This is a genomic window from Rhodococcus sp. WB9 (genome assembly GCF_007558985.1).
Lineage (GTDB): Bacteria > Actinomycetota > Actinomycetes > Mycobacteriales > Mycobacteriaceae > Rhodococcus_F > Rhodococcus_F opacus.
Window position 1 is genome coordinate 2,604,365 of the sequence record NZ_CP041769.1, and the last position, 57,671, is coordinate 2,662,035.

Here is a 57,671-nt window from a genome sequence, read left to right on the forward strand (position 1 = left end):
CCACTGTGCGCAAGAAACGCCCACTTGTCGACGTCCTCGACCTCGTATTCGTAGTGCGCCAACCAGGATCCGGAACACCCAACCTTCCGGTTGACGCTGCCGGTGAACAGGATGGTGCCCGGGTCGACGGTGTGCCAGCAGCAGCGGTCATGTGGGATCACCGTGCGCAGGGCCTCGCTCATTCGCGCGCTGTACCCCACCCAGTCGAGCTGGTCGGCGACGGCACGCGAGATTTGATCGCGGACGCGTGGCAGCAAGCTCTGCGCCATGTCCGAAGTGTATCGCAGCAGGTTAGGGCTGCCCACCCCAGAAATCTGGGTGAATTCCCCAGGAATCAGGGATATGACGCAGAACCGACAACGACGACGCTGGTTTCATGACGATGACAGCCCATACCTCCGCCGAAACCGACCACGACCTGCCTAACCCGGAGCCGATCATGCAGCTGGCGTCCGGGTTCATGGCCGCGAAACACCTCTTCGCCGCCAGCGAACTCGGTTTGTTCGAGGCGTTGGGCGAGGGCCCCACCGACCTGCATGGCCTGGCCGCCCGCACCGGGCTTACTGCCCGAGCCACCCGGATCAGCGCCGACGCCATGGTCGCGCTGGGTATGCTCGAACGCCGAGGCGAACAGTATGGTAATACCGAGACGGCGGCCGCGTTCCTCGCCGGCGGATCGCCCGCCGACCTGCGTCCACTGCTGCGGTTCTGGGACAAGATCAGCTTCCCGGCGTGGGAAGATCTGGCCGGCGCACTCGCCCGCGGGCCGAAACGCCAGATCTTCGACCTCGACGCCGCCCTGCAACCCATCGCCTCGATCGGTATCGAGGCGTTTTCGGCCGGCCCCTCGCTCGCCCTGCCGGACACGGTCGATCTGTCCGGCAGTCATCGACTCCTCGACATCGGCGGCGGCACCGGCTCCTGGTCCATCGCGGTGGCGCGCCACTGCCCGCAACTGAGCGCGACCGTGTTCGAGCTGCCGGCGGTTGCCCAGACCGCGCAGGACCGCATCGCGTCGGTCGGGCTGGAGGGACGAATCGACGTATGCGCCGGCGACGCGATGGCCGACCCGCTGCCCGCAGGATACGACGCCTTCCTGGTCGCGAACCTGGTGCATTACTGGTCGCCGGAGCAGAATCGTGCGCTGCTACAACGCATTCGCGACGTCGCCGCACCCGGCGCCACGCTGCTGATTGCCGACTTCTGGACCGACCCCACCCACACCCAGCCGGTCGCGGCTGCCCTGATGGCGGGCGAATTCGCGGTCCACCTCGAACACGGCGACGTCTACAGCGTCGGAGAAGGCATCGCCTGGCTGCAGGACACTGGCTGGCGCTACCGCGACCATCGCTCGCTCACCGGCCCCATGAGCGTCATTGCCGCCGAAACCGCATGAAACAAGACAACACCCAAGGAGCACACGATGAGCGAGCATCAAGTCGCAATCGTCGGTGCCGGCACCTCCGGGGTCGCGGCGGCGGTGGCCCTCGCCGACCGTGGCATCAACCCGTTGCTGATCGACCGAGCCGACCACGTCGGTTCGTCGTGGCACTCTCGTTATGACCGGCTGCGACTGAACACCGGCAGGCAGTTCTCCCACCTGCCGAATCGCCCCTACCCCAAGGGCACACCGACCTTTCCCACGCGGGAACAGGTGATCGAGCATCTCGAGCGGCACGCACGTGCGGACGGGATCGAGCTGCGCCTGGGCTGCCCGGTGGAACGGCTCGACCTAACGGACGGGCACTGGCGGTTGACCACCGCTGCCGGTTCGGTCGACGCTGCCGAGGTGGTGGTCGCGACCGGCTTCGATCATGAGCCCTTCGTCCCGGACTGGCCCGGACGCGGGGACTGGCGGGGTGCACTGGTTCATTCCTCGCAGTACCGGAATCCCTCGCAGTACAACGGGAAACGGGTCCTCGTGGTGGGAGCGGGCTGCTCGGGCATGGAAATTGCCTACGACCTCGCCACCGGAGGCGCGGCAAAGGTCTGGCTTTCGGCTCGCACGCCACCGAACATCATGCTCCGCCAGGGACCTGGTGGCATGCCGGGAGACTTCATCGCGACGCCGCTATACCATGCCCCGGTCCCTATCGCGGACGCAATCGCTCGGTTCGGCCGGGAGAGGAGCATCGGCGACCTGCGCGAGTTCGGATTACCGATCCCCGACGAGGGGATCTTCGCCCGCAGCGCCCGCCTCGGCGTGGCACCGGCGATCGTCGACAAGGAGCTCATCGCCGCGATCCGAGACAGGTCCATCGAGGTCGTTCGCGGAGTCGAGTCACTCGACGCGGACAGCGTGTGGCTGGTGGACGGTGTGCGAATCGACCCGGAGGCGATGGTCTGCGCGACGGGGTTCCGCCAGGAACTCGAAAAGCTGGTCGGGCACCTCGGCGTACTGGACGAGCGAGGTTGGCCGCACGCCACCGGTGAAAAGCCGGCCGCCGCGAGGTTGCGTTTCATCGGGTTCGTGCCCAGGCCGTCGCAGATCGGGTTCGCGGCGAAGCAGGCTCGCCGCGCGGCCCGAGCGATCGCGCGGGAACTGCGGTGAGCGTCGGCGGTAGGATTCTCCCGCCCTGCCCCGGCGCTGGCTACGCACGGGTCTCCAGCGCAGACCAGAACCCTGACCACCGCACCGAGTACCACCCGCGGCGGAAAAACCTCGCCAGCCTCCCCGTGCTGTGTGACGTGCGCAGCCGTGTGGCGCTGGGGGGAACCGCGCAATCCTGAACGGCACCCTGGCCGCACTCGACCGGGGGTGCGGGAACTGGCTGGGCGAGCGGCGCGGGTGCCGTCCCGTCATGGCCCGGTTCGGTGGCCGAGGGCACTGGGACGGGTGCTATCACCGGGGCCGGTATGGGCACCGGGGCCGGTATGGGCACCGGAGGAGCCGCCGCCGCGGGATCCGCCGGAGGATCGGGGATCTCCGCAGGTAGATCACCGGGTGCAGAATTTGCGGGGCCGGGGGCAGGGGCCTGAGCGGCGTTCTTAGCGTCTACAGTCCTACGCGACGTCCGGTCGGTAGCCGGCTGCGAGGGCGGCGACGGTGGACGGCGGTGTCAGGACGGTGGCGGTGCCGGTCGGCCGATTCGCCGGAGTCCCGTATCCCTCGGCCGACCAGGGGACGACCGTGTCACCCAGCACGACCGCGGGTCCGCCGTCGAGCAGCGCGAAGGCCCCGTCGGGCAACGACGACCACGGGGCCTCGTGCGTGCGCTGGTGGGAACCGACCAGCCGTTCCGCGTGCAACCGGGCGTCCATCTCGTCCGCGCCGGGCTGCCCGCCCCCGTGTGCCGACTGCCAGGCGGCGCGAAAGTCGTTGTACCGCTCGCGTCGGCAGAGGGCGCACGGCCGGTGCCCGGCCGCGAGGGCCACCGCCTCGTCGTGGAAGAACAGGACCGTGTAATGGCCCTCGCTCCACTGGGCGACGGTGCGGGCCGGGTAGTCGGTGACGCAGATGATCCACCGCTTGCCGGAATGGTTGCGCACGACGGTGTGCGCGCGGTGCAGGCAGCCCCGGTTCCCCATGAACCGGCCACGGAGTGGAATGGCGACGATCTCGGATCGGGGTGACACGCGATTCCGTTCGGCCATGTGCCGATGGTAGCCAGCCGACCCGCGCGTCAAAACCGGATGAGTACCCCCATCCGGCGCTAACCTGGGCTCAAGGGTTCCGCTCGGACGGGTGTCCCCGTCCGCCCGCGGTCCCGGTCACAGTTCCTCACGATCTGAGGGCAGGAGGCAGGCAGCATGGACGCCATCACCCAGGTTCCGGTGCCCACCAACGAGCCGGTCCACACGTACGCGCCGGGCAGTCCCGAACGTTCCCGAGTGCAATCGGCACTCACCGACATCGCCACCAATCCCGTCGACATCCCGCACGTGATCGGCGGGAAACACCGGCACGGCAACGGCGAGCGCGTCGACGTCGTGCAACCCCACCGGCACGCCGCCGTGCTCGGCACACTGCGCAGCGCCACCCACGACGACGCGTCGGCGGCGGTCGAGGCGGCCACGGCCGCGGCACCGCACTGGCGAGCCCTCCCGTTCGACGACCGGGCCGCGGTCATCCTGCGCGCCGCCGACCTGCTGTCCGGGCCGTGGCGCGAGACGCTCGCCGCGGCGACGATGCTCGGCCAGTCGAAGTCGGTTCAGCAGGCGGAGATCGACGCGCCGTGCGAGCTGATCGACTTCTGGCGCTTCAACGTTCACTTCGCCCGCCAAATCCTCGCCGATCAGCCGATCTCCTCACCGGGTGTGTGGAACCGGCTCGAATACCGTCCGCTCGAGGGCTTCGTCTACGCCATCACGCCGTTCAACTTCAGCGCGATCGCGGGCAACCTGCCGACCGCGCCCGCGTTGATGGGCAACACGGTGATCTGGAAGCCGTCGTCGACGCAGACCGTCGCCGCGTACTGGACCATCAAGCTGCTCGAGGCTGCGGGAATGCCTCCGGGTGTGATCAATCTGCTCACCGGCAGCGGGCAGGCGGTCTCGGAGGTGCTGCTGAGCGATCCTCGCCTCGCGGGTATCCACTTCACCGGGTCGACCCGGACGTTCCAGCATCTGTGGAGCGAGGTGGGCGCGAACATCGGGAAGTACGCCGGCTACCCCCGGCTGGTGGGGGAGACCGGCGGGAAGGACTTCGTGGTCGCGCACGCGTCGGCCGACGAGGACGTGTTGCGGACGGCGCTGATCCGCGGTGCGTTCGAATACCAGGGCCAGAAGTGTTCGGCCGCTTCCCGTGCGTACGTCCCGAAGTCGCTGTGGCGGCGGATGCGGGACACGTTCACCGCGGAAGTCGACGCCCTCACCTACGGTGACGTGACGGATCTGGAGAATTTCGGCGGTGCCCTCATCGACCGGCGTGCGTACGACAAGAACGTCGCGGCCATCGAACGCGCCCGCAGCGCTACCGGTCTCGAGATCGCCGTCGGCGGCAAGTACGACGACAGCGTCGGCTACTTCGTCCGCCCCACCGTGCTCCTCGCCGACGACCCGGCCGACGAGGCGATGACCACCGAGTACTTCGGTCCGATCCTGACGGTGCACGTGTACGACGACTCGGCGCCGAACGCGTTCGCCGACGTGCTCGCCACGGTCGACTCGGCGGCCCCGTACGCGCTGACCGGTGCGGTGATCGCCGACGACCGCCAGGCCGTCGAGCAGGCAACGTCTGCTCTCCGGTTCACCGCCGGAAACTTCTACGTCAACGACAAGCCGACCGGTGCCGTCGTCGGGCAACAGCCGTTCGGTGGGGCCCGCGCCTCGGGCACGAACGACAAGGCCGGGTCCAAGCTCAACCTGCTGCGGTGGGTGTCGGCCCGCACCATCAAGGAGACGTTCGTCCCCGCCACCGATTACCGATATCCGCACATGGGGTCGGAATGAAAGCGCCCACGGTTCTGGCGAATCCGCTGCGCCCGGCGATCCTCGCGGCCGCCCGGTCGTCCCGCGTCAAACGGGCGGTCACCGGCGCCCCCGTCACACGGAAACTCGTCGACCGCTTCGTCGCCGGGGAGAACCGGGAGTCGGCGCTCGCAACCGTCCGGGAGATCCTCGATTCGGGCCGGTCGGTGTCGATCGACTTCCTCGGTGAGGACACGCGTGACGCGGCCGGAGCCCAGGCGACGGTCGACGAATATCTGGCGCTCGTAGCCGATCTCGGAGCGCTATCGGAAGCCGCGGAAGGGACTTCGGGTGTTCGCCGCCTCGAGGTGTCGATGAAACTGTCGGCGCTCGGGCTGGCACTCGCCGGCGACGGTCGCAGGATCGCCACCGACAACGCCCGCACGATCTGCGCCGCCGCGGAGGCGGCCGGGGTGTGGGTGACCGTGGACGCCGAAGACCACACGACCACCGATTCGACGCTGGCGATCGTGCGTGAACTCCGCAGCGACCACCCCTGGCTCGGTGCGGTGGTGCAGTCGTACCTGCGACGCACCGAGGACGACTGCCGTGCCCTCGCCGGCCCCGGTTCGAGAGTCCGGCTCTGCAAGGGGGCGTACCGGGAACCCGAGTCCGTGGCTTTCCAGGACCGCGCCGCCGTGGACGCGTCGTATCTGCGCTGCCTCGGGATCCTCATGGACGGATCCGGGTACCCGATGGTGGCCTCGCACGATCCGGCCGTCATCGACGCGGTCGCCCCGCTGGTCGGGCGCACCGGCCGCGCCGCGGATGCCTACGAGCACCAGATGCTGTTCGGGATCCGGGACGTCGAGCAGCGTCGGCTCGCGAACGAGGACAAGCAGGTTCGGGTGTACGTGCCGTACGGAAGTCAGTGGTACGCGTACTTCATGCGGCGGCTGGCCGAGCGTCCCTCGAACCTGCGGTTCTTCCTGCGCTCGGTGGTCACCCGGGACTGACCGGTGCAGTCGCGGTTCGGTTCCCGCGAGGGCGCGCCGTTGTAGAGTTTCGCGGTGACGACTTCTGGCGCGGGATGGACCAGCGCGGTCCTCTTCGCGGTCGTTCTCGTACTCGCGACGCTGCTCGGTTCGACGCGCATCGGCGAGGTCCGGTTCACCCGTCCGCCGCGCACCGCGGTGGTGTTGTGGTTGCTGATCGCCGTGCCGTCGCTGCTGCAGTTCGTCGCCCCCGCAGTCCTCGACGCCCTCGAGCGTGACCCCACCCAGATCCGGGACCACCAGTGGTGGCGGATCGTCACCTCGGTTGCGGTGCAGGACGGGGGACTGGCCGGAACCGTGGTGAATCTGCTCGTTCTCGCCTGGGTGGCCCCGCTCGCGGTCCGGGTCTGGGGTGGAGCGCGGGCCGTACTGCTGTTCGTGGCGAGCCAGATCATCTTCGGCCTGTTCACCGCGTTCCTGTTCCCGTCGCCCGGCGCGGGCAACTCGGGTGCCACGCTCGCGCTGGCCGCGTCCCTCGCCGGTCTGGTGGTGATGCAGTCCAAGGAGCGGCGAGCACTCGCCGCGAGCGGCGGCATCGTCGTCGCCGGTGTCCTGCTGGTGGTCGTCGACGACGCCCACGGACTGGCTGTTCTGACCGGGGCGCTGCTGGGCGCGGCGCTGGCCACCGTCAGTCCGCCACCGGGAGACCCACCGGACCGCGTCCGGGCCCTGTGAGAAGCTGACCGTGTGCTGCTGCGATCTCTGAATCCTCTGGCCGTCGCCCAGGGCGACGACATTCCCGACGCCATCCGGATCGGCGACACCACCCTGTCGCGCGGCGACGTGCTCGGTGCGGCGACGTCCGTGGCCGAACGTGTGGCACGCGCGGATCGGGTCGCGATCCTCGCCACCCCCACCGTCACCACCGTCCTCGCCGTCGTGGGCTGCCTCATCGCCGGGGTGACCGCGGTGCCGGTGCCGCCCGATTCCGGCCCCGCCGAACTCGAGCACATCCTGCGCGATTCCGCCGCGCAGGCGTGGCTGGGCGAGGCGCCCGCGGACGCGGCGGGCCTGCCCGTCGTTCCGGTCCGCGTCCACGCCCGGTCGTGGCACAGCTACCCGGAGCCGCCCGAGTCGGACATCGCGTTCGTGCTCTACACCTCCGGCACCACGGGGCCGCCCAAGGGGGTCCTGATCAGCAGGAAGGCCATCGCCGCCGGCCTCGATGCCCTCGCGGACGCCTGGCAGTGGACCGGCAACGACACACTGGTGCAGGGACTTCCGCTGTTCCACGTCCACGGTCTCATCCTCGGTGTGCTGGGACCGTTGCGTATCGGCAGCCGTCTCGTCCACACGGTCAAGCCCACCCCGGCGGCCTACGCCGCGGCACGGGGAACGATGTACTTCGGTGTTCCCACGGTGTGGAGTCGCATCGCCGACGACCCCGAGTCGGCGCGCGCGTTGTCGGGTGCGCGACTGCTGGTGTCGGGCAGTGCCCCGTTGCCCGTGCCGGTGTTCGAGAAGCTGCACGAGCTGACCGGGCTCGCACCGATCGAGCGGTACGGCATGAGCGAGACGATGCTCACGCTCAGCACCCGGGCCGACGGCGAGCGTCGCCCGGGGTGGGTCGGTGTGCCGGTCCGCGGCGTCGAGACCCGGCTGCGCGACGAGCGCGGCGGCGACGTCCCCCACGACGGCGAATCCATCGGCGGTCTGCAGGTGCGGGGCCCGATGCTCTTCGACGGCTACCTGGGCCGGCCCGACGCGACGGCCGAATCCTTCACCGACGACGGCTTCTTCAAGACCGGCGACGTCGCCGTCATCGACCCGGACGGGTTCCACCGCATCGTCGGCCGCGAATCCACGGACCTCATCAAGTCGGGCGGATTCCGGGTCGGGGCGGGGGAGGTGGAGACCTCTCTTCTCGGCCACCCGAGTGTGCGGGAAGCCGCGGTGGTCGGCGTTCCCGACCCGGACCTCGGGCAGCGGCTCGTGGCGTTCGTGGTGGGGGACGATGTGTCGGAATCCGAGCTGATCGAGCATGTGGCCACCGAACTGTCGGTGCACAAGCGGCCCCGCGAGATCCGGGTGGTCGAGTCGCTTCCGCGCAATGCGATGGGCAAGGTGCAGAAGAAGCAACTGTTCTGAAATCGGTAGGCTGGCGAACGATACCGGCCCGACACGGATTGGCAGGCGCACAGTGAGTGTGGAGAGCATCGTTCAGAGCACCCGAATCGTCCTCGCGTCACGGCCGGACGGTGCGCCGACCGCCGACAACTTCCGGCTCGAGGCGGTGAACCTGCCCGAACCCGCCGACGGTCAGGTGCTGGTCCGCGTCATCTACCTGTCCCTCGACCCGTACATGCGCGGCCGGATGAGTGCGGCGGAGTCCTACGCCGACCCGGTCGAGATCGACGAGGTCATGGTCGGTGGCACCGTCGGGCAGGTGGTCGATTCCCGGCACCCGGATTTCGCAACCGGTGACTACGTTCTCGGGTATGCGGGCTGGCAGTCGCACGCCGTGGTCGACGGCAACCAACTCCGCACGCTCGACCGCGACGCCGCGCCGCCGTCGACCGCCGTCGGAGTTCTCGGCATGCCGGGCTTCACCGCGTACTCCGGCCTGTTGAAGATCGGGCAACCGAAGGCGGGTGAGACGGTGGTCGTCGCGGCGGCCAGTGGTCCGGTCGGCTCGGCGGTGGGGCAGATCGCGAAACTGAAGGGCGCCCGGGCCGTCGGGATCGCGGGCGGACCGGAGAAGTGTGCCTACCTGCTGGACGAACTCGGATTCGACGCCGCTGTCGACCACCGGTCCCCGAACTTCGCCGAGGAACTGCGCGCCGCGTGTCCCGACGGCATCGACGTGTACTTCGAGAACGTCGGCGGTGCGGTGGCCGCGGCAGTGCTGCCGCTGCTCAACCTGTATGCGCGAGTTCCCGTGTGCGGCTTGATCGCGCAGTACAACGACACGGAGGCCCCAGAGGGGCCGGACCGGCTGCCGGGATTCTTCACCCGGGTGCTGGTCAAGAGCCTCACGATCCGCGGATTCATCCAGCGCGAGTTCGTCTCCGAGATGTACGCGGACTTCCAGCGTGATGTGTCCGGGTGGATCCGAGAGGGCCGATTCGCCTACCGCGAGGACATCGTCGACGGGCTCGAGAATGCGCCTGCGGCGTTCATCGGCCTCCTCCGGGGCAGCAACTTCGGCAAGCTGGTGGTCCGGGTCGCCGAGGAGAACTGACACACCCGGTCTGTGGCACCTCACACCCGCGGGGATGCCGGGAGGGCCCCGCTCGGCCCGGAGCCGAGACTCGACCGGCGGTCGATTCGCCGCCGGACACGGGACCGGACGACGGCCGTACACGTCGGATCACCCGTATTCGCCCTGGACAGGGCTCTGTCGTGATACAACGGTGACAGAAGCGAACCCTCGTTATGTTTTCGTGATGTCGATGGTGCGGGAGTTCGGTGTCATCCACATATGGGAGTGATCAGATCTATGACGAATCATAGTTCGGGGCCGGGTTCGCAGATCCTCGTCGACGGCAGGCCCGCCTCCGCCCCGCTGCGCGACACACTGACGGTCGCACAGAAACTGGTCCGGCATTTCGCCGACAACGTGACCCCGTGCGGTTCGCTTCCCGGCGAACAGCTGCAGAGCGACGTCATGGATTTCACGATCGTCTGCCTCGGCCTCGGTATCCAGATGCTCGACGAGGGCATCAGCCCGACGGACGAGGACCTCGCAGAGGTGCGCAACAGTTCCGCGCGCTGGGCCCGCGAGGGATTCCCGTTGAAGCTCGTACTCCGCATCCTGCACGAAGGTATCCAGGAGGCCGGCGACCTCGTCGCCTCGAACGCCCGCGAGGAAGACCTGCCCGAACTCCTGGTCATCCAGAAGGTGATGTTCAGCCTGCTCGAATGCGTGACCGTCGCCGCCACGACCAGCTACGTGGAGGAACTCGAAGCCGTCAACAGCGAACGTGACGGTGCCGCGGTCAATCTCGTCACGGCGCTGCTCAGCGGCAGAAAGGCGGCGACCGCCGCGCGGCACGCGGGCGTGGAGCTGGCCGACGAGTACGTGGTGCTGGGACTGTCGATTCCGTCGCATCCCACGGAGGCCGTGACCCACCGGCGCAAAACCGTCGTCGCCCGGCAGAAGCTCCGCCGGTTGCAGATCGAGCTCGCGGACGCCGCCGGTGGTGCCGCCCTCTGTTCGCTGAGCCCGGACGGTGGAACGCTGTTGCTGCCCGGGTCACCCGAGCGGGCCTGGATGGTGTCCCTGCTCGACCGCATCGGAGCGGCCGCCGGAGTTCCGCTCACTGCCACGGCAACCCGGGTTCGCACCGCCGGTATCCCCGCGGCTGCCGACCAGGTCCACGAACTCCTCGACCTCGCCCATCAGCTGGCGCTGGAACCGGGTCTCTACGAGATGGACGATTTGGCGCTCGAATACCAGCTCACCCGGCCCGGACCGGGCAGAAGCCACCTGGCGCGGCTCCTCGAGCCGTTGCAGGGCTCACCCGAACTGATCGAAACGCTCGAGGTGCACATCGGTCACGATCTCAATCGGCAGCGCACCGCGAAGCAGATGCACCTTCACACCAATACGGTGGACTACCGGCTCAAGCGGGTGGCGCAGCTGACGGGCTGCGATCCGACCCGCCCGTCCGGGCTGCGGCAGATCCAGGCCGCGCTCGTCGCCCGCCGGCTCGAGGTCGCACAACCCGAGCGCTGACTCGCTGGTCGCCCCCGAGGCGGAAGAGGGCACCGCCCCGTCACTAGCGCAGCATCGTACGCTGCACCGTTCGCTACGATGTGGGGCGGATCATATTCGGTCCGGGTGTGTCGGTGGTCGTCTCGTGACCGAAATGTTAGGGAGGCAGACGATGGCCGGAGGGCGTCATTCGAGCGCGGGGCAGGAGCGCGGTGGTCGCTCGCCCGGGTTCTACGCGGTGTGCGCCGCTGTCGTGATCGGTCTCGTGGCCTCCGTGGTCGTCGTCGTTCAGGCGGTGCGCTCCTGGGCCGACGACTGCGATCAGGTCACCGACTACACGCTCGCCGCCGACCCGAGCATCGTGCCCGCTCTGAGCCGCATTCTCGGCGAGGCGAAGGACACCGACCTGGGCTGCGCGAACGTCGCCGTCAGCGGCGCGACGTCCGGCGACATCGCGGGACGGCTCGGCAAAGGAACCGACGCCCCGGATCTCTGGATCCCCGACACCGGCGCCTGGGTGGGCAAGGCTGCACTCACCGCAGCCGGTCCGGTCGAGGTGATGTCGGGTTCGATCGCATCGTCGCCCGTGGTCCTGGCGTCCCGCGAGGCGGACGCACCCACGGCGCCGACGTGGCTCGCGGCCCTCCAGATCAAGGACATCCAGCTGGGCAACCCCCTCGTGACCGGGGCGGCGCAGGCTCCGATCAACGCGGCACTCGCCGAGGGCCAGGCCGATCCCGTGTCCGCGGGGACGGTGCGGGCGGCGCTGGTCCCGCTCGCGCAGGAGGAGAGTGCACGCACCGCGGACGAGCCCGTCGGCGAGGAGATGCTGCAGGGCGTCGTCGACAACGGCGGAGTTGCCGTGGCCACCGAACAGTCCGTGCTCGACTTTTCCGACGGTGACGGCGCGCGCACGCTCACCGCGACGGTGCCCCCGACGGGCAGCAACTTCATGAACTTCCCGCTCGTCGTCACGTCGCCGGCCCCCGACCGGCACTACAAGGCCACCCAGGTGGCACGTGCCGTCGCCGCGGTTCTCGGTGGCGAGGAGGCCCGCGCGGTACTCGCGGAGCACGGATTCCGCGGACCCGACGGGAGTCCACTGGCCGACGGCCGCGGTGTCGGCAGGGTCACCAAGCTCGCGCTCGAGGACGAGTCGGCACTACAGGACGCCCTCGGCGGGTGGGCGTTGATGGCATTACCCATTCGCACGCTCGTCGCGATCGACGTGTCGGGGTCGATGGAGACCCCCGCAGGCAGCCGGTCGCGCATGGATCTCACGGTCGATGCCGCACTCGCCGGCAATGCGATGTTCCCGGACAGCGTGTCGGCGGGGTTGTGGGCGTTCTCGCAGGGCCTCGGTGGGGGACCGCAGGACTACAAGGAGATGGTCCCGATCCGCCGCTACGACACGGTGGTCGACGGTCTCACGCAGCGCCAGCTGATGGCGCAGCAGGCGGGGAAGGTCGACGCGCTGATCGGCGGCGGCACCGGTCTGTACGACACGACGCTCGCCGCGTTCCGGACGGTGCAGGAGACGTACGATCCGCGCGCCGTGAACAGTGTGATCATCCTGACCGACGGCGCCAACGAGGATCCGGACTCCATCACGAAGGAACAGCTCCTGAGCATCCTGCAGCGTGAGACGGATCCGGCCCGGCCCGTCATCATCGTGACGATCGGCATCACCGACGACGCGGACGCGGCCACGCTCGCCGAGATCTCGCGGGTGACCGGAGGATCGAGCTACGTCGCGAAGGACCCCGCCGACATCGCCAACGTGTTCGTCAACGCGTTGGCCGCCCGCGGGCGGAGCTAGCGGAATACCGTTCCGGCACAGTCGGACTTTTCGAGCGCACCCCTAGCCATTCGCCTGCCGGTCGTGCTTTGGTGGAAAGCGGGGGTGGACCCATTCGAGGAGCTCGTCATGGCCAAGCCGTTCAGAGGTGTCGTCAATCTGGATATTCGTGACTCGATCCCGGACTGGGGTCCGTACGAACAACCGAAGGCGACGCCCGGTTCGCCGAACGTCCTGTACATCGTGCTCGACGACGTGGGGTTCGGTGCCCTGGGCTGCTACGGCGGGCCGATCGACACCCCGAACATCGACCGGATCGCCGCCAACGGGCTGCGCTACGGGCAGTGGCACACCACCGCCCTGTGCTCCCCGACGCGATCCTGCCTGCTGACGGGACGTAACCACACCACCAACGGGATGGCGTGCATCAGTGAGGCGGCGGTCGGGTTCCCGGGCGCGAACGGGCACATTCCCCCGGAGTGCGCGACCCTCGCAGAGGTCCTGGTCGAGCAGGGGTTCAGCACGGCGATGGTCGGCAAGTGGCACCTGTGTGCCGAGGACGAGATGAACCTGGCCTCCACCAAGCGCAATTGGCCCGTCGGCCGCGGTTTCGAACGCTTCTACGGCTTCCTCGGGGCAGAAACCAACCAGTGGTATCCCGATCTCGTCCACGACAACCACCCCGTGCCGCAACCGGCCACGCCGGAGGAGGGCTACCACTTCAGCGTCGACATCACCGACAAGGCCATCCAGTACCTCGACGACGTCAAGGCGATCGCCCCGGACCGGCCGGTGTTCCTGTACTACGCACCCGGCTGCGCGCACGCACCGCACCAGGTGCCCCGGGAGTGGGCCGACCGTTACCGGGGCCGGTTCGACGACGGCTACGAGGCCCTGCGCGAGCAGACCCTGGCCCGGCAGAAGGAACTGGGCCTGGTCCCGCAGGACACCGAACTGCCCCCGCTGAACCCGATCGGGACCCCCGACACGCGCAACGGACCCGACGGGCAACCGTTCCCGCCGCTCGACTTCACCCGCCCCTGGAACACCCTGTCCGCCGACGAGAAGCGGCTCTTCGCCCGGATGGCCGAGGTGTACGCGGGGTTCCTGTCGCACTGCGACGACCAGATCGGGCGCCTGATGGCCTACCTCGAGGAGACCGAACAGCTCGAGAACACCATTGTCATGCTGGTCTCCGACAACGGCGCCAGCGGTGAGGGCGGACCCAACGGTTCGGTCAACGAGAACAAGGTCGCCAACAGCGTGCCGGACGATCTGGCCGAGAACCTGAAGATGCTCGACGAGCTCGGCAGCACCAGAACCTACAACCACTACCCGAATGGGTGGGCGATGGGCTTCAACGCCCCGTTCAAGATGTGGAAGAGGTATTCGTTCAACGGCGGCACCTGCGACCCGTGCATCATCTCGTGGCCTGCCGGGATCGCCGCCCGCGGCGAGACCCGCGACCAATACCACCACGCCATCGATCTCGTCCCGACCGTTCTGGACTGCCTGGGGATCGAACTGCCCGACACCGTGAAGGGGTACACCCAGCACCCACTGCAGGGCGTGAGCATGCGCTACAGCTTCGACGCGGCCACCATTCCGACGGCGAAGCACACCCAGTTCTACTCGATGCTCGGCACCCGGGGTATCTGGCACGACGGTTGGAAGGCCGTGACAACCCATCCGGCGATCAGTGGCTGGGGCCGGTTCCCCGAGGACTCGTGGGAGCTGTACCACACCCAGGTGGACCGCGCCGAGCTCCACGATCTCGCCGCCGAGGAGCCCGGGAGGCTCGCCGAGCTGATCGGCCTGTGGTTCCACGAGGCCGGCGCCAACCAGGCGCTGCCCCTCGACGACCGCTCGGCGGTCGAGATCTTCACCACCCCCCGCCCACAGCTCGCCACGCCGCGCAACCGCTACGTCTACCGCGCAGGTGGCGCCGAGGTCCCCGAGTCGGTCGCGGTCAACATCCGCAACCGCTCCTACTCGATCGGTGCACTGGTCGATCTCCCCGAACCCGGGGCATCCGGTGTGCTGTTCGCGCACGGCAGCCGCTTCGGTGGGCACGCCCTGTACGTCAAGGACAACCGCCTGCACTATGTCTACAACTTCCTCGGCAGCGAAGAACAGCGGATCAGCGCCACCGAGGACTTGCCGACCGGCGAGAACCTGCTCCTGGCCGCCTCGTTCGACAAGGACGGTGAGGATCCGCCCGGAACCGCCCACGGGATGCTGACCCTGTACTACAGAGACCGGAAGGTCGGCGAGGGCCGGATCCGAACTCAGCCCGGCAAGTTCAGCATCGCAGGGGAGGGTCTCACCGCCGGCCGCGACACCGGGGAACCCGTCACCGACGACTACCCCGGCACCGCGCCCTGGGCGTTCACCGGCGGCACCCTGAACCGGGTAGCCGTCGACGTCAGCGGCGAACCCTACGTCGATCTCGAACGCGAGGCCGCCGCCATGCTCTCGCGCGAGTGAGAGCGGAAACGCCATGACGGAGCCCCTTCCGAGCTGGCGTGAGGGCGCCGGCAAAGAGGCCGTCCTGGGATTCGTCGGGCGGGTGACGGAGGAGGACGTCCCCGTGGAGGATCGGATCGCGGTCTTCGACAACGACGGCACCCTGTGGTGTGAGAAGCCGATGCCCATCCAACTCGACTTCATCCTTCGCCGTCTCGTCGTCATGGCCGAGCACGATCAGGAACTTCGCACCCGTCAGCCCTGGCAGGCCGCCTACACGCGGGACTACGACTGGTTGAACGACGTCGTCACGCGGCACTACCACGGCGACGACAGCGGGGTGACGGTGCTCGCCGTCGGTGTGCTGGCCGCGTTCGCCGACGTGACGGTCGAGGAGTTCGAGGCCGGGGCAGACCAGTTCCTGCGCACCGCCCGGCATCCCACCCTCGACCGGGACTACCTGGCGTGCAGCTATGCACCGATGGTGGAGTTGCTCGCGTACCTGGCCGTCAACGGATTCCGCAACTACATCGTCTCCGGCGGCGGCCGCGATTTCATGCGGCCGATCAGTCACGACGTGTACGGCATTCCGCGGCAGAGGGTCATCGGTAGCGGGGTGTCCCTGATCTGGAAGCACGACGGCATCAGGGGCGCGATCGTCCGCAGAGCCGAGGCCGACGTCCTCGACGACGGACCCGAGAAGCCGGTGCAGATTTGGAACCGGGTCGGCAGACGGCCCCTGCTGGCGGCGGGAAACAGCAACGGGGACATCCCGATGCTGCAATTCGCGGAGCAACCGGACCGGCCGTCGTTGCGGCTGCTGCTGCGCCACGACGACGCCGCCCGCGAGTTCGACTACGTCGCGGGCGCCGAGCACGCACTCGAACTGGCCGGCGCCAACCGCTGGACCGTGGTGAGTATCGAAAAAGACTGGGCTACGGTGTTCCCATCGCTTCCTGACCAGGTCGGATGATTCCTGTCACGGCCATGGGATCTGCCTACGCGCGGTTGTTGCGGCGGTGGGGAATCGACAGTTCAGGACACAGCGGCGGCGTAAACTTGTCGGGACAGATCGCTGTCGCCACCTGGCGAAATCCCTACCGCGGTTCGGGAGGGCACACATGGTCGCGATGGACTCGTTCCGGGTTTCGTCCGCCCAGGAGGCGCTCTGGCTGGCGCAGAAGTTGGCGCCCGGACTGTCGAACAATATTTCAGCCTATCTCGACATTTCGGGCGACATCGACCCTTCGGTCATGGAAGCCGCGCTGCGGCGAGTGGCGGACGAGGCTCGCTCGGTACTGGTGAATTTCGTCGAGGACGAGAATGGCCCCCGCCAGGTCGTGCGCGACGCGAACTCGTGGAAGCCGTTCTTCATCGATGTCAGTGCTGAGGAAGACCCCGAATCAGCGGCGACAGCGTCGATGGCAGAGGTCGGCGCCGTGCCCTTCGATCTGGAACGGGATGCGCTGTATCGAGCAGGCTTGATCAAGGTGCACAGCGCGCGATTCTTCCTGTGCGCCGTGTGCCACCACATCGTGATGGACGGGTTCGGCGTCGCGATTCTTGCGCTTCGAATCGGTGAAATCTACACAGCGCTGAAGACCGGAAGACCGATTCCTGAATCCGGATTCGGTGGACCGGAGTTGATCGTCGACGAAGATGCCCGCTACCGGCGGTCCGACCGATTCACCCGCGACAAGGAGTTCTGGCGGAACTACACCGCTGCCTTGCCTGAACCACTTCGCCTGCCGCGGCATCCGAGTTCGCCGGTTCCCGTGACTTTACATCACAGCCTGACGGTGTCGGACGACGAGACCGCGCAATTGCTGACGGCGGCAGAGTCGATCGGGATACCGATGCCGGGCTTCCTGGCGGCAGCGGTAGCCGGACTCTTCCATCGCCTCTCGGGGATGTCGGAGTTCATGATGCGATTGGCCGTCGCCAATCGGGTCGGGGCCGCACGACGCACACCGGGGTTGGTGTCGAATGCGGTGCCCTTCCGGGTGGAGATCCCACCGCGGGCGCTTTTCGCCGCCGTCGCACACGACGTGGGTACCGAGATTCGTGCCATCTTGCGTCATTCCCGTTATCAGGGCTCCGATGTCAGGAGAGACAGAGGACTGTCCGGATCCGTGGAGAATCGTTTCGGTCCGATTCTGAATATCATTCCGTTCTTCGATTCGATCGATTTTGCAGGCAATCCGGCATCCATGCGCGGCGTGTCGTTCGGCCCCGTGGACGACCTCTCGATTTCGATCTACTACGGCGGTCGGGGCAGTGCCGGAATGAACGTCGAGATCGACGCGAACGGCGCGCTGTACAGCGGTGAAGATGTGCGGCTGTATGCAGATCTGCTGATGGCGTTCGTCCGTGCGGTGGTCGCCGACCCGGAAGGCCGGATAGAGGAACATGACTTCCTCCGACCCGCCGAACGCGAACTGGTTCTGCGTACCTGGAACGACACGACGGTACCGGTACCCCGCGCCACGATTCCCGACCTCGTCGAACAGCGGGCCGCCGCGACACCCGACGCGGTGGCACTCACATTCGGCGATCGGCACTGGACATATCGAGACGTCAATGGTCGAGCGAATCGGTTGGCGCGGTACCTCATCGCTCGCGGTGTGGGCCCGGAATCCCTCGTGGCAGTCGCGATGCAACGGTCCTCCGAGTTGATCGTCGCGCTACTCGCGACTCTCAAGGCCGGCGGCGGGTATCTCCCGATCGATCCGAACTATCCTAGCGCGCGAACCGCTTTCATTCTCACCGATGCCGCACCACTCCTGCTTTTGACCGATACCGCGACCGCGGAATCGTTGCCGGACAACGATATTCCCTGTCTCGTGTTGGACCTGGACGACACCGACACCGACGGCATGTCAGCGGTGATCAACCCCGCCGACGATGACCGGATCGCCCCGCTGAGACCGGGCAATACCGCGTACGTCATGTATACGTCCGGTTCGACCGGCACCCCGAAAGGGGTCGTCATCAGCCACCGCAACGTGGTGTCGTTGTTCGCCGGAACCGATCGGTGGTGCGGTTTCGGAGGCGGGGACGTGTGGGCGTGGTGTCATTCGCAGGCCTTCGACTTCTCGGTGTGGGAGTTATGGGGGGCATTGATGCACGGCGGGCGGGCCGTGATCGTGCCCTGGGAAGTGGTGCGCTCGCCCGCCGAGTTGTGGAATCTGGTGCGGCGGGAGCAGGTGACGATCCTCAATCAGACCCCCTCCGCGTTCTACGAGTTCGCAGATGCCGAACGCGAGGACCATTCCCCGGGGCCTGATTCGGTACTGCGAATGGTGGTGTTCGGCGGAGAGGCATTGGACCCGGGCCGGCTACGCGGCTGGTTCCCGGGCGAACGTCCGAACAGTCCGATTCTGGTGAACATGTATGGCATCACCGAAACCACGGTGCACGTGAGCTACCTGGAGTTGACCGCACGCGCCGGGCACGGGGGTCGAAGTCCGATCGGGATTCCTATCGGTAACACGCGGGTCTTCGTGTTGGGGTCGGCATTGGTGCCGGTGCCGATCGGTGCTGCGGGAGAGTTGTATGTCGCCGGGTTCGGGGTGGGCCGAGGATATGTGAGTAGGGCCGGGTTGACGGCGGAACGGTTCGTAGCGTGCCCGTTCGGAGAACCCGGTTCGCGAATGTATCGCTCCGGCGACGTGGTGCGGTGGACGTCCGACGGCATGCTCGATTTCGTCGGACGCGTGGACGAGCAGGTGAAGGTTCGGGGATTCCGGGTCGAGCCGGGGGAGGTCGAGACGGCACTGATGTCACATCCTGCGGTGACGCAGGCGGCGGTGATCGCCCGCGAACCCCCTTCCGGCGCCGATCGTGCGGACGGGGACATCGGAACCGACACGCAGCTGGTGGGGTATGTGGTGCTCGACAGGGGCGTCTCGCTCGTCCGTGACAGAGCACGGGAGGCCGAGCTGGTGTCGCAGTGGCGGCGGGTATACGACGACCTGTATGCCGGGGACGCGTCCCATGCCGGTGAGCAGCTGGACTCGACCGCGTTCGGAGAGGATTTCGGGGGGTGGAACAGTAGCTATACCGGGAAGCCCATCGCCCTCGAGCACATGCGGGAATGGCGCGCGGCGACCGTGGCTCGGATTCGCGAGCTCGGGCCGGCTCGGGTGCTGGAGATCGGGGTCGGAACAGGACTGTTGCTCTCACAGTTGGCGCCGCACTGCGAAGAGTATTGGGGCACGGACTTTTCCGCTCCCACGATCGACGCCTTGCGATCGCGGTTGGCGGAGCGGCAGGACCCATGGGTCGAGCGCGTGCACCTGCGGGTCCAGGCCGCCGACGACCTCGGGGGTGTGCCGCACGGTGTTTTCGACACCGTGGTGTTGAACTCGGTCGTGCAGTACTTCCCGAACGCGGGGTACCTGATCGACGTGATCGGCACGGCACTGCGATTGCTGCACCCCGGGGGCGCGCTGTTCCTCGGCGACGTGCGAAATCTCGCGTTGCTCCGGGAATTCGCGACAGGCGTGCAGATCGCCCACGCGGATGCCGACACGACTGCCGTGGTGATTCGCGATCGGGTGCGCCGGGGCATTGCCGCCGAGCAGGAGTTGCTGCTCGCGCCCGAGTTCTTCACAGCATTGCCGACGCTGATCCCCGACATCGGCGGAGTCGACATTCAACTCGAGCGCCTCCGCGCGGTCAACGAATTAAGTTGTTACAGATACGAAGTCGTTCTACGCAAGAAGCCCGCGAAGACCCGGTCGTTGGCTGATGTGCCGTCGACGTCGTGGCAACGATTCGGCGATCCCACCGCGCTGCGGCAGTTCCTGACGGGCCGGCGTCCGGACCGTGTGCGGGTGATCGGTGTGCCGCACGCGGGGTTGGCGCCCGATGTCGATGCCACACACGTGCTCGACGACGCCGCTGACCGCGATCACGTCCCCTCCCGGCGTGACGCGGACAGTCGAACGGACGCGATGTTGCCGCAGGACTGTCACGACATCGGTGAGGAGCTGGGGTTCGCGGTGTCGGTGACCTGGTCACCGACACCGGGCCTGATGGACGTGATCTTCACCCACATCACCCCCCGGCCGCACGAGAATACGCAGGCATCGGTCGCGGTATCCGATGTCTACCTGCCCGACGGTCCACTCGGCGACATGACCGAGTACGTCAACGACCCCGGTGCAAGCAGGCTGTCGTCCGAGGTTCGACGCTTCGTGGCCGGACGACTGCCGGAGTTCATGGTGCCCGCGGCGGTGGTGGTGCTGGATCGGTTGCCGTTGACCGTGAACGGCAAGCTCGATCGGAAAGCGTTGCCGGCACCGGAATTCATCGGTGGCGTGTTTCGGGCCCCGCGGTCACCGGTGGAGGAGACTCTCGCGTCGCTCTACGGTGACGTGCTCGGTCTTCCGCGGGTGGGGATCGACGACAGTTTCTTCGACCTGGGCGGGCATTCTCTGGCCGCGACGCGGTTGGTGGGGTTGATCCGCAACGCGCTTGGGGTGGAGGTGCCGATCCGGGTGGTGTTCGAATCCCCGTCGGTGGCGGAGTTGGCGCCCCGGCTGGGCGAGGCCGCGGTGGCGCGGGTGCCGTTGCTCCCGCGGGTGCGGCCCCATCGGGTGCCGTTGTCGTTCGCGCAGGCCCGGTTGTGGTTCCTGTATCGGTTCGAGGGACCGTCGGCGACGTACAACATTCCGGTGGCAGTGCGGTTGACCGGCGCCCTCGACATCGAGGCGGTGGTCGCGGCGGTCGGGGATGTGGTGGCTCGGCACGAGAGCCTGCGGACCGTGTTCGGGGAGGACGAAGGGGTGCCGTTCCAGCGGATCCTGCCCGCGGAGGAAGTTCCGATTCCGGTGCACGCGGAGAGGATCGATCAGGCGCGGTCGAGGCAGGCCGTTGCGGAGGCGGCGGGATATCGGTTCGATCTGTCCGGCGAGATTCCCATCCGAGCATCACTGTTGGAATGCGGTTCCCGAGAGCACATCCTGGTATTGGTGCTGCACCATATCGCGGGGGACGGGGGTTCGTTGGCGCCGTTGGCCCGCGACATCGCGGTCGCATATGCGGCGCGGACCGACGGCGAGATGCCGGGGTGGGCGGCGTTGCCGGTGCAGTACGCCGATTACACCTTGTGGCAGCGGGAGCTTCTGGGCAGTGCGGATGATCCGGGGAGTGTGCTTGCCGCACAGGTGGAGTATTGGCGGGCCGAGTTGGCGGGGTTGCCGGAGTGCATCGAGTTGCCGACTGATCGTCGACGTCCGGCCGAACCGAGTTACCGGGGCGGCACGGTGGAGTTCGTGATCGCACCGGAACGTGCTTCGGCAGTCACGGAACTTGCCCGCAGATGTGGGGCGACACCCTCGATGGTGCTGCAATCCGTGCTCGCGGTGCTGCTCCACCGGCTTGGCGCGGGGGAGGACGTTGCGATCGGCGGACCGATCGCCGGCCGTACCGACGAAGCCCTGACCGAGTTGGTGGGGTTCTTCGTCAATACCTGGGTGCTGCGGGTGGATCTGTCGGGGAACCCGCGGTTCGATCAGGTGCTCGACCGGGTGCGGGTTAAGGCGTTGGCGGCGTACGAGAATCAGGATGCGCCGTTCGAGCGGTTGGTGGAGTTGCTGAATCCGGTCCGGTCGGCGGCGTATCATCCGTTGTTTCAGGTGTCGTTCGCCATGCAGAACAACGCTTTTCCCGAGGTCGAGTTCCCCGGATTGGAATGGACCACACTTCCGGCGCCGACCGGGACGTCGCGTTTCGACCTGTCCTTCACTCTCACTCCCGATGGTCAGCAGGGTCTGGCCGGGGTCGTCGAGTACGCGAGTGATCTGTTCGACCGGGGGACGGTGGAGGGTATCGCGGCCCGGTTCGTGCGGTTGTCGGAGTTGATCGTGGCGGATCCGCGCGGGCGGATCGAGGGGTACGAGATCCTCGAGCCCGACGAGCGTGAGCTGGTACTGCGGACCTGGAACGACACGCGCACGCCGGTACCGGACTCGACGATTCCCGGCTTGTTCGAGGCTCAGGTCGCCGCGACTCCGAATGCGGTGGCGGTCACGTTCGGTGACGAGAACTGGACCTACCGGGAGCTGAGCAGTCGAGCGAATCGGCTGGCACACCGCCTGATCGGTGCGGGTGTCGGCCCGGAGGTGCTGGTGGCGGTCGCATTGGAGCGGTCACCCGAGTTGGTCGTCGCGTTGTTGGCCGTCCTCGAGGCCGGGGGCGGGTATCTGCCGATCGACCCCCGCTACCCGAGTGCGCGGACCGGGTTCATTCTCACCGACGCCGCTCCGATCCTGATCCTGACCGACACCACCACTTCGAGCATGCTGCCCGACAACGGTATCCCCACTCTCCTGCTCGACGCGTACTCGGACGAGGTCGCGCAACGGGAGGACATCCCCGGCGACAACGACCGCGCCACACCACTACGACCGGACAACACCGCGTACGTGATGTACACCTCCGGATCGACCGGCGTCCCGAAAGGGGTCACGGTCGACCACCACAACGTCGTCAACTGCATGGTGCAGGTGGCCTCGAGTCTCGGTGCGCCAGGGCTGGCGCGGGTGCTGGCAAGTACGTCGGTGAGTTTCGACGTGTCGGTGTTGGAGATTTTCGCTGCGTTGTGCGCCGGCGGGAGTATCGACATTGTGCGTGACGTTCTCGTGCTCGGCGAACAGCGCGGCTGGACCGGGGGTGTGATCAGCACTGTCCCGTCGGCGTTCGGGGAGGTACTCGATCACATCGAGGGCACGGTGAGTGCCGAGACGGTGGTGTTCATCGGCGAGCAGTTGTCAGGGCGATTGCTCAGTGCAGTCGGTGCCGCGGTTCCCGGTGTCCGGGTTGTCAACGGGTACGGTCCGACGGAGACCACCGTCTACGTGACGAGCCAGGTCGTGGAGTCGTCGGACAACCCTGTCGGTGGGTCGGTGCCGATCGGTGTGCCGGTACGGAATTCGCAGGTATTCGTGTTGGGTGCCGGGCTTCGGCCGGTTCCGGTGGGTGTGGTGGGGGAGTTGTATATCGCCGGGGTTCAGTTGGCGCGCGGCTATCTGGGCCGGCCGGGGTTGACGGCGGAGCGGTTTGTCGCGTGTCCGTTCGGGGCGGTGGGTGCGCGAATGTATCGATCGGGGGATCTGGCGCGGTGGACTGCTGATGGTGTGCTCGAGTTCGTGGGACGTGCTGACGAGCAGGTGAAGGTGCGGGGGTTCCGGGTGGAGCCGGGGGAGATCGAAGCGGTACTCCTGAAGCATCCGGCGGTGGCGCAGGCAGTGGTCATTGCCCGGGACACCCCGGCGACGGGCGGGGTGGGGCGGCAGTTGGTGGGGTACGTCGTCCTCGAGCCCACCGACACCGTCACGGGTGTGGGGGTGCGAGAGTTCGTGACGGGGCGGCTCCCGGAGTACATGGTGCCGGCGGTGATCATGCTGGTGGATCGGTTGCCGTTGACGGCGAACGGGAAGCTGGATCGGAAAGCGCTACCGGCACCGGAGTTCACCGGTGGGGTGTTCCGCGCGCCGCGGTCATCGATCGAGGAGACGCTGGTCTCGCTATTCGCAGACGTGCTGGACGTTCCGCGGGTGGGGATCGACGACAGCTTCTTCGATCTCGGTGGGCATTCGCTGTCCGCGACACGGTTGGTCGGGCGGATCCGCACGGTGCTGGGGAAGGAGGTCCCGATCCGGGTGGTGTTCGAATCTCCCACGGTCGCCGCACTGGCGCCGCGACTCGGCTCCGGAGCGGTCCGGCCGCCCCTGATCCCACGCACGCGGCCTGAGCGGGTGCCGTTGTCGTTCGCGCAGGCCCGGCTGTGGTTCCTACACCGCTTCGAGGGCCCGTCTGCCATCTACAACATCCCGGTGGCGGTGCGACTCACCGGCGACCTCGACACCGAGGCCCTGGTGGCAGCGATCGAGGACGTGATCGCCCGGCACGAGAGCCTGCGAACGATCTTCGTTGAAGCCGAGGGGATTCCGTTCCAGGAAATCCTTTCCACCGACGAGGTCCCTTCGCCAGTGCAGATAATCGACGTCGAGGCCGACGAAATACCCGCGGCAGTGACCACGGCTGCAGGGTATCGGTTCGACGTCGAACACGAAATTCCGATCCGGGCAACGTTGGTGGCGTCCGGATCCCACGAGCACATCCTGGTCTTGGTGCTCCACCACATTGCGGGGGACGGGGCGTCGTTGACACCGCTCGCACGTGACATCGCCGTCGCGTATGAGGCCCGTTCGGAGGGCAGGGTTCCGGGGTGGGCACCGCTGCCGGTGCAGTACGCCGATTACACCCTGTGGCAGCGAGAAGAACTGGGCAGTGAGCACGATCGGGGCAGCGTGTTCTCCACCCAGCTCGACTACTGGAAAACCGAGCTGGCGGGGTTACCCGACTGCATCGAGCTACCTGCCGACAGGCGACGACCGGCTGCACCGAGTTACGGCGGCGGCGTGGTCGAGTTCTCGATCGGACCCGAACGTGCGACGACGATAACCGAATTGGCTCACCACAGTGGGGCAACACCATCGATGGTATTGCAATCAATGCTGGCGGTAGTACTCCGCAGACTCGGTGCCGGGGGCGATGTTGCGATCGGCGGGCCGATCGCGGGTCGCACCGACGACGCTCTGACCGAGTTGGTGGGGTTCTTCGTCAACACCTGGGTGCTACGCGTCGATCTGTCGGGGAATCCGCGGTTCGACCAGGTGCTCGATCAGGTCCGCGGGAAGGCGTTGGCGGCGTACGAGAATCAGGATGCGCCGTTCGAGCGGTTGGTGGAGTTGCTGAATCCGGTCCGGTCGGCGGCTTATCATCCGTTGTTTCAGGTGTCGTTCGCCATGCAGAACAACGCTTTTCCCGAGGTCGAGTTCCCCGGGTTGGAATGGACCACACTTCCAGCGCCGACCGGAACGTCCCGTTTCGACCTGTCTTTCACCCTCACCCCCGACGGTCACCAGGGTCTGGCCGGGGTCGTCGAGTACGCGAGTGACCTGTTCGACCGCGGGACGGTCGAGGGTATCGCGGCCCGGTTCGTGCGGTTGTCGGAGTTGATCGTCGCGGATCCCCACGGGCGAATCGAGGGGTACGAGATCCTCGAGCCTGACGAGCGTGAGGTGTTACTCCGGACCTGGAACGACACCGCAGCTCCCTTCTCGGAGGCCACCGTCGTGGAACTGTTCGAGCGACAAGTGGCGGCGACACCCGACGCCGCGGCGGTGACCTTCGCCGGCCGGAGCTGGACTTACCGAGGAATCAACACACAGGCGAACCGGCTGGCGCACTATCTGATCGGCGCCGGGGTCGGCCCGGAAACCGTGGTGGCCGTCGCACTGGAGCGCTCGGAAGAGTTGGTCGTCGCCTTGTTGGCGGTGCTCAAGGCCGGCGGCAGCTACCTTCCCATGGACCCGAACTATCCCAGTGCTCGCGCCGGGACAATTCTCGCCGACGCGGCACCGCGGCTGATCCTGTCCGACACTGTCACCGTGGCCACGCTGCCCGACCACGATATCGACCGGGTACTGCTCGATGCAGACCTGGACCTCGACGCGACTGCAGCCGCCGTGAGGGGCCGGGCCGATCACGATCCCGTCGACCGCGATCGGATCACCCCGTTGAGGCCCGATCATGCGGCATATGTGATGTACACCTCGGGGTCGACAGGTTTTCCGAAGGGTGTCACCGTGAGTCACCGGAGTGTGGTGTCGTTGTGCGCCGGCACTGCCGACCGGGTGGGTGCGGACGCTGCGGATGTGTTTGTGTGGTGCCACTCGGTGGCGTTCGATTTCTCGGTGTGGGAGTTGTGGGGCGCGTTGGTACACGGTGGCCGCGTGGTAGTGGCGCCGTGGGACGTGGTGCGCTCACCGATCGAGTTGTGGAAGTTGGTGGTTCGCGAACACGTCACGGTTCTCGGTCAGACGCCGTCGGCGTTCTACGGGTTCGGGGAGATCGAGCACGACGACCCCGTGGTGGGGGCCGGTTCGGTGTTGCGGACGGTGGTGCTCGGCGGAGAGGTGCTGGATCCCGCCAGGCTGCGGTGCTGGTATCCGGGCGAGGATTCCCGCCATCCACAGGTGAGGATCGTCAACGGTTACGGACCGACGGAGACGACGGTCTTCGCGGCGATGTACTCGCTACCCGAATCTCGGAGTGGGCGTGATCGGATGAGTGTCCCCATCGGCGTTCCAGTGGTCGGTGTGCGGGTGTTCGTGTCGGGTGCTGGGTTGATGCCGGTCCCGGTGGGTGTGGTGGGTGAGCTGTATATCGCCGGGGTGCAGTTGGCCCGCGGTTATCTGGGTCGGCCGGGGCTGACGGCGGATCGGTTCGTGGCGTGCCCGTTCGGGGATCCGGGATCGCGGATGTATCGATCCGGGGACCTGGTGCGGTGGACCGCTGACGGTGTACTCGAGTACGTGGGGCGCGCGGATGAGCAGGTGAAGGTGCGGGGGTTCCGGGTGGAACCGGGGGAGATCGAAGCGGTGCTGCTGTCGCACTCTGCCGTTTCACAGGCAGTGGTGATCGCCCGGGAAACCCTCGTCGGCACCGAGTTGGTGGGGTACGTCGTTCTCGATTCCCGGACCGGTGCCGACTCCCTGGGGTTGCGGGAGTTCGTGGCCGGGTTGTTGCCGGAGTTCATGGTGCCGGCGGCGGTCGTGGTGGTGGACGGGTTGCCGTTGACGGTGAACGGAAAGTTGGATCGGAGGGCGTTGCCGGCACCGGACTTCACCGGTGGGGCGTACCGGGCGCCGCGGTCGCCGGTGGAGGAGACGCTGGTCTCGTTGTTCGCTGACGTGCTCGACGTCCCGCGGGTGGGGGTCGACGACAGCTTCTTCGATCTCGGTGGCCATTCGTTGTCGGCGACGCAGTTGGTGAGCCGTATTCGGTCGGTGCTGGGAGTGGAGGTCCCGATTCGGATGATCTTCGAATCCCCTGCGGTCGCCGAACTCGCACCCCGGCTGAGGGACGGCCCGGCACGGGTGCCGTTGACTCCGCGGGTGCGGCCCGAGCGGGTGCCGCTGTCGTTCGCGCAGGCCCGGTTGTGGTTCCTGCACCGGTTCGAGGGCCCGTCGGCGACGTACAACATTCCCGTGGCGGTGCGACTCACCGGCGACCTCGACCCCGGGGCGGTGGCAGCCGCTGTTGCGGACGTCGTCGCCCGGCACGAGAGTCTGCGTACAGTATTCGACGACCTGGACGGTGCACCGGTTCAGCGAGTCCTCCCCGTGGCGGAAGTACCAACTCCGGTGCACGTGGAGAAGGTCGACCCGGCCGGCGTGATGGCTGCGGTGACAGCGGCGTCGGGGTACCGGTTCGACATTGAACACGAAATTCCCCTCCGGGCAACATTGTTGGAGGCCGGACCCCAGGAACACGTCCTGGTGATGGTCCTGCACCACATTGCCGGGGACGGGGGGTCGTTGGCGCCGCTGGCTCGGGATGTGGCGGCCGCGTATGCGGCCCGCGCCGACGGACACGCTCCGGGGTGGGCACCCTTGCCGGTGCAGTACGCCGATTACACCCTGTGGCAGCGGGAAATTCTGGGGAGGGAGGACGATCCGGGCAGTCTGCTGACCGCCCAGCTCGACTATTGGACAACCGAACTGACCGGGCTGCCGGAGTGCATCGAGCTACCCGGCGATCGTCGCCGACCGGCTGCACCGAGTTACCGTGGCGGCACCGTGGAGTTCGTGATCGATCCCGGATTGGTTTCGGGGGTGGATGAATTGGCCCGCGGTCGTGGCGCGACACCGTCGATGGTGTTGCAATCGGTGTTGGCGGTGCTGCTCCGCAGGCTCGGTGCCGGGGTGGATATCGCGGTCGGGTCGCCGATCGCGGGCCGCACCGACGACGCGTTGACCGAGTTGGTGGGGTTCTTCGTCAACACCTGGGTGCTGCGCGTCGACGTGTCCGGGAATCCGCGATTCGACGAGGTCCTCGACCGGGTGCGGGTGAAAGCCCTGGGTGCGTATGAGAATCAGGATGCGCCGTTCGAACGGTTGGTGGAGTTGCTGAACCCGACCCGATCGACGGCCTATCATCCGTTGTTCCAGGTATCGTTCGCAATGCAGAACAACGCTTTTCCCGACGTCGGGTTTCGTGGACTGCACTGGACCACACTGCCGGCGTCGACCGCGACTTCTCGTTTCGACCTGTCTTTCACCGTCGCCCCCGCCGAGCAGCAGGGTCTGGCCGGGGTCGTCGAGTACGCGAGCGATCTGTTCGACCGGGGCACGGTGGAGACCATCGCGGCCCGGTATGTGCGGCTGCTCAGGTGCATCATCGAAGATCCGCAGGGTCGGATCGAAGGCTACGAAATCCTGGAACCGACCGAACGTGAGCGGGTACTGCGGACCTGGAACGACACGAGCTCACCGATACCGGATACGACGATCCCGGGCCTGTTCGGGCAGGAGGTCGCTGCAACTCCCGATGCCGCGGCCGTGACGTTCGGTGAGGAGAACTGGACCTACCGGGAGCTGAGCAGTCGAGCGAATCGGCTGGCACGCCATCTGATCGGTGCGGGTGTGGGGCCGGAAGTACTGGTGGCGGTTGCACTGGAGCGGTCACCCCAATTGGTTGTCGCGTTACTCGCAGTCCTCGAGGCCGGGGGCGCGTATCTGCCGATAGACCCCCGCTACCCGAGTGCGCGGACCGAGTTCATCCTCGCCGACGCCGCGCCGCTGCTCATCCTCACGGACACCGCAACCGCACGCACACTGCCGGACAGTGACATACCCCGGATACTTCTCGACGGCATCTCGGACGAGGACGGGCAAGCGGAGGGCCTCAACCCCGACGACAGCGATCGCACCACGTCACTGCGGCCGGGCAACACCGCGTACGTGATGTACACCTCCGGATCGACGGGGACCCCGAAAGGGGTCACCATCGACCACTCCAACGTGGTCAACCTGGCGTTGCACGGATGGCCGGACGGACCCGGTGAGCGCGTGTTGCTGCATTCGTCGATGGCGTTCGATGCCTCGGCGTACGAGTTGTGGCCGACACTGCTCAGCGGAGGCCGGTTGGTTGTCGCCCCGCCCGGGTCACTGGACATCGAGGTGCTCGAGCGGGTCGTCGACGCGGTTGGTGTGACGTCGATGTTCTTGACGACCACGCTGTTTCACCTGTTGAGCGATTCGCCGGAACATGAGAGGGGGGCGCTCGACCAGCCACGTCAGTTGGTCACCGCGGGCGATGTGTTGTCGCCGCGCGCTGTACGACGCGTCCTCGCTCGCCACCCGCGCATCACCGTGGTGAACGCGTACGGGCCGACGGAAACCACCGTGTGTGCCACCGCGTACTCGGTATCCGGTTCGACGGGCTTCGACGACCAGGTCAGCGTGCCGATCGGGGTGCCGATCGGTAATGCCCGCGCACTCGTCCTGGGAACAGGGATGGTGCCCGTCCCGGTGGGTGTGGTCGGGGAGTTGTATATCGCCGGATCAGGTGTGGGCCGCGGGTACATCGGCCGGCCGGGGTTGACGGCGGAACGGTTCGTCGCGTGTCCGTTCGGCGAACCGGGCTCACGGATGTACCGCTCGGGTGATCTGGTGCGGTGGACGACCGACGGTGTGCTGGACTTCGTCGGCCGCGCAGACGAGCAGGTGAAGATCCGCGGAATCCGAATCGAACCCGGCGAGATCGAAACGGTGTTGGTCTCGCACCCCGCGGTGGGATCGGTCGTGACGGTGGACCGGGTAGGTCCGTCGGGGCAGAAGGTGCTGGTGTCGTATGTGGTCGCGGCGCCCGGGGCCGAGGTGGACGTCGAGGCGTTGCGACTGCTCGCGGCGGGCCGTCTACCGGACTACATGGTGCCGTCGGCGATCATCGTCGTCGACCGGATACCTCTCACACCGGCCGGCAAACTCGACCGCAAAGCACTTCCCGAGCCTGATCTCGCATCCGACACCCCGTACCGGGCTCCACGATCCATTGCCGAGCAGACATTGGCGGCGGTGCTGGCCGACGTCCTGGGCGTCGATCGGGTGGGTGTCGACGACGACTTCTTCCGGCTCGGCGGGGACAGCATCATGTCGACCCAGGTGGTGTCGCGGGCGCGGGCTCGCGGCGTGCTGGTGTCGGCGCGAGAGGTGTTCGAGCGACGGACCGTCGCCGGGCTGGCCTCCGTCGCGCATCCGGTGAGGGATGACGACTCCGTCATTTTCGAGGACGTGCCGTTGCCGCGTCCGGCTCCGCGACAGCTGTCGGGCATCGAGGCACGGTATCCCGAGGCCGTGGATGTGTGGCCGCTGGCACCGCTGCAAACAGGTTTGGTCTTTCACGCGATGCTGGCGTCGGAATCGGCCGATGTGTATGCGGTGCAGACGGTACTGGGTCTGTCCGGACAGGTGCATGCGGACCGTGTGAAGGCCGCGGCACAGGCGATACTCGATCGCCACGCGAATCTGCGGGTCGCGTTCCTCACCGAGGGGGTGGCGGAGCCGGTCCAGGTGGTGCTCGAGGGCCTCGTGGTGCCCTGGTGGGAAGCCGACGTCAGTGGTGTCGATGCCGGGGAGCGAGACGACGAGCTGGCACGGCTGCTGTCGGACGATGCGGCTGCCGGCTTCGACCTGTCGGAGCCACCGCTCCTGCGTTTCGGTTTGGTCGCGATGGGCGACGGAGACTTCCGGCTGGTGGTCTCATATCACCACGTACTGCTCGACGGATGGTCGATGCCGTTGCTGATGCGGGAAATGCTGACCGTCTACGGTGCCGGCGGGGACGGAGCCGTACTGGAACCCGTGGTCTCGTATCGCCGGTATCTCGGGTGGCTCGCGACTCAGGATCGGCAACGGTCGCTGCAGATGTGGAAGGAAGCGCTCGACGGTGCGGAGCCCGCGCTGATCGCGACTGGGCGCCCGGAATCGGCGCGGGGATCATCAGTGCTCCGGCGTGAGCTCGACAAGGGTCTGTCGTCGGAGATACCGGAGCTGGCGTCTCGGTGGTCGGTGACGGTGAATACCCTGGTGCAGGTCGCGTGGGCGATCGTGCTGGGCATGCATACCGGCCGCCGTGATGTGGTGTTCGGCGCGACGGTCTCGGGTCGGTCCGGACAGATTCCCGCCATCGAGTCGATGGTGGGGCTGTTCATCAACACGGTCCCGGTGCGGGTCCGGCTTCATCCCGAGGAATCCATCGCCCGGTTGATCGCTCGGGTTCAGGCGGAGCAGGCGGAGTTGATCGAGCATCATCATGTTCCGCTGCCGGAGATCCAGCGGGTCGCCGGCGTGGGGGCACTGTTCGACACCTTGACGGTGTTCGAGTCGTACCCGAACGATCTGCGGAGCCTCGCCTCCTTGCTCGAGTCGATCGTCTCCCTCGCGATCACGTCCCTGGATTCGTTTGGGGGAACCAACTATTCGTTGACGCTGGCGGTGGAAGCCGGTGAGCGGACGTCCGTATCGCTGTGGTACGACCCAGCCTTGTTCGATGACGACGAGGTGGGGCGGATCGCGGACAGATTCCACCGGGTGCTGGAATCACTGGTGGCTGCGCCGGAGGCCGCGACGGGAGACGTCGACCTCCTCGCGCCGGAGGAACGGAACCTGCTGGTTCCCGTGCGCGGCGCGGCCGCGGAGACGGTGCGCACCCTGCCGGAGATCCTCTCTGCGGCAGTCGTACACGATCCGAGTGCGGTGGCGGTCGTGTGCGGAGAGCGCTCGCTCACATACCGGGAGTTGGACGACGAGTCGAGTCGTATCGCACGGGTGTTGATCTCACGCGGCGTCGGGCCGGAATCCACGGTGGCCGTGGCGGTGCCGCGGTCGGTGGAGTCGGTGCTGGCGGTATGGGCGGTGGCGAAGGCAGGTGGTGCGTTCGTTCCGGTGGATCCGTCGTATCCGGCGAGTCGGCTCGAGTACCTGATCGCCGATTCCGTCGCGCGGTGCGGAATCACGGTCGCCGCGTGCGTCGGTACCCTGCCGAAAACCCTCGACTGGTGGGTGCTCGACGATCCGGAGGCGCGAGCCGAGTGTTCCCGTCAGTCCACCGAATCGGTGACCGATTCGGGCCGGATCGCTCCGTTACGGGCCGATCATCCCGCGTACATGATCTACACGTCGGGGACGACGGGTGAGCCCAAGGGCGTCGTCGTACCGCATCGGGGACTGGGTAGTCTCGCGGCGGAGATGGCGGAGAGGTTCGCCGTCACGGCGGATGCACGCGTGCTGCACGTGGCGTCGCCGAGTTTCGATGCGTCGGTGCTGGAGTACCTGCTGGCGACGGGTTCGGCAGCGTCGATGGTTGTGGTTCCGGCGGGTGTGGTCGGTGGCGAGGAACTGGGCCGGATACTCGAGAGTGCGTCGGTGACGCACGCGTTCCTCACCCCCACGATGCTGGCGACGGTACCGGTCGAGCGGATGTCGTCGGTGCGATGCCTGCTCACAGGCGCGGAAGCGGTTCCGGTATCGGTGGTGGAGTCGTTCGCTGAGGGACGGCGGATGCACGACCTCTACGGGCCGACCGAGGCGACCGTGGTGGTGGCGACCTCGCCGCCGTTACCACCGCACGGTCCGGTGACTCTGGGCGGTCCGGTCCGAGGTGCGTCCCTGGTGGTGCTGGACACGTGGCTGCGTCCGGTGCCGGCGGGAGTGGCGGGGGAGTTGTATGTCGCCGGGACTCCGCTGGCTCGCGGGTATCACGATCGGACGGGACTGACAGCGGAGCGATTCGTGGCGAACCCTTTCGGCTCGCCGGGCCAGCGGATGTACCGCACGGGCGACGTCGTGCGGTGGATCGAGCGGGAAACCGGGTTGGGGCTGGAGTTTTTGGGGCGCCGCGATTTCCAGGTATCGGTGCGGGGCCGTCGGATCGAGTTGGGCGAGATCGACGCTGCACTCACCGAGCAGCCCGGAATCGGCTCCGTGGTGACGGTCGATCGGAAGGGCCCGTCCGGGCAGACGGTGCTGGTCTCCTACGTGGTCCCCGCAGCCGGGAGCGCGGTGGACGCCGAGAGCGTGCGGACGGTGGCGGTGGGCCGCCTGCCGGAGTACCTGGTGCCCTCGGCGATCGTGGTGCTCGAGAAGTTTCCGCTCACACCGGCCGGCAAGCTCGACCGCAGTGCGTTGCCGGAGCCGGCGTTCTCGTCGAGCAAGGCGTTCCGGTCTCCGCAGACCGAGACCGAGGAAATCCTCGCCCGCGTGTTCGCCGAGGTACTCGGCGTCGAGCAGGTGGGGATCGATGACGGATTCTTCGATCTGGGTGGCGACAGCATCCGGTCGATCCAGTTGGTATCGCGCGCGAAAGCACGGGGTGTGCTACTCACGGCGCGGGATGTGTTCGAGCACAGGACTGTTGCGGGGCTGTCCGAGGTTGCAGTCCTGAACCACGATTCGGATCGGGTCGTGCTCGAGGAGTTGTCCGGTGGCGGAGTGGGGACGATGCCGTTGACGCCGATCGGGCGGTTCCTCCTCGCGCGGGGTGGTGGGTACCGCCGATTCGCGCAGACGATGGTGTTGGAGTTGCCCGACGGTATCGATCGGGCCGGGTTGGCCGCCACCATCGGCGCCGTCGTGGTCCGTCATGACATGTTGCGATCGCGTGTGGTGACCGATGACGCTGGGGAGCAGAAACTTCGGGTCGATCCGCCGGATACGGTCGACGTGAACCGCCTGATTCGACAGGTCCACTGTGATAACGCACCGGGCGATCCGGCGTGGCTGCGGCTGGCGTCGGCCGAGTTGGATGCGGCCCTGGGGCGTGTGGATCCGGCGGCGGGCGTAATGGTGCAGTTCGTGTGGCTGGACCGCGTCCCCCGTGACGGCGACCTATCGGCGGGTTCGGGTCGGCTGCTGGTCGTGGCCCACCACCTGGTCATCGACGGCGTGTCGTGGCGGATCATCATCCCGGACCTGGCGGCGGCCTGGGCGCGGGTGCGTACCGGCGAACGCCCGGAACTGCCCGCGGCCGGGACGTCGATGCGGCGGTGGGCACACGGGCTGGTGGACGAGGCATCGCGGCCAGGGCGAGTGGCCGAGTTACCGTTGTGGCAATCGATTCTGGAGGGCCCCGACCCGACGTTGGGTTCGCGCAGATGCGACCCGATCCTCGATGTTCTGTCCACAGTGCGGCACGTGCGGATCCAGGTGCCGGCGCACGCGACAGCGTCGCTGCTCACCAGGGTCCCCAAGGTCTTCCGCGCCGGGGTCGACGATGGTCTGCTGGCGGGGTTGGCGATGGCGTTGACCCGCTGGCGCCGCCGTCGCGGGGTTGTCGAGCCGTCGTCGTTGATATCCCTGGAGAATCATGGTCGCGAGCAGCACGTCATACCCGGTGCGGATCTATCCCGCACGGTCGGCTGGTTCACGACAGCTTTCCCGATTCGCCTCGATATCGCGGGCGCCGATCTCGACGACGCATTCGCCGGCGGGCCCGCTGCCGGAATCGTGATCAAAGCGGTCAAGGAACAGGTGCTGGCGCTGCCCGACCGTGGCATCGGTTTCGGGCTGCTTCGGTATCTGAACGCGGACACCGCACCGCAACTCGGGAAGTATCCGGGCGGACAGATCAGTTTCAATTATCTGGGGCGCGTCTCGGCCGCCGATGTTCCCGAGGAATTCCGTGACCTCGGCTGGATGCCCGCGAGCGAGGGAACGGCACTCTCCGCGACAATGGATCCGGACATGCCGGCGATGGCCGAAGTGGACATCAATGCGATGGTGACCGACGGTCCGGACGGTCCCCGACTCGGTGCCGTGTTCGGATTCCCCGCCGGGGTGCTCTCCCGTGACGATGTTCAGGAACTTGCCGACCTGTGGTGCGACGCAGTCTCGGCACTGGCTCGGCACGCGCAGGGGCCCGGGGCCGGCGGGCTGACACCGTCCGACGTGCCGCTGGTGTCGGTGTCGCAACACGATATCGAGTCGTGGGAGGACCGGTACCCGGGCGTGGTGGATGTGTGGCCGTTGACCGCGATGCAGTCCGGCCTGTTGTTCCACTCGATGCTGGCCGGTTCGTCGTTCGACGCGTACACCACCCAGCTGGTTCTGCACCTCGGCGGACGGGTCGATCCAGAGAGAATTGTCGCTGCGGGACAGGCATTGCTGGATCGCCATGCGAACCTGCGGACCGCGTTCGTCGACGATTCCGAATCCGGGCCGGTACAGGTCGTCCTCGGCGCAGTCGCGTTGCCATGGCGCGAGGTCGACCTGCGGAACCTTCCCGAGGGCACTCGAGACGGCGAGTTCCAACGTCTTCTCGTCGAGGATCACGCCACACATTTCGACCCGGCGACGGCGCCGCTGATCCGATTCACGTTCGTGACGATGGGACAGGATCGATTCGAGCTGGTGATCACCAATCATCACGTACTGCTCGACGGATGGTCGATGCCACTGCTCGCCGAGGAACTACTCGCGCTGTACGTCTCGGGAGGCGACGCCGCCGCGTTACCGAGAGCTACCGGATACCGGAATTTCCTGGTCTGGCTGGCCGCGCGCGACCGAGCCGAATCTTGTCGAATCTGGGCGCAGGTCCTCGACGGGATCGAAGAGCCGACCCTGCTGGCGCCCACGCACCCGGAGCGGGAAACCACCTCGGGGGAAGAGCAGGTGACGGTCGAACTACCCCCGGAGACGGCCACGAGCTTGTCGGTGCGGGCCGCCGAACTGGGTGTCACGCTGAACACCGTCGTTCAGGGAGCGTGGGGGATTCTGCTCGGACAGTTGTCCGCCCGGCGGGATGTGGTGTTCGGCGCGACGGTCTCCGGCCGGCCGGCCGGACTGCCCGGTATCGAGTCCATGGTGGGCCTGTTCATCAACACCGTGCCGGTGCGGGTTCAGTCCACACCGGGCGACACTGCTGCGGAGTTGTTGACCCGGTTGCAGAAGCAGCAGACGGGCTTGTTCGATCACCACTACCTCGGGTTGACGGAGATCAACAAGGCCGCCGGGGTGCGCGACCTGTTCGACACCCTCGTCGTGTTCGAGTCGTACCCGATCGATCGCGCCGCGTTGGCAGCCGCAAACCCCATCGACGGAATGGTCGTCACCGGAGTTCATACGATCGACGCGTCGCACTACCCCATGACCCTGATCGCGAGAGTCGACTCCCAACTTCGGTTGACCGTGGCGTATCTGCCGAACCTGTTCGGCGCCGCAGCCGTCGAAACGATCGCCCGGCGGCTCACCCGTATCTTGCAGACAGTCGTGGACGACCCTCACGTCGCCGTGGACCGCATCGACCTCGTCGAACCAGGCGAGCGTCGGCTGGTGGTGGGCACGTGGAATGACACTGCGGTCCTCGTGCCGGAGGTGACACTTCCCGACCTTTTCGAACGCCAGGCGGCTGTCACGCCGGAGGCGGTGGCCCTGACGTCCGACGACGAGCAGTTGACGTATCGAGAGGTCGGCGAGCGAGCGAACCGGTTGGCTCGGAGACTGATCGCGCACGGTGTCGGTCCGGAGTCTCTGGTCGGTGTCGCCGTGCGACGTTCGATCGATCTCGTGGTGGGAATCTATGCCGTCGTGACGGCGGGTGGAGCATATGTGCCGATCGACCCCGACTACCCCAGCGAACATATCCGGCACATGATGGAGTCCGCGGCACCGGTCTGTGTGTTGACGCAATCGACCGACCGCGTACAGATCCCGGGCGGCGTCCCCGTGCTGGAGATCGATGGCGCGCACGGACCTGATGTCGACTCCTCACCCATCCGCAACGAGGATCGAATCACCCCGTTGAGGCCGGGTAACACGGCGTACGTGATCTTCACGTCCGGCTCGACGGGCCGGCCGAAGGGGGTCGCTGTCAGCCATTCGGCGATCGTGAATCAGTTGCTGTGGATGCGGGACCATTTCGGCTTCGACCACGACGACGTGGTGCTGCAGAAGACCCCCGCGACATTCGATGTGTCGGTGTGGGAGATGTTCCTGCCACTGGAGGTCGGGGCGCGGCTGGTGATCGCCAAGGCCGAGGGACACCGCGATGCGGCCTATCTCGCCGAGATGATCAGATCGGAGAAGATCACCACCGGCGACTTTTCGCCGTCGATGCTGGCCATGGTCGACGAGAGACTCGAGCCGGCTGATTGCGACTCGCTTCGACGAGTCTTCTGCGGCGGCGAAAACCTGTTGTCCTCGACGGCAAACCACTTCATGGAGCGCAGTGGCACTGCGGTACACAACGTGTACGGGCCGACCGAAACGGCCCTTCAGGTCACCCATCATCGATGCGGCCCGTCGAAAGACACGAGCGCGCCGATCGGCGCGCCGGTGTGGAACTCCCAGGTCTTCGTGCTGGGTGCGGGGTTGGTGCCGGTTCCGGTGGGTGTGGTGGGCGAGTTGTACATCGCCGGGGTGCAGCTGGCACGCGGTTATCTCGGCCGGTCGGGGTTGACGGCGGAGCGGTTCGTGGCGTGTCCGTTCGGGGCGGTGGGTGCGCGGATGTATCGGTCGGGGGATGTGGTGCGGTGGACCGCCGAGGGTGAGCTCGAGTTCGTGGGGCGCGCGGACGAGCAGGTGAAGGTGCGGGGGTTCCGAGTCGAACCCGCCGAGGTCGAGGCGGTGCTGCTGAAGCATCCTGCGGTGGCGCAGGCGGTAGTGGTGGCCCGCGCCACCGGCAGTGGCACCGAGGTGATCGGATATGTAGTTCTCGATATCGACGGGGTCGACGGGCCGAGTGATTCGGCGACCGGGGTTCGTCGTTTCGTGGCAGGGTTGTTGCCGGACTTCATGGTTCCGGCGGTGATCATGGTGGTGGATCAGCTGCCGTTGACGGCCCACGGGAAACTGGACCGGAAAGCGTTGCCGGAACCGGAGTTCACCGGCGGCATACTTCGGGATCCGCGGTCGCCGGTCGAGGAAACTCTGGTGTCGTTGTTCGCGGACGTACTCGACGTGCCGAGGGTGGGAATCGACGACAGTTTCTTCGACCTGGGTGGGCATTCGTTGTCGGCGACGCGCTTGGTGAGCCGGATTCGGTCGGTGTTGGGTGTGGAGGTTCCGATCCGGGTGGTGTTCGAGTCCTCGACGGTGGCGGAGTTGGCACCCCGACTCAGGGAGGGCCCGGTCCGGGTGCCACTGACCGCGAGGGTGCGGCCCGAGCGGGTGCCGCTGTCGTTCGCGCAGGCCCGGTTGTGGTTCCTGTATCGGTTCGAGGGACCGTCGGCGACGTACAACATTCCGGTCGCGGTGCGACTCACCGGCGCCCTCGACACCGGGGCGGTGACAGCCGCTGTTGCGGACGTCGTCGCCCGGCACGAGAGCCTGCGGACCGTGTTCGGGGAGGACGAAGGGGTGCCGTTCCAGCAGATCCTGCCGGCTGAGCAGGTCGTCGCGGAACTGCCGGTTCAGATCGTCGACGTGCGGGACAGCACTCTGATGGATGCAGTCGCGGAGGCGGCGGGCTGTCGATTCGACCTGTCGGTAGAGATACCCCTGCGGGCCCGCGTTTTCCGGGTTTCCGAATCAGAGCACGTGCTGGTACTGGTGCTGCACCATATCGCGGGGGACGGGGGTTCGTTGGCGCCGTTGGCCCGCGACATCGCGGTCGCATATGCGGCGCGGACCGACGGCGAGATGCCGGGGTGGGCGGCGTTGCCGGTGCAGTACGCCGATTACACCTTGTGGCAGCGGGAGCTTCTGGGCAGTGCGGATGATCCGGGGAGTGTGCTTGCCGCACAGGTGGAGTATTGGCGGGCCGAGTTGGCGGGGTTGCCGGAGTGCATCGAGTTGCCGACTGATCGTCGACGTCCGGCCGAACCGAGTTACCGGGGCGGCACGGTGGAGTTCGTGATCGCACCGGAACGTGCTTCGGCAGTCACGGAACTTGCCCGCAGATGTGGGGCGACACCCTCGATGGTGCTGCAATCCGTGCTCGCGGTGCTGCTCCACCGGCTTGGCGCGGGGGAGGACGTTGCGATCGGCGGACCGATCGCCGGCCGTACCGACGAAGCCCTGACCGAGTTGGTGGGGTTCTTCGTCAATACCTGGGTGCTGCGGGTGGATCTGTCGGGGAACCCGCGGTTCGATCAGGTGCTCGACCGGGTGCGGGTTAAGGCGTTGGCGGCGTATGAGAATCAGGATGCGCCGTTCGAGCGGTTGGTGGAGTTGCTGAATCCGGTCCGGTCGGCGGCGTATCATCCGTTGTTTCAGGTGTCGTTCGCCATGCAGAACAACGCTTTTCCCGAGGTCGAGTTCCCCGGATTGGAATGGACCACACTTCCGGCGCCGACCGGGACGTCGCGTTTCGACCTGTCCTTCACTCTCACTCCCGATGGTCAGCAGGGTCTGGCCGGGGTCGTCGAGTACGCGAGTGATCTGTTCGACCGGGGGACGGTGGAGGGTATCGCGGCCCGGTTCGTGCGGTTGTCGGAGTTGATCGTGGCGGATCCGCGCGGGCGGATCGAGGGGTACGAGATCCTCGAGCCCGACGAGCGTGAGCTGGTACTGCGGACCTGGAACGACACGAGCGTACCGGTACCGGACTCGACGATTCCCGGCTTGTTCGAGGCTCAGGTCGCCGCGACTCCGAATGCGGTGGCGGTCACGTTCGGTGATGAGAACTGGACCTACCGGGAGTTGAGCAGTCGAGCGAATCGGCTGGCACACCGCCTGATCGGTGCGGGTGTCGGCCCGGAGGTGCTGGTGGCGGTCGCATTGGAGCGGTCACCCGAGTTGGTCGTCGCGTTGTTGGCCGTTCTCGAGGCCGGGGGTGCATACCTCCCCATCGACCTGCAGTACCCCGGTGCACGAACCGGGACCATCTTCACCGACGCCGCTCCGCTGTTGATCCTCAGCCACACCATGACCGAAAACTTGTTGCCCGACAACGACATCCCCAGGATACTTCTCGACACCCGCACCGACGAGGGCGGACAATGGGAGGCGCGAAACCCCGACGACAACGACCGCACCACACCACTACGACCGGACAACACCGCGTACGTGATGTACACCTCCGGGTCGACGGGTGTTCCGAAGGGCGTCGCCGTGAGCCACCGGAGTGTGGTGTCGCTGTTCGCCGGTACCGCAGGGTGGGCCGGCTTCGATGCCGGGGACGTGTGGGGGTGGTGTCATTCGGTGGCGTTCGATTTTTCGGTGTGGGAGTTGTGGGGGGCGTTGGTGCACGGGGCCCGGGTTGTGGTGGTGCCGTGGGAGGTGATGCGTTCGCCGGTCGGATTGTGGGAGGTGGTGGTTCGGGAGCGGATGACGGTTCTCGGTCAGACGCCGTCGGCGTTCTACGAGTTCGCCGAGGTCGAGCGTGAGGATCCCGCTGTGGGGGCGGATTCGGTGCTGCGGATGGTGGTGTTCGGCGGTGAGGTGTTGGATCCGGCCGGGTTGCAGGGCTGGTCCCGGGGCGAGCACGTGAATCCTCTGATTCTGGTCAACGGGTACGGGCCGACCGAGACGACAGTCTTCGCGGCAACCTTCGTGCTACCCGAGTCGGGCGAACGCGCCGACCGGGCGAGTGTGCCGATCGGGGCGCCGGTGGGCAACACGCAGGTGTTCGTGCTGGGTGCGGGGTTGGTGCCGGTTCCGGTGGGGGCGGTGGGGGAGCTGTACATCGCCGGGGCGCAGTTGGCTCAGCGGTATGTCGGCCGGCCGGGGTTGACGGCGGAGCGGTTCGTGGCGTGTCCCTTCGGGGAGCCGGGTGCGCGGATGTATCGATCCGGGGATCTGGTGCGCTGGACCTCCGGCGGGGTGCTCGAGTTCTACGGAAGAGCGGACGAGCAGGTCAAGATTCGCGGATTCCGGGTCGAACCCGCGGAGATCGAGGCGGGTCTCCTGAAACATCCGGCCGTGACCCAGGCGGTGGTGGTGGCCCGGGACACCGCCACCGGCACCGGATTGGTCGGTTACGTGGTCTCCGATGCCGCCGACACCGGCACAGGTGTCGAGGTCCGCCGGTTCGTGGCCGGGATGCTGCCGGAATACATGGTTCCAGCGGCGGTGGTGGTGCTGGACCGGTTGCCGCTGACGGTGAACGGGAAACTGGATCGGAGAGCATTGCCGGCACCGGAGTTCACCGGCGGGGTGTTCCGGGCGCCGCGGTCACCGGTGGAGGACACGCTGGCTTCGCTCTACGCCGAGGTTCTCGGTGTTCCCCGCGTGGGGATCGATGACAGTTTCTTCGACCTGGGTGGGCATTCGCTGTCCGCGACGCAATTGGTGAGCCGGATTCGGTCGGTGTCGGGGGTGGAGGTCCCGATCCGGGTGATCTTCGAGTCTCCGACGGTCGCCGAACTCGCACCCCGCCTGGGTGAGGAGGCCGAACCCGACTCGCTCGATCCGTTCGCGGCCATCTTGCCGATCCGAAGCGAAGGATTCGGACCGCCGCTGTGGTGTGTCCACCCGGGCGGCGGACTGAGCTGGTGCTACATGGGCCTTCGCGCCCACCTCCCCGGCCGGCCCATATATGGTCTGCAAGCACGGGGCTTCGATGGAGAGACGCCGCTACCGACGTCGATCGAGACGATGGCCGCCGACTATCTCGAGCAGATCCTCAACGTTCAGGACGACGGCCCGTTTCTTCTGCTCGGATGGTCGTTCGGTGGCCTTGTCGCCCAGGCGATCGCCACCGCGCTGGAACGCCGGGGGCTCGAGGTTGCATTCCTCGCGATGATGGACAGCGTCCCCGGTGCCGGGGATCTCCTCATCGGCCGGGCGCCACCTTCGGATGACGACATTCGACAGTCGATCCGGGCATGGGCGCAGAGCCGCTACGGCGAGATCGTCGATTCGCCCGACTATGCGCCCGTCTGGGATGCCGCTCGTGCAATCTATCGGAATGACTTACGCCTGGCCGTCGACCACGTACCGCAGATCTATCACGGTGACGTGGTGTTCCTCCGTCCGACATTGACGGATGACGGATCGATGTCGAGCGAGTCTTCGGCCGAGACATGGCACGCATACGTCACCGGCGACATCGTGACTCACGACGTTCACAGCACGCATGCCGATATGGATCAGCCTCGTCCCCTCGCCGAGATCGCACGGATCATCGACCACGCACTGGCCGAACCGGGTCGGCGCACACGACAACCGGAAGGCTGATGACGGGCGGGCGGCCCACCACGCGTCGATCGGACGGGAATCCACTGCGAACACCCTCCCGACCAGGAACACTCACACCATGGACACTGTCAGGTTCTTCGAACTCGCAACCGAAGTGTTCGAAGTGCTCGGTGTCCTCGCGATGGTTGTCGGGTTCCTCTTCGCCTTCTTCCTCGCGGTGCGCGCGTGGAAGCGGACCGGAGACGGCACTCAGGCGTTCAAGACCCTGCGGGAGTCGCTCGGGGGCGCGATCCTGCTCGGCCTGGAATTGCTCGTCGCGGCAGACATCGTCAAGACGGTCACCTCGACGCCGTCGCTGACCGATGCCGCCGTCCTGGGAGTGATCGTGCTGATCCGCACCGTGCTGAGCCTGTCCATCGAGATCGAAATCGACGGTGTCGCACCGTGGCGGAAGGCGTTCGTGACCGGACCGCAGGTGCTCGCCCATGCGGCGCGCTCGTCCGCGGGGCAGGAGTCGAGTTCGGGCCGGTGAGTCGCCGGCCCGAACCCTCACACCGTCTGCGACCGCTTGCGCAGCCGGGTGTTGAGCACACCGAGCGCCGCGATGACGAGGAACAAGACGCACGTCGAGATCAGCTGGGTCCGGGCGTCGGTGTCGAAGAGCATGAGGACGACGAAACCGGCGAGCATTGCGAGCGTGACGTAGCTGAGCCACGGGAACAGCCACATCCGCACGGTCAGCTTGCCTTCGCGTTCGAGCCGCGGGCGCAGTCTCAGATGCGAGACGACGATGAAGATCCAGATGACCAGGAGCGCCGAACCGACGGCGTTCAGGAGAAGTCCCAGCAGGTCGTCCGGCAGCCACCAGTTGAGGAGGACGCTGACGAAACCGAAGAACACCGACAGCAGCACCGCATTGAGGGGCACCCCGGAATTCGAGATCCGGGCCATGAACGCGGGACCGTCGCCGCGCCGGGACAGCGAGTACGCCATCCGCGACGTGCCGTAGATGTTGGCGTTGAACGCCGACAACAACGCGACCACGACCACCAGTTCCATGAACCCGGCCACGTACGGGATGTGCGCCTGGTTGAGGACGGCCACGAACGGTCCGCTCTTCAGGTCCGAGGAATCCCAGGGAAGGACGAGGACCATGATCGAGATCGAACCGAGGTAGAAGACGCTGATACGCCAGACGACGCTGCGCACCGCCACGGCGATCGACCGCTCGGGGTCCTCGGATTCAGCGGCGGCGATGGTCACGATCTCGATGCCGCCGAAGGCGAACGCCACCACCAGCAGTCCCGCGGCGACACCGGCGAAGCCTTCGGGCATGAAACCGCCGTGGCCGAAGAGGTTGGTGGTGCCCACCGGTTCGGTGTCCGGCAGCAGGCCGAACACCAGCAGCACGCCGATCACCAGGAACGCGATGATGACGGTGACCTTGATGGCGGCGAACCAGAACTCGAACTCGCCGAAGTTGCTGACCTTCGCGAGGTTGACGGCCGCGAAGAAGATCACGAACACGAGGGCGACGACCCACTGCGGCACGCCGGGCAACCAGCCGCTCACGATGCCGGAGGCGCCGGTGATCTCGGCGCCGAGCACCATGATCAGCATGAACCAGTAGAGCCAGCCCATCACGAATCCGGCCCACTCGCCGATGCCGATCCGCGCGTAGTGCGAGAAGGATCCGCTGGCGGGGATCGCCGCTCCCATCTCGCCGAGCATCCGCATCACGAAGACGACGATGATGCCGGCGAGAAGGTAGGAGACGAGGACGGCGGGTCCGGCGGTCGCGATGCCGACACCGGTGCCGAGGAACAGTCCGGCACCGATCGCGGAACCGAGGCCCATCATCGTGAGGTGACGGACCTTCAGGCCCCGGCCCAGGGTGCTGGTCGAATCGGTCATCGTGCCGGGTGTTCGCGTACCGCTCACCGGGTCAGTCGTTTGCGTGCAGAGCGGCGTTCAATTCCACGCCGGTGCCCTTCCACGGCACGACCTCGACGGCTCCCGACACGGAGTTGCGACGGAACAGCAGGTTGGACTGGCCGTTGAGTTCCTTGGCCTTCACGACGGTGCCGTCCGGCCCGGTGACCTTGGTGCCCGCGGTCACGTACAGGCCGGCTTCGAGGACGCAGTCGTCGCCGAGGGAGATGCCGAGACCGGCGTTGGCGCCGAGCAGGCAGCGCTTGCCGACGGAGATGGTCTCCTTGCCGCCACCGGACAGGGTGCCCATGATCGACGCGCCGCCGCCCACGTCGGATCCGTCGTCGACGACGACGCCGGCGGAGATACGGCCTTCGACCATGGAGTTGCCGAGCGTGCCGGCGTTGAAGTTGACGAAGCCCTCGTGCATCACGGTGGTGCCGCTTGCCAGGTGGGCGCCGAGGCGGACGCGGTCGGCGTCGGCGATGCGGACGCCGGACGGCACGACGTAGTCGACCATGCGCGGGAACTTGTCGACACCGAACACGGTGACCACGCCGCGGATGCGCAGACGCGACCGCACCTTCTCGAAGCCCTCGACCGCACAGGGACCGAAGTTGGTCCACACCACGTTGGACAGCAATCCGAACAGACCGTCGAGGTTGACGCCGTGCGGGGTCACGAGGCGATGCGAGAGGAGGTGAAGGCGCAGGTAGGCGTCGTGGGCGTCGACCGGCGGCGCCGACAGGTCGGCGATGGTGGTGCGCACCACGACCTGGTCGACCTCACGCGCCTCGTCGGGTCCGGCGAGAAGTGCCAGATCGGAGGGGATGTCGCCACCCTCGATCCGCACGGTGCCCGCGTCGTCGAAGTTTCCCAGCTCGGGCGCCGGGAACCAGGTGTCGAGGACCGTGCCGCCGACGGTCACGTTGGCGATGCCTACTGCTGATGCTCCCTGTGTGCTCACGGCAGTAAAGGTTACTGCCTCATTACTCGGGCATTCCCAGCGGTAGTTACCGGGCGTGATCGAATCGAAACCGAGCGGGTTCCGGCGATGTGGGGGACCATGCACGGGGCACGTAGGGCACACCGGGAAGGGTCGTGGGAATGCGCATGTCGCACTGGGGTCGATTCATCGGAGGAGGCGTCCGGGCCGTGGCCGCGGGTGCGCTGCTCGCCGGGGCCGTGTCGGTGGTGGCGCCGCAGACCGCGTCCGCCGCTCCGGCGTGCCCGGGCGCCGGCCAGGCACCGGTCCTCGTCGGGCGGGTGCCGGGAGCGGCGCTCGAGGGAGTCGCCGTGGACGGCGGCGGCCGCCTTTACACGACGGACCTACTGAGCGGGCGGGTGTTCCGCCTCGACGCCCCGGGAGCCCCCGCGGTCCCGGTCGCGACGGTGCCGGACGGCGGGGCCGGGGCGCTGGCCTGGGCGTCGGACGGTTCACTGCTGGTGGGGTACGGCGCGGACGCCCGCGTGTTCCTCGGCGACATCCTGCGTCCGGGTGCGATCGCGAAGCTGAACACCGCGAGCAACGTGCTCACCCCGTTCGTATCGGGCCTGAGCGCGGCGAACGGACTCGATGTCGCCGCCGACGGAACCGCATACGCCACCAACGACTTCGGAACCCAGATCGGACGGGTGTTCCCCGACGGGCGGGTGGAGCCCCACTGGGCGACGCTGCCCAGCGCCAACGGCGCGGTGCTCGGCGCGGACGATCGTTACCTCTACGTGTCGCGGACGTTCGTGAATCCGGGCGTGAGTCGGATCCCGCTCTCGAACCCCGGAGCGCCCGAGAGCATCCTCGACCTGTCCGGTCTCGACACGTTCGCCGCACCCGACGGTCTGGCCCTGGACTCGAGAGGCCGTCCGGTGGTCCCGGCCAACGTGCGCGGCGAGATCTGGCGCCTCGACGCGCCGGGGCGGTACTGCGTGCTGGCGTCCGGTCTGCCGACGTCGAGCATGGTCGTCTACGGGCAGGGGTCCGGCGGCTTCTCGGCGGGACGGCTGTTCCGCATCGGTTTCGACGGTGCGATCTACGAGGTCCCGGGCGGCTTCGACGGGTAGCAACGCCCGAGCGGGCGGACGGGTCGGCTTAGGGTGGACAGGTGAGCCCACTCGACCTCCACGCCGATCCCATCGACCTCACCGCCGCCCTGGTGGACATCCCGAGCGTCTCGCACGACGAGTCGGCGATCGCCGCCGCCGTCGAGTCGGCGCTGCGGGAACAGACCACCGGTTTCGAGATCATCCGCAACGGCAACGCCGTACTCGCCCGGACCGATCGGGGACTGCCGAGCCGGGTGATGCTCGCCGGTCACCTCGACACGGTGCCGATCGCCGACAACGTGCCCTCGCGGCGTGAGGGCGATCTGCTGCACGGATGCGGAACGGTCGACATGAAGTCGGGTGACGCGGTGTTCCTGCACCTCGCCGCAACCATCGAGAACCTCGCGCACGATCTGACCCTGGTGTTCTACGACTGCGAGGAAATCGCGGCCGTCCACAACGGGCTCGGACGGATCGAACGCGAGATCCCCGAGTGGCTGCGCGCGGACGTCGCGATTCTCGGCGAGCCGACGGGAGGCCTCATCGAGGCGGGATGTCAGGGCACGTTGCGGGTGACGCTGACCACCCGCGGCACCCGCGCGCACTCCGCGAGATCGTGGCTGGGCGACAACGCGATCCACCGCTTCGCCCCGGTTCTGCAGCGGCTGTCGGACTACACCGCGCGGTCGGTGGACATCGACGGCTGCGTGTACCGGGAGGGGTTGTCCGCCGTGCGGATCGCCGGTGGGGTCGCAGGCAACGTGGTTCCCGACGCGGCGGAGATGGACGTGAACTTCCGCTTCGCCCCCGACCGCAGCGCCGAGCAGGCGATCGACCACGTGCGGGAGGTCTTCGACGGGATCGAGCTGGGTTTCGAGGTCACCGATCTGTCGCCGGGAGCCCTGCCCGGGCTGAGCGACCCGGCGGCCGCGGCCCTGATCGAGGCGGCGGGTGGCGAGTTCCGCGCCAAGTACGGGTGGACCGACGTCTCACGGTTCTCCGCCCTCGGCATCCCGGCCGTCAACTATGGTCCCGGTGACCCGAACTTCGCCCACAAGCGGGACGAGCACGTGCCCGTCCAGCAGATCACCGACGTGACGACCGTGCTGCGCGCCTACCTGAGCGCCCCGTGACTGCCCGGTGCCCCGAACGGGCCACCCGCTAGCCTGGGGCGCATGGCACCCGAGAAGAACACTCACGGCCGGAAGTCCTCGTCCGTGAAGCACCGGGGTCCGGTGCAGTTGAGGCGCGCCCGCAAGGACGACACCACCACCGACGAGCGGTTGCTCGACGAGCGGGGCTCGACCGACTGGGTGCACACCGACCCCTGGCGGGTACTGCGGATCCAGAGCGAGTTCGTCGAGGGGTTCGGTGCCCTGGCCGAGGCGCCGCGCGCGGTCACCGTCTTCGGTTCCGCTCGCACACCGGACGGCCACCCCGAATACGAGGCGGGACGGGCGCTGGGTGCCCGCCTGGCCGAGGCCGGCTACGCCGTCATGACCGGCGGCGGCCCCGGCGTCATGGAGGCGGCCAACCGCGGCGCCAGCGAATCGGGTGGTTACTCCATCGGCCTCGGCATCGAGCTGCCGTTCGAGGAGGGCCTCAACGAGTGGGTCGACCTCGGCATCAACTTCCGCTATTTCTTCGCGCGCAAGACGATGTTCGTGAAGTACTCGCAGGCGTTCATCTGCCTGCCCGGCGGGTTCGGGACGCTCGACGAACTGTTCGAGGCGCTGACTCTGGTGCAGACGCGCAAGGTCACGAGATTCCCGATCGTCCTGTTCGGCACCGAGTACTGGTCCGGTCTGGTGGACTGGTTGCGGGGAACTCTCCAACGCAGCGGCAAGATCTCGGAAGGTGACGTCAATCTCTTGCACGTCACGGACGACGTGGAGGAAGCAGTGCAGATCGTCATACGGTCGCAGCAGGGTGTCGACGAAGCTGCCCTGCTCGGGACGGAGGACCAGTGGTGATGCCGGAAACTGTTCCACCGCAGCCGTTCTCGGTGTGCGTCTACTGTGCGTCCGGCCCCGTGGACGACCACTTCCTGGAGCTCGCGTCCCGGGTGGGTGCCGAAATCGGAAAGCGCGGTTGGCAACTCGTGTCCGGAGGTGGCAACGTCTCGATGATGGGCGCGGTGGCCGAGGCCGCCCGCGCGGCAGGGGCGACAACCGTCGGTGTCATCCCGAAAGCTCTGGTGCACAGGGAAGTCGCCGACGTGGACGCCGACGAGCTGGTGGTCACCGACACCATGCGTCAGCGCAAGCAGATCATGGAGGACCGGGCCGACGCGTTCGTGACGCTGCCCGGCGGTATCGGCACGCTCGAGGAGCTGTTCGAAACGTGGACCGCGGGCTACCTCGGCATGCACGAGAAGCCGGTGGTCCTGCTGGATCCGCACGGTCACTACACCGGGTTGCTCGACTGGCTGGACGGGCTGCGGGGCGGCGGTTTCGTGGCGCAGCGCGCCCTCGACAGGCTGCTCGTCCGGGCCGATGTCGGGGAGGCGCTGGACGCCTGCGTCTCCTGAGGCGCCGCCCGGTCCGCGTCGTGGCGCACGTTGTTACCGTGCAGTAAGGTGACCTGACTCATACTGCAGGCCTGAGGGGATGTCATGCGTTCTGAAGCTCGTTCGACAGCTCGTTCGACGATCGGGGTGGTCGACCTCGCGAGGCGGCTGCCGGCCATGGTTCCGGAGCTGCCGATCATGGCGAGAGGGGTCCTCGGCCTGATCCGGACCCCCGACGCGAGGGAATCGATCGGCCTCGTCTTCCAGCGCGCCGCCGCGGCGCACCCGCGCCGCACGTTCCTGCGGTTCGAGGGCGAATCGCTGAGCTACCGGAACGCCAACATCCGCGTGAACCGCTACGCCCACGTGCTCGCCGACCTCGGCGTGGCACGCGGGGACGTCGTCGGGATCCTCGGTAAGAACTCACCCGAGACGCTGCTCATCGCACTCGCCGCGGTCAAGCTCGGCGCCGCCGCCGGGATGCTGAATCACAACCAGCGCGGAGACGTACTCGCCCACAGCATTTCGCTGCTCGACAGCCGGGTCCTGGTGGTGTCCGAGGCGTCGAGCGAGGCCATGGACTCGCTCGACGAACCACCCGCCGTGCCCTCGGTGCTGTACTTCGACGACCTCGACCGTCTCGCCGAGAAGGCCGGGGACGACAACCCTGAGGTGTGCGAGCAGATCCAGGCCCGGGAGAAGGCCTTCTACATCTTCACCTCCGGCACCACGGGACTGCCGAAGGCCAGCCTGATGAGCCACTTCCGCTGGCTCAAGAGCATGTCCGGACTCGGCAACATGGGCGTCCGGCTGCGCGGAAGCGACGTCCTGTACTGCTGCCTGCCGCTCTATCACAACAACGCGCTGACGGTGTCACTGTCCTCGGTGCTCGGGTCGGGTGCGACGCTCGCACTGGGCAAGCAGTTCTCGGCGTCCAAGTTCTGGGCCGACGTCGAACTGAACCGGGCCACCGGGTTCACCTACATCGGCGAGCTGTGCCGGTACCTGCTGAACCAGCCCGAGAAGCCCGGCGACCGCGACAACTCCATCCGGCTGATGGTCGGGAACGGTCTCCGTCCGGAGATCTGGTCCGAGTTCACGACCCGGTTCGGGATCTCCCGGGTCGCCGAGTTCTACGGCGCCAGCGAGTGCAACATCGCGTTCGTCAACGCCCTCAACGTCGACCGGACGGCAGGCATCTGCCCCCTGCCGCACGCGGTGGTCGAGTACGACGAGGACAGCGGATCGCCCCGGCGGCACTCCGACGGCAAGCTGCGGAAGGTACGCACCGGCGACGTCGGACTGCTGCTGTCGAAGGTGACGGACCGTGCGCCGTTCGACGGATACACCGACGAGGAGGCCACCGACAAGAAACTCGTCCGCGACGGCTTCGACGACGGCGACTGCTGGTTCGACACCGGCGACCTGGTGCGCCGCCAGGGCTGGTCGCACGTGGCGTTCGTCGACCGGCTCGGCGACACGTTCCGCTGGAAGGGGGAGAACGTCGCGACCACCGAGGTCGAGGGCGCACTCCTCGCGCATCCGGCGGTCGAGCACGCCGTCGTCTACGGCGTCGAGATCCCCGGGACCGACGGTCGCGCAGGGATGGCCGCGGTGACGTTGCACGAGAACGAGAAGTTCGACGGCGCCGACGTCGCGGAGTTGCTGTTCCAGCGGCTGCCGTCGTACGCGGTGCCGCTGTTCGTCCGCGTCGTCGATTCCCTCGAGCAGACGTCGACGTTCAAGAGCCGCAAGGTGGAACTCCGCAAGGAGGGTTACGACGTCGAGGACACCGACACGTTGCACGTGCTGTCCGGGCGCAGCGACGGCTACAAGCCCTCGTACGACGGGTACGTCGACGAAGTGGCGAAGGGTTCGCTGCCCAAGGGGTGATGCGGGTACGCCGCCCGTGAGTACTTGTTAACCGCCCGCCGTTAACAAGTACTCACGGGTGGTTTCGATTTCGCTGCGTGCCAATATTGGTGACATGGCCGAGACCGACGTACCGCCCGCGCCCGACCACCCGTCGCCCACGCTGTGCGGGCGCCCCGTGGCGGTCGATCGTGCGCTGGTGATGGCCATCGTGAACCGGACACCCGATTCGTTCTACGACCGCGGTGCCACATTCACCGATTCCGCTGCCATGTCGGCGGTCGAACGGGCTGTGGACGAGGGTGCCGACCTCGTCGACATCGGGGGTGTGAAGGCCGGACCGGGTGACGTCGTCGACTCCGCAGAGGAGACCCGGCGGGTGGTGCCGTTCGTGGCCGCGATCCGCGAGCGATACCCGGAATTGCTCATCAGCGTCGACACCTGGCGCAGCGACGTGGCCCGGCTCGCCGTCGCCGAGGGCGCCGATCTCATCAACGACACCTGGGCCGGCGCCGACCCTGCGCTCGTCGAGGTCGCCGCGGAGACGGGCGCCGGCATCGTCTGCTCACACACTGGGGGAGCGGTTCCGCGGACCCGGCCGTTCCGTGTCCGCTACACCGACGTCGTCGCGGACGTCCTCCGGGAAGTGGTGTCGGCCGCCGAGAACGCGGCCCGGCTGGGTGTGCCCGCCGATTCAATCCTCATCGATCCGACCCACGATTTCGGGAAAAACACCTATCACGGGCTCGAGTTGTTGCGGCGAATGGAAGATCTTGTAAATACCGGATGGCCAGTGCTCATGGCGCTGAGCAACAAGGACTTCGTCGGGGAGACTCTAGGGGTAGATCTCGTCGAGCGGTTGGAGGGAACATTGGCAGCGACAGCGATGGCCGCCGCAGGAGGCGCCCGTGTCTTCCGTGTCCACGAAGTTGCCCCCACGCGTCGAGTGGTGGACATGGTGGCCGCGATTCAAGGCCGGCGCGCACCGTCCCGCACCGTGCGGGGGCTGGCATGAGTGCCGTGGGGGCCCGGGCGGCCCGCACGATGGTGGCGGAGGAGCGAACCCCTCGCAGCTGGGCCGAGGCGAACAGCTGGGACCAGCCGTCGTGGAGCATCGCCGAACTCGAACGGGCCAAGGCCGGGCGCACCGTGTCGGTGGTCTTGCCGGCGCTCAACGAGGAGGAGACCGTCGCCGCGGTGGTGGACACGATCCACCCGTTGCTCGGTGGTCTGGTGGACGAGTTGATCGTGCTCGATTCCGGATCGACGGACCTGACGGCGGAACGCGCACGCGCGGCGGGCGCCACCGTCATCAGCCGGGAGGAGGCGGTGCCGGCGTTCCCGCCGGTGGCGGGCAAGGGTGAGGTGCTGTGGCGTTCCGTCGCCGCGAGCACCGGTGACCTCATCGCCTTCGTCGACTCGGATCTCATCAACCCGGATCCGGCCTTCGTCCCGAAGCTGCTGGGACCGCTGCTGACGGCCGACGGCATCCATCTCGTGAAGGGCTACTACCGCCGTCCGCTCCGCCTCAGCGGCACGGAGGACGCCAACGGAGGTGGCCGGGTCACGGAGCTCGTGGCGCGTCCCATGCTGGCCTCGCTCCGGCCGGAGCTGACGTGCGTGCTGCAGCCGCTGGGCGGCGAGTATGCGGGCACCCGGGAGTTGCTGTCGGCGGTTCCGTTCGCCCCCGGCTATGGGGTCGAGATCGGCCTGCTGCTCGACACGTACGACCGTCTCGGGCTCGGAGCGATCGGCCAGGTCAATCTGGGGGTGCGCAAGCACCGCAACCGCCCGCTGTCCGAACTCGGGGTGATGAGCAGGCAGATCATCGGCACGATGATGCGGCGCTGCGGGGTGCCCGACTCCGGTGCGGGTCTGACCCAGTTCCTGGTGGACGGCGACTCCTTCGTTCCGACGACGACGGACGTCGCGCTGGCCGATCGCCCACCGATGAACACGGTGTGCCCCTGACCGCGCGCACCTGAGGGAGGTTGCTGTCGGACGTCCGTGACAGGATCGGGGCATGGTGACAGCCCTGCTCTATCTGCTCGTCATGGCGTTCGTCGGCGCGATGCTGTTCCTCGCCGCCAGCGCGGTGTTCGGCCGTTCCGAGGAACTCGCGCCCCTGCCGCCCGGCACCACACTCACGGCCCTGCCTGCCGAGGGCGTGACGGGCGCCGACGTGGAGGCGTTGCGATTCCAGCAGACGCTGCGGGGGTACAAGGCCAGCGAGGTCGACTGGGCGCTGTCCCGGCTGGGCCGTGAAATCGATTCGCTGCGCGAGCAGTTGGCGGCGGTCGAAGCCGCGTCCGAACGGCCGGGGGATGCCTCGTGACAGCCCCCGACGACCGGGTGCGCTGCACGTGGGCGGTCGACACGGACGGGTCCCGGCTGTACCGGGACTACCACGACCTCGAGTGGGGTCGTCCGCTGCACGGCCGCGACGAGTTGTACGAAAGGCTGTGCCTCGAAGCGTTCCAGTCGGGACTGTCGTGGATCACGATTCTCCGCAAGCGCGAGGCCTTCCGGGCCGCGTTCGCCGGGTTCGATCCGGAGGCGGTGGCCCGGTACACGGAACGGGACGTGGCGCGCCTGCTCGCGGACGCGTCGATCGTGCGGAACCGGGCCAAGATCGAGGCGTCGGTGAGCAATGCGCGGGCCCTCCTGGAGTTGTCGGACACCGACCTCGACACCCTGCTGTGGTCGTTCGCCCCGCCGCCGCGCCCGAGCCGCCTCGCCACGGTGAACGACGTCCCGGCCGTCACACCGGAGTCCACCGCGATGGCGAAGGAATTGAAGCGCCGAGGGTTCAAATTTGTGGGCCCTACCACGGCTTATGCACTCATGCAGGCCACCGGGATGGTGGACGACCACGTGGCCGCCTGCTGGGTCCCGATCACTGCCTGAAGTGCCGGTGGACCTGCCTATTCGTGACTCAGGTTCCCGGTACTCGTGTCCATAGGGAAGAATGGATGTCACAAGCCTCGCCGAGTGTTGGCGGGGTGCCAAAATTTGTCGAGGCGCAAGCAGGCAGCGCAGATCTGGAGGGAGCAGAGGATGGCGGCCATGAAGCCCCGGACCGGGGACGGTCCCCTCGAAGCAACCAAAGAGGGACGAGGAATCGTCATGCGGGTTCCGCTCGAGGGTGGTGGACGTCTGGTTGTCGAGCTCACCCCGGAGGAAGCTGCCGCACTCGGTGAAGAGCTCAAGGGCGTCACCAGTTAGTCGAGTGCGGAGAGAACCTCACAGGGCAGGCCCCGTCGCCGTTCTCGGTGCGGGGCCTGTTCCGTGTCCGGAACCGGAAGGCGAACGTTCGTGCTGGCCGATGTGACCGACCTGCTGGCGTGCCCGCAGTGCCGGTCCCGCGTGGAACTCGACGACGGCGCGATCCTGTGCGACCAGGGGCATGCCTTCGATGTGGCGCGTCAGGGATACGTGAGTCTGATGACCGGGGCCGGTGGCAAGTTCGACGGCGACAGCCCCGAAATGATCGCCGCACGTGCGGACTTCCTCGGCGGCGGCAGCTTCGATCCGCTGATGGACGCCGTCGCCGACGCGGTGGTGGCGGGCACCGGGCCCGTCGACGATCCCCGGATCCTCGAGATCGGCGCGGGCACAGGCCACTACCTGGCGCACGTCCTCGACGCCGTCCCGACCGGCCGGGGAATCGGACTCGACGTGTCCAAGTACGCGGCGCGGCGCATCGCCAAGGCCCACCCACGCGCCGGCGCAGTGGTTGCCGACGTGTGGCAACACCTTCCGGTGCGGGACCACGTGCTCAGCCACGTCCTGTGCGTGTTCGCGCCGCGCAACGCCGACGAAGCACACCGGGTGCTCGGCGAGCGCGGCTCCCTGGTGGTCCTCACCCCCACCGAGCGGCACCTGGGGGAGCTCGTGGACCTACTCGGCATGGTCCGGGTGGACAACCGGAAGGTCGAGCGGCTCGGGGCCGCGATGTCCGGGCGGTTCGAGCGCACCGACCACGCGGCCGTGGAGTACCCGATGTCGTTGTCGCACCTCGACGTGGCCCGGCTCGTCGGGATGGGGCCGTCGGCGCGGCACCTCACCCCCGACCGGCTCGCATCCTCGATCGCCGCGCTGCCGCAGGTCTATCCGGTGACTGCGTCGGTGACGGTGTCCACCTACGCCCGGCTCTGAACTCCTCGGTCAGCGCCTCGACAGCGCGTCCTGGTAGACGTCGAGGGTCTGCTGTGCGATGGCCGCCCAGGAGAACTCGGCGATCGCCCGCGCCCGCCCGGCCTTGCCCATCGCCTGGGCGGTGCCGACGTCGGCGGCGATTGCGTTGACCGACTCGGCCAGCGCCTGTTCGAACGCCTCGGGCTCGTACGAGTTGTAGTGCACCAGACGGCCGGTGACCCCGTCCTCCACCACCTCGGGGATACCGCCGACGTCGGAGGCGACGACCGCGGTCTCGCAGGCCATGGCCTCGAGGTTCACGATCCCCAGCGGCTCGTACACGGACGGGCACACGAAGACGGTTGCGGCCGACAGGATCTCCCGCACCTGGTCGGTGGGCAGCATTTCCCGCACCCAGAACACGTTGCCCCGGTGCGCCGCGAGCGCGGCCACGGCCTGCTCGGTCTCGGCGGCGATCTCCGGGGTGTCGGGTGCGCCCGCGCACAGCACCAACTGGATCTCGGGCGCGAAGTGGTGGGCTGCGGCGATCAGATGACCGACACCCTTCTGCCGGGTGATGCGGCCGACGAACGCCACCATCGGCTGGTCCGGGTCGACGCCGATCTTCGCGAGGGCGGAGTCTCTCGGACCTGCGGGCCCCGCATGCCAGACCGACGTGTCGATCCCGTTGCGCACCACGTGGACCCGGTGCGGGTCGACGAACGGGTACGCGTCGAGGACGTCGAGTCGCATCCCGGCGCTCACGGCGATCACCGCGTCGGCGTGCTCGACGGCGTTGCGCTCCGACCACGAGGAGATGCGGTAGCCGCCGCCCAGCTGCTCCGCCTTCCACGGCCTCCGTGGCTCGAGGGAGTGGGCGGTGAGGATGTGGGGGACGTCGTACAACGCGGACGCCAGATGGCCCGCCAGGCCGGTGTACCAGGTGTGGGAGTGCACGACGTCGGCACCGGTCGCGGCGTCGGCCATGCGCAATTCGGCGGACAGCGTCGCGAGTGCTGGATTGGCCCCGGCCAACGCGGGATCGGGGGTGTGCACGACCGCCCCGACGCGCGGAGCGCCCATACAGTGCACGTCCACCTCACACAGCTGCTTCAACTGAGCAACCAGTTCGGTGACGTGTACACCCGCACCGCCATAGATCTCCGGTGGGTATTCCTTGGTCATCATCGCCACCCGCACCGGCCTAACGTAACCGCCCGGGACGCTTCGGGCCACCGCTCTCGGACACATTCAGGTATCGGAGAAACGGTGACTCGGCGCTTCGCTGGCGGGGGGAGTGGCCGCCCGATAGGTTGACAGGGTGAGGAGCCAGCCACATGTGCTTGGAATCGTGCTCGCCGGCGGCGAGGGCAAACGTCTCTATCCGCTCACCGCGGATCGGGCGAAGCCCGCTGTGCCTTTCGGAGGCGCCTACCGGTTGATCGATTTCGTGCTCAGCAATTTGGTCAATGCGGGATACCTCCGCCTGTGTGTTCTGACGCAGTACAAGTCGCACTCGTTGGACCGCCACATCTCTCAGACGTGGCGACTGTCCGGGTTCGCGGGTGAATACATCACTCCCGTTCCCGCGCAGCAACGTCTGGGCCCGCGCTGGTACACCGGTAGTGCGGACGCGATCCTGCAGTCGCTGAACCTCGTCTACGACGAGGATCCCGAGTACATCGTCGTGTTCGGTGCCGACCACGTGTACCGGATGGATCCGGAGCAGATGGTGCAGCACCACATCGAGTCGGGTGCCGGCGTGACGGTGGCCGGGATCCGGGTGCCGCGCAGCGAGGCGTTCGCGTTCGGTTGTATCGACAGCGACGAGTCGGGCCGCATCGTCCAGTTCCTCGAGAAGCCGGCGCATCCGCCGGGAACCCCGGACGACCCCAACATGACGTTCGCGTCGATGGGCAACTACGTGTTCACCACCAAGGTGCTGGTCGACGCGATCCGGGCCGACTCCGAGAACTCCGACTCCGACCACGACATGGGCGGCGACATCATCCCCGCGCTCGTCGAGGCGGGCGAGGCGTCCGTGTACGACTTCAAGGACAACATCGTTCCCGGCGCCACCGACCGCGACCGGGGCTACTGGCGCGACGTGGGAACGCTCGACGCGTTCTACGACGCCCACATGGATCTCGTGTCGGTCCACCCGATCTTCAACCTCTACAACCGCCGGTGGCCGATCCGCGGTGAGACGGAGAACCTGGCGCCCGCCAAGTTCGTGCAGGGTGGCCTCGCGCAGGAGTCCGTGGTCGGGGCCGGGTGCATCCTGTCGGCGGCCACGGTGCGCAACTCCGTGCTCAGCTCCAACGTGATGGTCGACAGCGGCGCGACGGTCGAGGGCAGCGTCCTCATGCCCGGTGTGCGCATCGGCAAGGGCGCCGTGGTGCGCCGCGCCATCCTCGACAAGAACGTGGTCGTCGGCGACGGCGAAATCATCGGCGTCGACCTCGAGCGCGACAAGCAACGCTTCGCCGTCAGCAACGGCGGCGTCGTCGCCATCGGCAAGGGCGTCTGGATCTAGCGGGAGGGCCCCGGAACGGGGGCTCTCAGAGCTTGGACGCGCAGAGCAGTCCGTCGCCGATCGGCAGGAACACGCGGATCAGCCGGTCGTCCTCGGCGAGCGCCTTCGCGGCCTCGCGGACGGCGACGGTCGCCGCGTCACGCTGGCTCGGGTCGACGACCCGCCCCCCGTGCAGGGCGTTGTGCAGCACGATGGCGCCGCCCGGACGCAGCAGGCGAACCCCTTCGCGGACGTAGTGCGGGTGATCGACCGGTGCGCTGTCGACGAACACCAGGTCGTACGCCCCGTCGGCGAGCCGCGGCAGGACGTCGAGTGCCCGGCCGTTGATCAGCCGTGTCCGGGCCGGTGCGATGTCGTTGGTCCGGAACGACAGCTTGGCGG

Annotated in this window: 31 protein-coding genes (2 of these 31 running past the window's edge); 25 read left to right on the plus strand and 6 right to left on the minus strand. The window is 67.4% G+C overall.

What is annotated here, in order from left to right:
* Positions 1-269, minus strand: the beginning of a protein-coding gene (locus FND50_RS12140) for a helix-turn-helix transcriptional regulator (protein ID WP_144285933.1). The gene continues 856 nt to the left of window position 1, outside the view; 269 of the gene's 1,125 nt are visible here — the first part of the coding sequence; its start codon is at positions 267-269; its stop codon lies off the left edge, out of view.
* Positions 270-376: 107 nt separating this feature from the next.
* Between FND50_RS12140 and FND50_RS12145 the strand changes: the two genes are divergently transcribed.
* Together FND50_RS12145 and FND50_RS12150 are read left to right on the plus strand one after the other, a co-directional pair.
* Positions 377-1,396 (plus strand): methyltransferase, encoded by a 1,020-nt coding sequence (locus FND50_RS12145; protein ID WP_144285934.1) that lies wholly within the window; start codon positions 377-379, stop codon positions 1,394-1,396.
* Between the two features lie 27 nt (positions 1,397-1,423).
* A complete protein-coding gene (locus FND50_RS12150) occupies positions 1,424-2,551 on the plus strand; it encodes an NAD(P)/FAD-dependent oxidoreductase (RefSeq protein ID WP_144285935.1) in 1,128 nt (375 codons plus the stop codon).
* Positions 2,552-3,003: 452 nt separating this feature from the next.
* Here FND50_RS12150 and FND50_RS12160 read toward each other — a convergent pair whose 3' ends face one another.
* The gene (locus FND50_RS12160) at positions 3,004-3,594 is read right to left on the minus strand and encodes a hypothetical protein (RefSeq protein ID WP_144285936.1); all 591 of its coding nucleotides are present in this window, start codon (positions 3,592-3,594) and stop codon (positions 3,004-3,006) included.
* 156 nt (positions 3,595-3,750) lie between these two features.
* Between FND50_RS12160 and pruA the strand changes: the two genes are divergently transcribed.
* From pruA to FND50_RS12215, 11 genes are all read left to right on the plus strand, one after another.
* On the plus strand, positions 3,751-5,391 hold the full coding sequence (gene pruA, locus FND50_RS12165) for an L-glutamate gamma-semialdehyde dehydrogenase (protein ID WP_144285937.1): 1,641 nt from the start codon (positions 3,751-3,753) through the stop codon (positions 5,389-5,391).
* A complete protein-coding gene (locus tag FND50_RS12170) occupies positions 5,388-6,365 on the plus strand; it encodes a proline dehydrogenase family protein (RefSeq protein ID WP_144285938.1) in 978 nt (325 codons plus the stop codon). Before pruA ends, FND50_RS12170 begins: the two co-directional genes overlap by 4 nt.
* Before the next feature lie 54 nt (positions 6,366-6,419).
* Positions 6,420-7,079, plus strand: coding sequence for a rhomboid family intramembrane serine protease (locus FND50_RS12175; RefSeq protein WP_144285939.1), 660 nt, complete (start codon positions 6,420-6,422; stop codon positions 7,077-7,079).
* Between the two features lie 12 nt (positions 7,080-7,091).
* Positions 7,092-8,492 carry an acyl-CoA synthetase gene (locus FND50_RS12180; protein ID WP_144285940.1) on the plus strand — a complete coding sequence of 467 codons (1,401 nt, stop codon included), beginning with the start codon at positions 7,092-7,094 and terminating at the stop codon, positions 8,490-8,492.
* A gap of 52 nt (positions 8,493-8,544) precedes the next feature.
* Positions 8,545-9,585 (plus strand): NADP-dependent oxidoreductase, encoded by a 1,041-nt coding sequence (locus tag FND50_RS12185; protein WP_144285941.1) that lies wholly within the window; start codon positions 8,545-8,547, stop codon positions 9,583-9,585.
* Positions 9,586-9,843: 258 nt separating this feature from the next.
* Positions 9,844-11,082: a CdaR family transcriptional regulator gene (locus FND50_RS12190; RefSeq protein WP_005263037.1), complete on the plus strand. Its 1,239-nt coding sequence runs from the start codon at positions 9,844-9,846 to the stop codon at positions 11,080-11,082.
* Between the two features lie 151 nt (positions 11,083-11,233).
* Complete coding sequence (locus FND50_RS12195) at positions 11,234-12,880, plus strand: substrate-binding and VWA domain-containing protein (protein WP_144285942.1); 1,647 nt, start codon at positions 11,234-11,236, stop codon at positions 12,878-12,880.
* Positions 12,881-12,988: 108 nt separating this feature from the next.
* On the plus strand, positions 12,989-15,346 hold the full coding sequence (locus FND50_RS12200) for an arylsulfatase (protein ID WP_144285943.1): 2,358 nt from the start codon (positions 12,989-12,991) through the stop codon (positions 15,344-15,346).
* Between the two features lie 13 nt (positions 15,347-15,359).
* Positions 15,360-16,298 carry an HAD family phosphatase gene (locus tag FND50_RS12205; protein WP_144285944.1) on the plus strand — a complete coding sequence of 313 codons (939 nt, stop codon included), beginning with the start codon at positions 15,360-15,362 and terminating at the stop codon, positions 16,296-16,298.
* Positions 16,299-16,446: 148 nt separating this feature from the next.
* Positions 16,447-42,300 carry a non-ribosomal peptide synthetase gene (locus FND50_RS12210; RefSeq protein WP_144285945.1) on the plus strand — a complete coding sequence of 8,618 codons (25,854 nt, stop codon included), beginning with the start codon at positions 16,447-16,449 and terminating at the stop codon, positions 42,298-42,300.
* A 79-nt stretch (positions 42,301-42,379) separates the two neighbouring features.
* Positions 42,380-42,793 (plus strand): DUF1622 domain-containing protein, encoded by a 414-nt coding sequence (locus FND50_RS12215; RefSeq protein ID WP_144285946.1) that lies wholly within the window; start codon positions 42,380-42,382, stop codon positions 42,791-42,793.
* A gap of 17 nt (positions 42,794-42,810) precedes the next feature.
* Here the strand turns inward: FND50_RS12215 and FND50_RS12220 are convergent, their stop codons facing one another.
* Both FND50_RS12220 and dapD read right to left on the minus strand, forming a co-directional pair.
* Positions 42,811-44,175, minus strand: coding sequence for an amino acid permease (locus FND50_RS12220; protein WP_144285947.1), 1,365 nt, complete (start codon positions 44,173-44,175; stop codon positions 42,811-42,813).
* A gap of 31 nt (positions 44,176-44,206) precedes the next feature.
* Complete coding sequence (gene dapD / locus FND50_RS12225; RefSeq protein ID WP_037206621.1) at positions 44,207-45,160, minus strand: 2,3,4,5-tetrahydropyridine-2,6-dicarboxylate N-succinyltransferase; 954 nt, start codon at positions 45,158-45,160, stop codon at positions 44,207-44,209.
* Between the two features lie 140 nt (positions 45,161-45,300).
* On the opposite strand from dapD, the gene FND50_RS12230 reads away from it, so the two are divergent.
* The 11 genes from FND50_RS12230 (at position 45,301) to FND50_RS12280 (ending at position 54,775) form a co-directional block, all read left to right on the plus strand.
* Positions 45,301-46,254 (plus strand): SMP-30/gluconolactonase/LRE family protein, encoded by a 954-nt coding sequence (locus FND50_RS12230; protein WP_144285948.1) that lies wholly within the window; start codon positions 45,301-45,303, stop codon positions 46,252-46,254.
* A 41-nt stretch (positions 46,255-46,295) separates the two neighbouring features.
* Positions 46,296-47,369, plus strand: coding sequence for a succinyl-diaminopimelate desuccinylase (gene dapE, locus FND50_RS12235; protein WP_005239228.1), 1,074 nt, complete (start codon positions 46,296-46,298; stop codon positions 47,367-47,369).
* Positions 47,370-47,411: 42 nt separating this feature from the next.
* Positions 47,412-48,209, plus strand: a complete 798-nt coding sequence (locus FND50_RS12240; RefSeq protein ID WP_005564607.1) for a TIGR00730 family Rossman fold protein — start codon at positions 47,412-47,414, stop codon at positions 48,207-48,209.
* Positions 48,209-48,766: a TIGR00730 family Rossman fold protein gene (locus tag FND50_RS12245; RefSeq protein WP_043788732.1), complete on the plus strand. Its 558-nt coding sequence runs from the start codon at positions 48,209-48,211 to the stop codon at positions 48,764-48,766. Before FND50_RS12240 ends, FND50_RS12245 begins: the two co-directional genes overlap by 1 nt.
* Positions 48,767-48,850: 84 nt before the next feature.
* The gene (locus FND50_RS12250; protein ID WP_144285949.1) at positions 48,851-50,638 is read left to right on the plus strand and encodes a long-chain-acyl-CoA synthetase; all 1,788 of its coding nucleotides are present in this window, start codon (positions 48,851-48,853) and stop codon (positions 50,636-50,638) included.
* Between the two features lie 94 nt (positions 50,639-50,732).
* The gene (gene folP / locus FND50_RS12255; RefSeq protein WP_005264628.1) at positions 50,733-51,632 is read left to right on the plus strand and encodes a dihydropteroate synthase; all 900 of its coding nucleotides are present in this window, start codon (positions 50,733-50,735) and stop codon (positions 51,630-51,632) included.
* Complete coding sequence (locus tag FND50_RS12260) at positions 51,629-52,588, plus strand: glucosyl-3-phosphoglycerate synthase (protein WP_011598038.1); 960 nt, start codon at positions 51,629-51,631, stop codon at positions 52,586-52,588. The genes folP and FND50_RS12260 overlap by 4 nt, the downstream gene beginning before the upstream one ends.
* 52 nt (positions 52,589-52,640) lie before the next feature.
* Entirely contained in the window at positions 52,641-52,952 is a 312-nt protein-coding gene (locus FND50_RS12265; protein ID WP_005239244.1) for a DivIVA domain-containing protein, read from the plus strand.
* A complete protein-coding gene (locus tag FND50_RS12270; RefSeq protein WP_144285950.1) occupies positions 52,949-53,524 on the plus strand; it encodes a DNA-3-methyladenine glycosylase I in 576 nt (191 codons plus the stop codon). The genes FND50_RS12265 and FND50_RS12270 overlap by 4 nt, the downstream gene beginning before the upstream one ends.
* A gap of 150 nt (positions 53,525-53,674) precedes the next feature.
* Positions 53,675-53,842 (plus strand): DUF3117 domain-containing protein, encoded by a 168-nt coding sequence (locus tag FND50_RS12275; protein WP_003936084.1) that lies wholly within the window; start codon positions 53,675-53,677, stop codon positions 53,840-53,842.
* 90 nt (positions 53,843-53,932) lie between these two features.
* Positions 53,933-54,775 (plus strand): putative RNA methyltransferase, encoded by an 843-nt coding sequence (locus tag FND50_RS12280; protein ID WP_144285951.1) that lies wholly within the window; start codon positions 53,933-53,935, stop codon positions 54,773-54,775.
* A gap of 9 nt (positions 54,776-54,784) precedes the next feature.
* Here FND50_RS12280 and glgA read toward each other — a convergent pair whose 3' ends face one another.
* Positions 54,785-55,954, minus strand: coding sequence for a glycogen synthase (gene glgA, locus FND50_RS12285; protein ID WP_005264634.1), 1,170 nt, complete (start codon positions 55,952-55,954; stop codon positions 54,785-54,787).
* Between the two features lie 121 nt (positions 55,955-56,075).
* Here glgA and glgC point away from each other — a divergent pair, with 121 nt between their 5' ends.
* Positions 56,076-57,290 carry a glucose-1-phosphate adenylyltransferase gene (gene glgC / locus FND50_RS12290; protein ID WP_005239253.1) on the plus strand — a complete coding sequence of 405 codons (1,215 nt, stop codon included), beginning with the start codon at positions 56,076-56,078 and terminating at the stop codon, positions 57,288-57,290.
* 25 nt (positions 57,291-57,315) lie between these two features.
* Here glgC and FND50_RS12295 read toward each other — a convergent pair whose 3' ends face one another.
* Positions 57,316-57,671, minus strand: partial view of an O-methyltransferase gene (locus FND50_RS12295; RefSeq protein ID WP_144285952.1) — the 3' portion only. The gene runs 283 nt beyond the window's last position; only the last 356 of its 639 coding nucleotides appear in the window; its start codon lies off the right edge, out of view; its stop codon occupies positions 57,316-57,318.

Excerpts from the sequence above, each read along its gene's own strand:
- pruA (WP_144285937.1), top strand. The coding sequence starts at position 3,751 with ATGGACGCCATCACCCAGGTTCCGGTGCCCACCAACGAGCCGGTCCAC.
- FND50_RS12150 (WP_144285935.1), top strand. The coding sequence starts at position 1,424 with ATGAGCGAGCATCAAGTCGCAATCGTCGGTGCCGGCACCTCCGGGGTC.
- FND50_RS12200 (WP_144285943.1), top strand. The coding sequence starts at position 12,989 with ATGGCCAAGCCGTTCAGAGGTGTCGTCAATCTGGATATTCGTGACTCG.
- FND50_RS12205 (WP_144285944.1), top strand. The coding sequence starts at position 15,360 with ATGACGGAGCCCCTTCCGAGCTGGCGTGAGGGCGCCGGCAAAGAGGCC.
- FND50_RS12215 (WP_144285946.1), top strand. The coding sequence starts at position 42,380 with ATGGACACTGTCAGGTTCTTCGAACTCGCAACCGAAGTGTTCGAAGTG.
- FND50_RS12195 (WP_144285942.1), top strand. The coding sequence starts at position 11,234 with ATGGCCGGAGGGCGTCATTCGAGCGCGGGGCAGGAGCGCGGTGGTCGC.
- FND50_RS12245 (WP_043788732.1), top strand. The coding sequence starts at position 48,209 with ATGCCGGAAACTGTTCCACCGCAGCCGTTCTCGGTGTGCGTCTACTGT.
- FND50_RS12145 (WP_144285934.1), top strand. The coding sequence starts at position 377 with ATGACGATGACAGCCCATACCTCCGCCGAAACCGACCACGACCTGCCT.
- FND50_RS12260 (WP_011598038.1), top strand. The coding sequence starts at position 51,629 with ATGAGTGCCGTGGGGGCCCGGGCGGCCCGCACGATGGTGGCGGAGGAG.
- FND50_RS12275 (WP_003936084.1), top strand. The coding sequence starts at position 53,675 with ATGGCGGCCATGAAGCCCCGGACCGGGGACGGTCCCCTCGAAGCAACC.
- FND50_RS12220 (WP_144285947.1), bottom strand. The coding sequence starts at position 44,175 with ATGACCGATTCGACCAGCACCCTGGGCCGGGGCCTGAAGGTCCGTCAC.
- folP (WP_005264628.1), top strand. The coding sequence starts at position 50,733 with ATGGCCGAGACCGACGTACCGCCCGCGCCCGACCACCCGTCGCCCACG.
- FND50_RS12160 (WP_144285936.1), bottom strand. The coding sequence starts at position 3,594 with ATGGCCGAACGGAATCGCGTGTCACCCCGATCCGAGATCGTCGCCATT.
- FND50_RS12170 (WP_144285938.1), top strand. The coding sequence starts at position 5,388 with ATGAAAGCGCCCACGGTTCTGGCGAATCCGCTGCGCCCGGCGATCCTC.
- FND50_RS12250 (WP_144285949.1), top strand. The coding sequence starts at position 48,851 with ATGCGTTCTGAAGCTCGTTCGACAGCTCGTTCGACGATCGGGGTGGTC.
- FND50_RS12265 (WP_005239244.1), top strand. The coding sequence starts at position 52,641 with ATGGTGACAGCCCTGCTCTATCTGCTCGTCATGGCGTTCGTCGGCGCG.
- FND50_RS12210 (WP_144285945.1), top strand. The coding sequence starts at position 16,447 with ATGGTCGCGATGGACTCGTTCCGGGTTTCGTCCGCCCAGGAGGCGCTC.
- FND50_RS12190 (WP_005263037.1), top strand. The coding sequence starts at position 9,844 with ATGACGAATCATAGTTCGGGGCCGGGTTCGCAGATCCTCGTCGACGGC.
- FND50_RS12240 (WP_005564607.1), top strand. The coding sequence starts at position 47,412 with ATGGCACCCGAGAAGAACACTCACGGCCGGAAGTCCTCGTCCGTGAAG.
- FND50_RS12230 (WP_144285948.1), top strand. The coding sequence starts at position 45,301 with ATGCGCATGTCGCACTGGGGTCGATTCATCGGAGGAGGCGTCCGGGCC.